Source organism: Chromobacterium sp. W521, from assembly GCF_052805975.1.
The window spans coordinates 1-57,671 of the sequence record NZ_JBRBAF010000009.1 but is presented as its reverse complement, the minus strand read 5'-3'; the positions used below and the strand labels follow the sequence as shown (position 1 = coordinate 57,671).

Genomic DNA, 57,671 nt, shown 5'->3' with positions numbered 1-57,671 from the left:
TGTTTTCCGTGATGTCCGGCGTGATGTCGCGCTGCGACAGCATGGCCGCCGCCGGCGACTACAAAGGCATTGAACGGGTGAATTATCTGGCCTTGCTGGCCTTGGGTTCTTTCTATTTTCTCTGCGCCTTTCTGCCCATCTACTTTGGAGCCGAGCACAGCAAAACGATGATCGACATGCTGCCCAAGCGTCTGATCGACGGCCTTGGCGTCGCTGGCGGCATCATGCCCGCCATCGGCTTTGCCGTCTTGCTCAAAATCATGATGAAAAACGTTTATATCCCCTACTTCATCCTCGGCTTCGTTGCCGCGGCCTGGCTCAAGATGCCGGTATTGGCCATCGCCACCGCCGCGCTGGCCATGGCGATGATAGACATCATGCGCAAAGGAGGCGGTCAAACGCCGCCACGCGCGCCTCAGGAGGCAGCGGAAGATGGCATCTAACACTATGACCCAACCCTTGCCGCAGCAGGCGGAATCCCGTGCCGCGGACATGGATGACGACCGCTACGAAGACCAGAGCCTTGGCGCGGAATTGACGCGGCAGGACATTAATCGCTTCGCCTGGCGCTCCTTGCTGCTGCAGGCGTCCTTCAACTATGAGCGAATGCAGGGCGCTGGATGGCTGTACGGTCTGATTCCGGCGCTTCGCAAAATCCATACCCATCCAAGAGACTTGGCGCGCGCGATGAAGGGGCATATGGGCTTCTTCAATACCCACCCCTTCCTGGTCACCTTCGTGATGGGCATCGTCCTGGCGATGGAACGCTCCAAACAGAACGTCAACAGCATCCAAAGCGCCAAGATCGCGCTGGGCGCCCCGCTGGGAGGCATCGGCGATGCGATGTTCTGGCTGACCTTGTTGCCTATCTGCGGAGGCATCGGCGCCGATCTCGCCTTGCAAGGCTCCGCGCTGGGCGCCGTGCTTTTCTTCGCCTTGTTCAACACCGTGCACTTCGGCCTGCGCTTCTCCCTGGCTCACTACGCGTACCGGATGGGCATCGCGGCGATTCCCTTGATCAAAGCCAACACGCTCAAGGCCGCTCACGCCGCCTCCGTTGTCGGCATAACCGTGATCGGCGCCTTGGTCGCCACTTACGTGCGCCTCTCCACCCCCTTGAAAATTACCGCCGGCGACGCGGTGGTCAAGTTGCAGACCGACGTGATCGACAAGCTGATGCCCGCCTGCCTGCCCCTGGCCTACACCCTGGCGATGTATATGCTGGTGCGCCGCGGCTGGAGTCCTTTGCGGCTCATCGTCATCACCCTGGCCTTGGGCGTGGCCGGCACCTTTGGCGGCTTTCTGTAAGTATGACTTGCCTCGTATCGGCGACCACCACGCCCGTCCTTGTTGCCCCAGCACGGCATAAGCATCAACCACGGGGCCTTGGCCCCAGCAACCGGAGCAAACCGATGTTGAACGTCATTTTCTGTGGTCATGGCCGCTTCGCCAGCGGCCTGCTTAGCGCCGCCGAACAAATACTGGGCGAACAGCACAACTGCATCGCCATAGACTTCCCCTCCACCTCCTCTACCGCGTTGTTGGAGCAGCAATGCCGCGATGCGCTCGCTTTGCTGGATCACGTGCAAGGCGTGGTGTTCTTCACCGACCTTCTCGGAGGCACGCCGTTCCGCATCGCCTCCACGCTGGCGGTGCAAAACCGCCATGTGAAAGTGGAGGTGTTGACGGGAGTCAATTTGCAATTGGCGGTGGAAATGCTGGGAGAACGTAACGGCAAAAACCTGGAAACCTTCCGCCAGCAAGCGCTGGACTGCGGCCGCCGCGGCTTGACCAGCCTTGCCGATGAACTGCAGAAGCCGAGCAAGCCGCGTTGGCTGGATAGCGCGCCCGGCGCCGGCATCTGAGCTTAAAACCTATATGCGATCTGCTGCGCGTTGAGAGGCGTGACACGGTGAGCACCGTTTCGAAATGCTTATGTACCGCTTGTGCATTCCGCTTTCTCAACGGCTTTCGCCTTGTCTCGCCTTAGCTCGCGAGATCGTAAACACGTTCTAGAACCTGTTCAAAGCCTCACAAACGAGGCAGGTTTCAAGGCCCTCGCCTAACGATCTCGCCGACGCGCAGCAGATCGCAAGCAGGTTTTAGCCCGCATCAACCGGAGTTCACCATGAGCAGCATCATCCGCGCACGCCGCTTATTGACCGAGCAGGGCTGGCGGGAGCATCAGCTTCTTGCCCATGAAAACGGCGTCATTACAGCGATAGAGCCCCTTCCGTCCGCTCACGAGCGGTACGACGCCGAGTGGCTGGTTCCCGCCCTGATCGATACTCATGTGCATGGCGGGCGAGGCGTGGACGTGATGGATTGCCGCGTCTCTTCGCTGCGCGCATTGTCGGCGGCCAAGGCCGATGAAGGCGTGGGCGCATTTTTGGCCACCACCGTCACCGCCCCGCTGCCAGCGTTGGAACAAGTGCTGGCCTTGATCGCGGACGTACTCCATGAAACGCCGCCCGGGGCGGAAATCCTGGGCAGCTATCTGGAAGGCCCCTACTTTACCCCCCGCCACAAAGGAGCGCATGAAGAGCGCTGGTTTCGCGAATTGGACATCGCGGAGCTTTCCCGCCTGAACGATTGCGCGGCCGGTTCGCTCAAGGTAGTGGCGCTGGCGCCGGAGAAGCCGCATGCCATCACCGCCATCCATTACCTGAGCGCCTTGAACGTGCGGGTCATGCTGGGACACTCCGGCGCGGACTACGCCACAACCCAAGCCGCGCTGGACGCCGGCGCATCCGGCCTTGTGCACTGTTTCAACGGCATGAGCGGCCTGCACCATCGCGCGCCGGGCATGGCCGGCGCGGGTTTGGCTCACCCCAAGGCCTGGCTGGAGCTGATCGCCGACGGCCACCATGTTCACCCCGCCGTTTTGCGATTATGCCGCTGCTGCGCCGGCGAACGCCTGCTGCTGATCACGGACGCGATGCGCGCAGCCGGCATGCCGGACGGCGCTTATGAACTGGCCGGCAGCATGGTGGAAATGCGGGGAGGCATTGTGCGCACAGCCAGCGGCAGCCTGGCCGGCAGCACTCTGGGGCTGCTGGATGCGGTGCGCAATATGGTGGAGCTGGCCGGCGCGGACTTGGCCTCCGCTATCGAAATGGCTTCCCTGCACCCTGCCCGGCTATTGGGCATGGATCATGAACTGGGATCCCTGACGATAGGCAAACGCGCCAATGTGCTGGCGCTGGACGCCCGGATGCAACTGCAGGCGCTATGGGTTCGGGGCCGCCAAGTGAGAGGCAAGATATCCGCCCCGGTTTCAGCGTGAACTGCGAAATGCGCGGATAGAAAAACAAGAAGGATGCGGGGCCGCATGTTGTCGTTGCTTGACCTTCCGTTTCAACACCCAGGTTCTTGACTATCGCAAGCCAATAAAGGAATCGACATGTCCAGCATACTCTCCCGTTGCAGCCTGCTGCCCATTCTGGCGCTGCCCTGGTGCAGCCTGGCCGCTCCAGCGCAGCTCTTGGCGCCGCTGCCTCCCATGGGCTTCAATAACTGGGCCAGGTTTCAGTGCGTTCCGCAGAAACCGCTAGACGGCTCTAACCCGGCGGCCTACTCCTTCCAGCGCTTCATGGAGGACCAGGGCCGGGCGCTGCACGACTCCGGCTTGAGCGCGGCCGGCTACAAAACCGTTGTGGTCGACGACTGCTGGATGATGCGCAACTCGGCGGGCTACTTGCATGGCGACACCAAGTGGTCCGGCTCTCAACAACCTGGCTTTGATTATGAGCTGACCGGCTATATGAACACCCTGCACAATCTTGGCCTGCTGGGCGGCGTATACAACACCGCCGGCGCAAAAACCTGCCAAGGACAGCCAGCCGGCGCGCAAGGACATCAACAGGCCGACGCCAACTCCTATGCGTTCTGGGGCGTGGATTTTCTCAAGTTGGACAACTGCGGCGCAGAGGGCGGCGTGTCCCTGGAAACATTGGATACGCAGATGCAGGCGGCGCTGAAAAACGTCAGCCGGCCCATTGTGTTCGACCCCTCCTTGCCGGCGGGCCAATACCCTCAATCTCCCGCCAAATACACCGCGCTCGCGCTGGCCAAAAAACTTGGCCAGATGTGGCGGGTGGGACCGGACATCAAGATCACGCATGATACGGCGCCCCCGGTTTCCCCTTGGGATTTCAAGGAGGCAGGCTATGAAATCGGCGTCTATCAAAGCTACGACAGCACCATCGCCTTGTCGCGCTATGTCGGCCCTGGCAGTTGGAACGACGCAGACCAACTCATGCTAGGCGATAACGGCCTGTCCACCAGCGAAGAAAGAAGTCAAATGGGCCTGTGGTCCATCATGGGCGCGCCTCTGTTCATCAGCGCGGACGTCCGCAAAATGGTCAACCCTCAAACCGCGCACCTCAAGGATTCGCTCGCCATCTTGAGCAATAAGCGCGTGATCGCGGTCAACCAGGACCCCCTGGGCGCCGGCGGTTACCGCGTCCTGCGCGACAACCCCGCCACCAACGCCGGCTTCGACGTCGTCGTCAAACCCTTGAAGGACGGCAGCCTGGCCGCCCTGGTCTTGAACAAGAACGCTAGCGAGCAAACCTATACGCTGAAACTCGCGACACTGGGCCTGGCACCCGCGGCCAACGGCGCTTACACCGTGCACCACCTGTGGACCGGGGCAAGCCAGTCCTCGGTGAAGGCCGTGACGATGCGGATCGCTCCCCACGACAATATGATGCTCAGAGTCGTAGGCGGCGGCGCGCTGACCCCCACCGGCCAGATTCAGACGGTTCAGCCCAGCTTTGACGTGGCCGCCAAGTGCTTATCGGTGGAGGGCTCGGCCAAGCCCGGCGCGGGCATCATCATCGACAACTGCTCTAACTCAGCCAAACAACAATGGCAGCGCCAGGCCAATGGCAGGATCAGGCTCTTGGATTCCAATCTTTGTCTGTCCGCCAATAATGGGCCGGTTAACTCAAGCCACTCGCAATGGGCGAAGCTGGACGCCTGCAATCCAAACGACCGGAAGCAAGCCTTCACCTACACCATGACCGGCAATCTGAAAAACAGCCAAGGTTGTTTGGGTGTTTTCCGAGGCACGGTCGCCATAGCCGGCTCCCGCGTCAATATGTATCGCTGCGCGGCGGAGACGGCCCCGCAAGTCAATCAGATCTGGTCCGCGCCTCACGGCGCCAAGCTGTAAGCACTCGCTCAACGTCTCGTAAGCAAGAGCGAAAAAACAAAACCGCTGAAAAGCCTGGCTGGCCTGCCTTGGCAGGCCACGCCCGTTCTATCTCGGCGCCTGCTTGCGCCGCCGGTACACTGTGCTGCGCGCCACCCCCAGCTCCGCCGCCGCGCGGCTGACATTGCCCTGGCAACGCGCCAGCGCCCGCTCGATCAACTCGTCGCGGCCCACCGTCAACGTAGGGCAAGCTCGGGGGGCATCGACCCGGCAGCCGGACGGCAGGTCCTCTTCACCCAGCACCGCCCCATCGTCGGCCAAGGCCAACATGGTGCGCAAGGCACTGTACAACTGGCGCGCGTTACCCGGCCAGCTGTAGGCCCGCAAAGCCGCGCGCAGCGGTCCGCCCAAGCGCACGCCGCGTTGTTCCGCGCCCAGTTCGTCCCACATCTCGTCGATCAGGCGCGGCAGGTCGTCGCGCTCGCGCAAGGGCGGCAGCCGTACCGGGTAGTCCTGCAAGCGGTAGAACAGATCGGCGCGGAACTCGCCGGACGCCGTCATCGCCGCCAGGTCGCGATGGGTGGCGCAAATCAGCGCGAAGTCCACCGCATGCGTTTGACCTCCCCCCAAGGGCGTGACTTCGCGCTGCTGTAAGGCGCGCAGCAAGCGCGCCTGCATCGCCGCCGGCATATCCCCCACCTCGTCCAGGAACAACACGCCGCCGCTGGCTTCGCGCAGCTTGCCCGCCATGCCCTTGCGCCTCGCGCCGGTGAAGGCGCCCTCCTCGTAGCCAAACAGCTCCGATTCGATCAGCGCCTCGGGGATCGCCGCGCAGTTGACGGCGACGAAGGGGCCGCGGCCGCGCCGGCTGGCGGCATGCAAAGCGCGAGCGAACACCTCCTTGCCCACACCGGTTTCGCCCAGCAGCAATACCGGGATGTCGGCGTTCAGCACTTTGACGGCGCGCTGCAACTCGGCAGAGGGCCGCGCCGCCGCCTCGGTCTTGGGCGTTTGCCATTCCGCCAAGGCCTTGTGCGCCGGAGGGGTGATGCGCAGATGAAAATGCTGGCCGCGCCGGCTAAGCCGCGTCCGCAAGCCGTCGGCCGGTTCCAGCTCGCCGTCGAACAGCTGGCCGAAGCGCACCCGGCCCAGGTCCGCCCAAACCAGGCCCAGCCAGGCCAGCGCGCAGCTGTTGGCCTCCACCAGCACCTCATCGGCGAAAACCAGCACGCCTTCGCGCGGCGACCCCAGCAAAGCGTGGTTCAAATGGAAGCGCACCAGCCAATGCTCGGAGGCCGATCGGGCCAGCCAGCGGTGTTCAATCTGGCGCGCGGCCAGCCTCACCAGGCCCAGCGCGTGCGCGTCATGGGCGCGCGCGTCGCTGCTGATGTTCAGCGCGCCGGCCAGGCGGCCGTTGGGCGCGAAAATGGGCGCGGCCGAGCAGGAAATCCCACCGTTGCTGGCCAGATAGTGTTCCCCGCCGTTCACCTGCACCGCCGCGCCCAAGGCCAGAGCGGTGCCGATGGCGTTGGTGCCTCGGTCCCGCTCGCCCCAGGCCATGCCGGGCAGCAAGGCCACCTGTTCCGCCTTGGGCAAAAAGCCGGGGCAGCCGGCGGCGTTGAGAATCACGCCGTCGGCATCGCTGAGCAGCACGATGCCGCGGCGGTCGATGACTTGCTCCCCCAGCCCGTCCAGCTCGGGCTGAGCCAGCCGCAGCAGCAGCCCGTTGGCCTCGCGCAGCGCGTTCAGCGCCGCGCCCTCCAGGCCGTCCTCTTGCCGCGCGGCCTGCGGCGGCAAGGCTTGTTGTCGGCAACGCTGCCAAGACTGGGCGATTTCGCCCCTGAGCCCCGCTGGCGCCAGCCCTTGCTGAAAGAAGCTGCGGCGCGCCCGTTCCACAGGCAAAGCGATGGGATGATCCATGGTGAACTCCCTCCGGTCATGAAAGCCGGCGCAAGGTCTCGCAAGTGCCGCGAGACGGAACGAAGACGGTTGCGACGGCGGATGAACCCACGCGTCACCTTAACATGCGGCACGCCGGCACCCATGTCGCATCAAGCGCGACACTGTAGCGTTTTGCAACAGCTTGCGCCGCGTCCAATGGGACAGGTGGCCCGCCTGGCGCTTGGCGCGCCATGCCGCGCCGCAACGCGTGATGGGCAGAATAGCCGCATACGCTGGGCATACCGTGTTTTGCACTGCAACACGCACGCCAGACCTCCGCCATTGGCACGCTTTCTGCTGAGCCACTGCCGCCGCCGCGCGGCAACCGGCCTATTCATAACAGGAGAAACACCATGCGTTACGCTCACCCCGGCACGCCCGGCGCGCTGATCGCCTTCAAGCCTCGCTACGGCAACTATATCGGCGGCGAGTTCACGCCTCCGGTCAACGGTCAGCATTTCACCACCACCTCGCCGGTCAACGGTCAGCCCATCGCCGAGTTTCCGCGCTCCGACGCCGCCGACATCGACAAGGCGCTGGACGCAGCCCACGCCGCCGCCGATGCCTGGGGCCAGACCTCGGCGCAACAGCGTTCCTATCTATTGCTGCAAATTGCGGACCGCATCGAGGCCAATCTGGAAGTGCTGGCCGTCACAGAGACTTGGGACAACGGCAAACCGGTGCGCGAAACGCTGAACGCGGATATCCCGCTGGCGGCCGACCACTTCCGCTACTTCGCCGGCTGCATCCGCGCCCAGGAAGGCACGGCGGCGGAGATAGATCACAACACCATGGCCTACCACATCCACGAACCCTTGGGCGTGGTGGGCCAGATCATCCCGTGGAACTTTCCCATTTTGATGGCCGCGTGGAAACTGGCACCGGCGCTGGCCGCCGGCAACTGCGTGGTGCTGAAGCCGGCGGAACAAACCCCGTTGGGCATTGCGGTGCTGATGGAGGTGATAGGCGACCTCCTGCCGCCGGGCGTGATCAACGTGGTGCACGGCTTCGGCAAGGAGGCCGGCCAGGCGCTGGCTACCAGCAAGCGCATCGCCAAAATCGCCTTCACCGGTTCCACCCCGGTGGGCCGCCACATTCTGCAATGCGCGGCGGAGAACATTATTCCGTCCACCGTGGAGCTGGGCGGCAAATCACCCAATATCTTCTTCGAAGACATCATGCAGGCGGAGCCGTCCTTCATCGAGAAAGCCGCCGAGGGCCTGGTGCTGGCTTTCTTCAACCAGGGCGAAGTCTGCACCTGCCCGTCGCGCGCGCTGGTGCAGGAATCCATCTACCCGGCCTTCATGGCCGAAGTGATGAAGAAGGTAGCGGCGATCAAGCGCGGGGACCCGCTGGACACCGATACCATGGTGGGCGCCCAGGCTTCGCAACAGCAATTCGATAAAATCCTGTCCTACCTGGACATCGCGCGCCAGGAAGGCGCCGAGGTGCTGAGCGGCGGCAAGTTGGAGCCGCTGGAAGGCGGGCTGGCGCAAGGTTATTACATCCAGCCCACCCTGCTGAAGGGCAATAACAAGATGCGGGTATTCCAGGAAGAGATCTTCGGCCCGGTGGTCAGCATCACGACCTTCAAGGACGAAGCCGAAGCCATCGCCATCGCCAACGACACCGAGTTCGGCCTGGGCGCCGGCGTGTGGACCCATGACATCAACCGCGCCTACCGCGTTGGCCGCGCGATCAAGGCCGGCCGGGTGTGGACCAACTGCTATCACCTCTACCCGGCCCACGCGGCCTTCGGCGGTTACAAGAAGTCCGGCATCGGCCGAGAAACCCACAAACGCGCGCTGGACCATTACCAGCAGACCAAGAACCTGCTGGTGAGCTTCGACCGCAAGCCGCTGGGTTTCTTCTAGTCCTTCCATCAATGAAAAAGGCGGAGCCGATCGGCCCCGCCTTTTTCGTTCGCGCCATCCGTTCAAGCCGGCGGCGTCCACTGATCGCCCACTGCCGCCCCGCCCATCGCCGGGTCGCTGTAGCCGTCGCGCCCGGTTTCCACCCGTCCGGCAAAACGGCGGCTGAAGCCCGGGAAGATCGGCGCGCTGACGCTAACGTCGTACCAGCCGTAGCTATCCTTCAAGGTCCAGTTCAGCACCGCTTCACCTTGCGGCCCCACGACAACGCGCTGCGCGTCGGTCTTGGCATAAGCGTTGGCGCGCACCCGGAACTCGCAGTTCTCGCGGCCGCTATTGTGCAGCTTCAGATAAACATCGCCCGCGGCCGGATCGTAGCAGACCTGGATTTCCGGCTGCGCCTTGCTTACACGGCCCAGTTGGCCGGCGTCGCCGGTGAAATGGCGATGGAAGCCGTTGGGGCCCAGCACCCACAGGTCATAAAGATTAGCGTCGTAATTCACCCTCCATAACCCGGACAGCTGCTTGCCGGCCTCCACCGCGTAGCGGCGCGGCGGCGCGTCCAGATGACGGCGGTCGTAGACATGGAACACCGCCGTTGCCTGGCCGCTATTGGCGAAGATCAATTCCACCGTGCCGGCGTTGCCGTCCACGCGCGCGCTGGCGTGCAATTCGTAGGGCAAGGCGCGCGAGCGGCGCAGGCCGCTGGCCTGGACCGGCAGTTCCGGCAGCGCTGGCGCGCTGGGCTTGGTGCGGCCGGGCAAGGCTCGCGCCCGCGCCGCCAGCGCGGCGGTGGCCGGGAGTTTGGGCAGTTCCGCGTTGGGGTTGACGAAGTCGAAACAGGACAGCAGATCGCCGCATACCGCGCGTCGCCAGGCGCTGATATTGGGTTCCTTGACGCCGAAGCGCTGCTCGATGAAGCGGATCACCGAGGTATGGTCGAACACCTGGGAATTGACCCAGCCGCCGCGGCTCCACGGCGAGATCACATACATCGGCACCCGCGGCCCCGGCCCGTAGGGCACATGGATCAGGTCCGCGCGCTCGTTGCTGGTTTCGCTGCTGCGCAGATGGTGGTATTCGCCGTCGGTGGCCACGGTGGAACCGCCGGCCAGCACCGCCTTGGCCGGATCCGGATCCCAGCTTAGATAGCTGGGCGCGGCAGGCGGCGGCACGTGGTCGAAGAAGCCGTCGTTCTCGTCGAAGTTGACCAGGAACACCGTCTTGCTCCACACCTCCGGATTAGCGGTCAGCGCGTCCAGCACGCGGGCGGTGTAATCGGCGCCCTGCGCGGGGCTGGACGGCCCCGGATGTTCCGAGCCGTCGGCGGTGGCGACGATGTAGCACACTTGCGGCAGGCGGTTGGCCAGCACGTCCTGGCGCAGATCCTCCAGCGTCCAGGTGGACAAGCCCTTGCTCTTGAGCGCGGGCTTGGCGCCGGCCTCGCCGAAGTAAGCGGCGCGGAAGCTGCGGAAGCCGGCCACCGGGTTGTCGGTGAAGTTATCGGCCATGTCCTGATAGATCTTCCAGCTCACCCCGGCCGCTTCCAGCCGCTCGGCGTAGGTGGTGAAGGTATAGCCGCCCTTGGGGTTGTAATCGACAGAGTCGTAGGCGTTCGCGATCGCCGGACCCTTGCCCTGTTGCAGCGGATCGTTGCCGCCGCACCACAGGAACACGCGATTGGGATTGGTACCGCCCTGGAAGGCGCAGTGATAGGCGTCACACAGGGTGAAGGCGTTGGCCAGCGCGTACTGGAACGGCAGGTCCGCCTCCTTGAAATACCCCATGGAGTGGTTCTGCTTATAGGTGGGCCAAGCGTTCATCGCCCCCTTGCCCCAAGCGTATTGCGCGTCCGACCACACATGCGGCGTACCCTCCACCCGCATATAGGCGAAAGTCTGCTCGGTGTTGAGATGGAACGGCGCCACCACGCGCGGCGGGGTGGCGCTGTTTCCCTGGTTGGTCTGATACCAGACGGTCTTGCGCTTGAGCAAGGCGCTGTCGGCCAGCGGCAGCGGGAAGCGGTCGCCGAAGCCCCGCACCCCGGCTAGGCTGCCGAAGTAGTGGTCGAAGGCGCGATTCTCCTGAGTCAGGATCACGATGTGCTCGACATCCTGAAGCGTGCCGGTGCGGTTATTGGCGGGAATGGCCAGCGCGCGCTGAATGGAGGCAGGCAACAAGGACAGCGTCAGGGAGCTGGCGGCCAGCGCGCTGCCGCGCTTGATGAACTGGCGGCGGGAAGAGGAAACGGGGGTATCGGTCATGGCGGGCTCGTACGGGTTCAGGGCGCGCAGCGGAGCTTGGCCGGCGGCTTGGTTTGATCGGAATTGCCGTTGCCCGGTTGGCCGGCGTTGTCCTGATTGTCGCCCAGGCAGCCGGCTAGCGCGGCCGCCAGCAGACAGGCAAGCAGCCGGCGCGCCCAACGGGCGGACCTTGGCGAAAGAGTCGTAAGCGTCATCGGAATGCAGTCGTCGTGTGGCGGCGCGCCGCGCCGCGATGAAAAACCAAGGGCCCGGAAAGCGGAATCCGGGCCCTTGCCCAGCCCGGCTGCGATGCCGGGCGGGAAAACGATAGCGAGAACGCGTTACCTGATGATGGCGGTTTTGTGAAACCGAGAAATCATGATGTCGTCAAGACTGCGGCGGTGCCGGCGGCGCCTCCTCGCTCCGCGCGGAGAAGCGATACCAATCCAGCCGCCGGGTCAACGTCATGATGGCGGTCAGCGCGGCGAAGAGCAGCAGGCTGCCCAGCAGCAAGGCGTTGTCCTCGGACTGTAGCAGGCCGTACAGCACCGCGTACAACAGGCTGAGCAGTCCGGCGAAACCGAGGCCGCGCTTCCAGCCGCCCAGAATGTGGCTGACGTAGAAGCCTATCTGTCCGACGCAGGCCGTCGCCGCCAGCAGATAAGCCGGCCCAAAGCCCAGGTGTTCGGACAGCGCCAACAGAATCAGGAAGAACATGACCAGCGCCATGCCCACCAGCACATACTGGATGGGATGCACGCGCAAGCTGCGCAGCGTTTCCAGCAGGAAGAAGGACAAGAAGGTCAGGCCGATGAACAGCACCGCGTATTTGACCGAGCGCTCGTTCTGCTGATATTGATCCACCGGCTGCACCAAGCCGGTACTGAAGGACGGCAAGGCGCTCAAACCGGATTTCCCGTCGCTGAAGGCGGCCTGCTGGAAACGGTCGTTCAGATTATTGGCGAACCAACTACTCTCCCATTGCGCCTTAAAGCCCTTGGCGTCCACATTGCGCTGCACCGGCAGGAAGTTGCCGATGAAGCTGGGATGCGGCCAGTTGGACGTCAGGCTCAGCGTGCTGCTCTCGCCCACCGGCACATAGCTGATGCTGCGCGTGCCTTGCAGATTGAGTTGAAAGGCGAACGGCAAGGTCTGCGCCTTGGCGAAATCCAGCAACTGCGGCAGCGGCGCGTGTATGCCCTCGCTCATCCGCGGCAGGCCGGCGCCGGCCGCGAACGGATGCGCCTTGCCGCCGGCGCTCAGTTGCGGCACTTTGCCGATGCCGCGCGGATCGCTGATGCCCACCGCCAGATAGGGTGTTTTCAGTTGAATCGACGGCTTGAGCAGCTCGGGCTGCGACGGAATCTCGAAGTGCCCGCTGAAGCCGGCCTCGCTGCCGAAAATCAGCGCCTGATAAATGCCCAGCGAGCGCGGGCTGACCTTCAGCTTGCCGTCTATCGCCAACTGGCGCGGCAGCACGTAACGCTCCAGCTCGCGCTTGACGCTTTGAGTCTTGCCGTTTTGCTTTTCCTCCACGGTTTCCACATAAGGGATCACCAGCACCGGACCGATCACGGTTTGCTCGCCGCTGGTGCTGGCCACCACTTTCTCCACCGCTTCTTCCTGGTAATGCTTGCGCTCGGAGATCAGGTTGCTGATCGCGCTCACCGGCACCAGCAGCGCCAAAGACAGCGCCAGCAGGATCAGGATTTTGGTCAATAAGGGGTTTTTCTTCATCGCTTGCCTCCTGGTTTCATCACGGGAGACAGCGTAAGCCTGGAGAGTGAAGCGGAAATGGGCTGGTGTGAAAAGCGTGTGAAGTCCGCGCGCCTCAGCCTAACGGCAGCCACAGCCGAGCCTCGGCGCCGCCGTCGGCGTGATTAAGCAGTTCGGCGCGGCCGCCATGCAACTGCGCCACCTCCCGCACCAGGCTCAAGCCCAGGCCGGTGCTTTTGCCGCTGTCCGGACGCGGCAAGGAGTAAAAGCGCTCGAACACTCGCTCCAGCGCGTAATCTGGTACGCCTGGCCCGTGATCTCGCACTCGGAGGAGATAACCGCCCTCTTCCAGCGCGCCGTGCAGTTCGATCACGCCGCCCGGCGGGCTGAACTCCAGCGCGTTGTCCAGCAGATTGGACAGCGCCTGAGTCAGCAGCAGGCGGTCTCCGTTCAGGCTGGCCGGGGTCAGCCTACGCTCTATGCGCGCGTCGCGCCGGGCGGCGGCCAGCGCCTTGCCGTCGGCGGTTTCCTCGATCAAGGCCGGCCAATCCAGCGGCTGGGCGTCCGGCCTTAGCCGGGACTCCACCCGCGCCTGCCACAACAGCCTTTCGATCAACTGCTGCATGCGCAGGCTTTGCGCCAGGATGTTGTCGACGAAGCGGCGACGCGTTTCCGGCGGCGGGTCTTCCCGCAACAGCTCGCCGGCGCCGCGTATCGCGGCCAACGGGCTTTTCAACTCGTGGCTCAGTGTGTGCACATAGCCTTCCACATAGGCCTTGCCTTCCAGTTTGCGCCGCATCGCCTCCACTGCCTGGCCCAGGCTGTCCAGCTCCGGGCTGCCCAGCCTCGGCACATTGGCCGGCTGGCCGGCCGCCACCGCTTCGGCATAGCCCACCAGCCGGCGGATGGAACGGTTGATCCACCACACCATCACCGCGCCTATCAGCAAGGCGGCGCCCAACAGCGCGCCGCCGGCCAGCATGATCTTGCGCTCGCTGCGACGGATCACCGGCTCCATCGTCACATTGGGCTTGGACACGGTCAGCGAGCCGACGATGCGCCCGTCCAGCCGCACCGGGGCGGCCACGTGCATCACGCTGCTGTTTTCATCGTCCGGCTTGCTGCGAGTGCTGCGCGCGCCGTATTCGCCGCGCAGCGTGCGGTAAACATCATTCCAGCGCGAGTAGTCGCGCCCCAAATCGCGCCCGCTGGAGTCGAAAATCACCATGCCGCGCGCGTCGGTGACGTAGACACGGAACTCCATGGCGTTTTTGACGATGCCGGAAATATTGGCGGCGATGGGCGGCCGCGCTTTGTCGCGAAAGGCGCGGGCCAGCCGTCCGTTGGCGATGTCGCCGTCCGCCATGTCCGCGGCGGCGATGCCGGCCAGCACATTGGCGCTGTCCACCAGCGTGCCCTCGGTGGCGCGGCGCACGCCCGGCTTCACTTCCTGGGTGAAGATGGCCAGCACGAACCAGCCGGCCACCGCCACGATCAGGAAATAACCGAGGAACAGCCGCAGGCCAAAGCGCATGCTCACTCGCCCAGGCTATATCCCAGGCCGCGGTGGGTCTGGATGGGCTGGGCGTCGGGGTCGATATCGCGCAGCTTGGCGCGCAGCGTTTTGACGTGGGTGTCTACGGTGCGGTCGAAACTGTCCTCGGCGTCGCGCCACACCCGCTCCATCAATTGCTGGCGCGAAAACACCCGGCCCGGCTCCGCCAGCAGGGTTTTCAGCAGCAGATATTCGTAGCGGGTCAGGTTCAGCTTGCGGCCGGCGAAATGGATGCAGGCTCGCGCCTCGTCCAGCTCGAATCCGGCGGGCGCCGGAGCGGTGGCCGGGCCCTGCCCCTTGGCGTAGCGCCGCAAGATGGTGCGCGCGCGGGCGCTGACTTCACGCGGCGAAAACGGCTTGGCCACGTAGTCGTCGGCGCCGATCTCCAGGCCGATGATGCGGTCCATTTCCTCGCTGCGCGCGGTCAGAAACATCAGCGGCAGATCAGCGCGCTCGCGCAGCCGGCGGCACAACTCGAAGCCGTTGATGTCCGGCAGGCCCACGTCCAGGATGCACAAGGCCGGGGCGGCGTGATCCAGCCGCTCCAGCAGGGGCAGGCCGCGCTCGAACCACTCAACCGCGAAGCCGTCGGTTTCCAGCGTGTAGATCAAAGTGTCCGCGATGCCGGCTTCGTCCTCGGCCAGCCAGATCAAGGGCTTCATGGCCGCGCCGCCGCCGGCGCCAGCTTTTGCGGCAGCATCCGCAACGCCTCGGCGTTGGACGGAGAAAACACCTTGTCGGCGGCCTCGTCCCACGGCAGCCATTGCTGGGCCAGATGCTCGCGCGGCGCCAGCGTCACCGCCACCGGCCGCTCCAGGCACAGCCCGAACACATGCTCGTCGTTGTGGGTGACGCCTTCCGGATAACGGTGGCGCCAGTGCGGATAGATTTCGTAGCGGTTGACCAGGCCCCAGTCGCTAAGCCGGGGATCGTCCCGCGTCAGGACCAGGCCGGTTTCCTCCGCCAATTCGCGCAGCGCGGTGTCGCGCAAGGCTTCCTCGCCCTCTCGGCTGCCGGTCACGGATTGCCAGTAGCCGGGCTTGTCGGCGCGCTCGATCAGCAGCGCCTGGCCGTCTACGGTGTGGATCACCACCAGCACCGATACCGGTTGCTTGTCGCCCATCAGCGCTTGCCCCCGTTGGCCGGGCTCTGGCTGGCCAGCAAGCCGGCCAGCTCCACCGCGGATTTGACGCCCATTTTGTCGAACACGCGAGCGCGGTGGACTTCCACCGTTTTCATGCTGATGGTCAACTCTTCCGCAATCTGTTTGTTCAGCTTGCCGGTGAGGATCAGCTGCATCACCTCGCGCTCGCGGTCCGTCAACAAGGACAAGGCCGCGGACACCTTGCTGCGGCGGCCGTGGAGCAGACGGTTCTGCTCGTCGCGCAGCACGGCGGCCTCGGCGCGCTCCAGCAAGCGCTCGTCGTCAAACGGCTTCTCCATGAAATCCAGCGCGCCCAACTTGAGCGCCGCCACCGCGTGCGGCACGTCGCCGTGGGCGGTGAGCATGATCACCGGCGGACAGTAAGGCCAGCCCGCCAGCTTTTCCAGCAACATGATGCCGCTCATGCCGGACAGCCTCAGGTCCAGGATGATGCCGTTGAAGTCGCCGCCGTCCGGGCAAGCCAGGAAGTCCTCCGCGCTGTCGAAGCCGCTGGCCAGATAACCCTGGCCGTCCAGCAGCCATACCAGCGACTCCCGCACCGCGGCGTCGTCGTCTATGATTGCCAAGCGTTTGCCTGCCATGGCGGCGTCTCCCCTGCCTTATTCTTGCGGCTTATCGTTGAGAATGCGGATTTCCCGCTGCGGGAACGGCATTTGAATGCCATGTTGCTGGAACAAGCGCCAAATTGCCATATTCAAATCGGATTTCAAACCCATGAAGCCGTTTTCCGGGTCCGCCACCCAAAAGCCCAGCTCAAGATTGATGCTGCTGTCTGCAAATAAAGTGACGAAGCCTCGCGGCGCCGGGTCCTGCTGTACCCGCGGGTGATTGGCCGCCTGCTTGAGCAGCTCCAGCGCCTTGTCCAGATCGGTGCCGTAAGCCACCGACACCGGCAGGCTGGTCCACATGCTCTTGTCGGAATACGACTGATTCACCACTGTGTTGGACATCAGCGAGTCATTGGGAATCAAAGCCTCCGTGCCGTCCGCCCCCTTGAGCACCACATAGCGCGAGGTCATCTTGGTGACGTAGCCCACGCGGTTTTCCACCATCAAGCGGTCGCCGATGCGGATGGAGTGGTCCAGCAAGATGATGAAGCCGGATACGAAATTACTGGCGATCTTCTGCAAGCCGAAGCCCAAACCAATACCCACCGCGCCGCCGAACACCGACAGCACGGTCAGATCGATGCCCACTACCGGCAGAGCGATCAGCACCGCGGCGATCAGCAGCCCGGTGCGGGTGAGCTTGGCGAACACGATGCGCAGGCTGGGGTCCAGATGCTTCAGGTTCAGCAAGCGCGATTCGATCAAGCGGCTGGCCCACAAAGCCACTACCACGATGATGGACACCCACAGCAAGCCGTTCAGTATGGTCAGCATGTTCAGGCGGCTCTTGCCCACGGAGAACGACATCGACTCCAGCCACTCGATCACCACCATGTCGAAGCCGATGGCCCAGCTGACAAAGCCCAGCCACAGCACCGTGGCGAGGAAATGCTCGGTATGGCGTTCGAAACGGCCCTTGGGCAGCGCCTGGCGCACCACCGCGCAACACAACCGGATCAGGGTCAGCCAGAACAGCATCGCGCTCAGCAGATGCAGCACCATCGCGCGCTCGTGCAGCAAGTGCACCCAAGCGGAGCGAGACAGCATCACCAAGGCCTGCGCCGCCACCGGCAGCACGAGGCGGAAGCCCACATAGGGCAAAAAGCGCTCATAGCGCTCCGGGTTGTGGTCGAAAAACTGCTTGAAGGCGAAACGGGCCAGATGGAAGGCGATGAACACGCACAACACGCCTATCGCCGCCTCCATCATGCCGGACGGGGTTTGCAGGATGTCCAGCAAGGCATCGAAGTCGATTTCTTCACGCTTGAACAGCAAAATAATCTCCCTTTTGGAGTCTAGATTTCGAATGTTAAGCCGGCTCGCCCGCGGCGCGCTCCGTCTCCGCCAGCTTGCCTTCGTTCAACCGCAGCATGCGCTGCGTGCGCGCGGCCAGCCCCAAATCATGGGTCACGATGATCAGGCTGGTGCCCAGTGTGCGATTCAGCTCCAGCATCAGATCGAACACCTGCTTGGCGGTGTGCACGTCCAGGTTGCCGGTGGGTTCGTCCGCCAGCAGGCAGGCCGGCCGGGTCACCAGCGCGCGAGCAATCGCGGCCCGCTGACGCTCGCCGCCGGACAGTTCGCCCGGCTTGTGCTGCAAGCGCTGCCCCAGCCCCACGCGGCCCAGCATCTCGCTCGCCTCCCGCTCCGCCTGCTTGCGCGGCATGCGGCGAATCAGCAACGGCATCATCACGTTTTCCAGCGCGCTGAATTCCGGCAACAAATGGTGGAACTGATAAACGAAGCCCAACGACGCGTTGCGCAGCTGGCCGCGCTCGGATTCCGACAAAGTCGCCAGATCGCGCCCCAAGACCTCCACACGGCCGGAACTGGGCGTATCCAGCCCGCCCAGCAAATGCAGCAGCGTGCTCTTGCCTGAGCCGGACGCGCCGACGATGGCCAGGCTGGCGCCCTTCTCCACCGTCAGGCTGACATCGGACAACACTGTCAGTTGCAACTTGCCTTCGTTATAGGACTTGCCCAAACCCTGGCACGACAATACATTACTCATAGCGCAAAGCCTCCGCCGGTTGGGTACGCGCCGCGCGCCAGCTGGGGTACAGCGTGGCGAACAAGGCCAGCAGCAGGGAAATCAGGGTGATGGTGGACACATCGTTCCACTGCACGTCCGAAGGCAGGTAGTCGATCATATACACCTCGCTAGACAAAATCTTGCTGCCGATAATGCGTTCGATCAGAGGCACGATCACGTCCAGGTTCAAGGCGATCAGCACGCCCGAGGCCACCCCGGACAAGGTGCCCAGCACCCCGGCCACCGAGCCCTGAATCATGAAGATTTTCATGATGCTGGCCGGGGACGCGCCCAGCGTGCGCAAAATGGCGATGTCCGCCTGCTTGTCCGTTACCACCATCACCAGCGTGGACACCAGATTGAACGCCGCCACCGCCACGATCAGCGTCAGGATGATGGTCATCATTCTTTTCTCGATCTGCACCGCGCGGAAATAATTAGAGTTGGTGTCGGTCCAGTCCGTCACCAGGTTTTGCGGCAACTTGGCGCGCAGCGCCTGCTTCACCGTCGGCGCCAGCATGGGATCGTCCAGCTTGAAGCGCACGCCGCTGACGCTGTCCCCCATCCGCGACAATACCTGAGCGTCGCGCAGGTGCACCATCGCCAGCGTAGAGTCGAACTCAAACATGTCCACCTTGAAAATGCCCACCACGGTGAACTGCTTGGAGCGCGGCAGCATGCCCGCCGGGGTGATCATGCCCTGCGGCACGAAGAGCATCACCTTGTCGCCCAGGCCCACATTGAGCTGGCGCGCCAGCTCCGCGCCTAGCGCCATGCCAAACTCGCCGGGACGCAAGTTTTCCAGCTTGCCAGCCACCATGTGGCGGCCCACGTCCACCACCTTGTCTTCCAGCGCCGGTTCGATGCCGCGCACCAGGCCGCCGCGCACATTGCCGTAAGCGGTAAACAGGCCCTGGCCGTTGACGAAGGGCGCGCCGGCCAACACATGCGGCTGCGCGCCGCCCACTTGGGCCACCTGCTGCCAATGATCCAGCCGGCCGTCGTAAGTGCTCACTTCCAGATGCGAGGCCACGCTCAGGATGCGGCCGCGTATTTCCTTCTGGAAGCCGTTCATGACCGACAACACAATGATCAGCGCGGCCACGCCCAGCGCAATGCCAACGATGGAAACCAGGGAAATGAAGGAAATGAAACCGTTGCGGCGTTTGGCCCGCAAGTAACGCAGGCCGATAAAGGCTTCAAAAGGCCAATGCATCAAAAAAGCCCCTTTCCGGAGCGAATCGCGGGCTCGCCGCGCGCGGCGGCCAACCCGAGGGGGTGGATGAAAACGGCGCTCAGCGCCCTTGATAGGGGTTGTGCAGGCTTTGCATCACCTGCACCAGGAAATCCTTGACCTGGCCTTCGTCACAGCCCATCAGCACAGCGTCTTCCAACGCGTCCTGCGCCAGCTGTGCCAGTTCTTCCAGGTTCTCCTGCATCACTTTCAGTTTTTCCACGCAAGCCACCACATTGCCTTGCGGGTCTTTCCACACCGGAATAGTCACGTTCAATGCCATCATCTCGCTCCAAAGCACATTGCCCGCAACGCGGGCAATGTTGTTCCTGCATCTTTATCAGCTTAAGCCGCCAATCAACGCTTGGCTTTTTTCTTGGCGCCGCCGGCGGCCTTGCCGCCCTTCTTCGCCGTCGCCTTGCCGCCGCTCTTGCCCGCCTTCTTGGCTTCCGCCTTGCCGCCTTTTTTGGCGGCCACCGGCTTGCACTTCTTGCCCTTGCGGCACTTGACCGCCGGGGCGCTTTCCGCCGAGGCCTTGCGCGTCGACACCGCCACGTTCAGATCGTCGGACGTGTCCGCCGACTGCGCCGCCGTGCTGCGATTCACCCGACGCGCGCCGTTGAAACGGCCGTTCCAGTAACTCTGGTTGATATTGGCCACTTCGATATTCTTGCCGGTGCGCGGCGCGTGAATGAATTTGCCGTTGCCCATGTACATGCCCACATGGGAATAACTGAAGCCGCGGGTGTTGAAAAAGACCAGATCGCCGGGCACGAGTTCGCTGCGATTGATGGATTTCCCCACGCGGGCCATTTCAGCCGAAGTGCGCGGCAGGTTCACTTTCAGGGATTTTTGAAACACATAACGGATAAAACCGCTGCAATCCAGGCCGTTTTCCGGCGAATTGCCGCCAAAACGATAGGCCACGCCCAAGAGGCTCATGGCTTGCAACAGCAGATCCCCCACCGCGTCTTCCGCGGGGGAGGAGAATTTCGAGATGGGATCGTCCTGGCCGGACTGCGCGCTAGCTTCCGCCGCGGGGCGCCCCTCCGGAGGGGCCTTTTCCGGAGCCGCTTCAGCGAATACCATAAAGCCCGCCAGCACCAGAGTCATTAAGCGGAGTTGCAATTTCATAGGCCGAACTCTATCGGACGGGGGCGGCAGTGTAAAGCCGCAGGCAGGCCGTTTCCAGCGCTTTGGGCCGGCCCGCTTGAACCTTGGACGAGACAGCCCGCACTAATGGCGTACAATCCATCGCATTGGCATGGCCGGCGACCACCCCGCGCGGCGGGACGGTGCCGGCGCGCCCGGACGGCAAGCCTTTGTTTTTGAGCGAAAACCAATGCCCACAAGGCAAAACCGATGCTGAGAGAAACCCTGATCGCCATGCGCGACCTGCCGCGACTGAAGGAAATCAGCGGCATCCTGATCCGTCACGGCCTGGGCGAATTCGCCCAAAGGCTAAAATTACCGCGCGCGGTGGAAAAAGCCGGCCAATGGCTGAACCTCAACCTGCCGGAGCCGGAAAACCGCCCGCCCACCCCGGTGCGGGTGCGTCTCGCCTTTGAAGAACTGGGCCCCACCTTCATCAAACTGGGCCAGATCCTCTCCACCCGCGTGGACGTATTCCCGCCGGACTGGATCGCCGAATTTGAAAAGCTGCAAAACAAGGTGCCGCCGGTGCGTCCGGAAGCGGTACGCCGCCTGGTCAAGACCGCGTTGGGCGACGAGCCTGAAACCGTGTTCGCCCACTTCGATCTCAACCCCATAGGCTCCGCCTCCATCGCCCAAGTGCACCGCGCCACCCTGCACGACGGCACCGACGTGGCGGTCAAGCTGCGCCGCCCCGGCATTGTGGAGAAAGTGGAAGCGGACCTGCGCATCCTCAACCACCTGGCCTGCCTGCTGGAACTGGAGTTCCCCGATGTGCGCCGCTTTCAGCCGGTGGAAATCGTCGGCCAGTTCGCCCGCTCGCTCAAACGGGAGATGGACCTGGCGGTGGAAGCCCGCAACTCGGAGCGCTTCGCCCGCGACTTCGCCGACGATCCGGAAGTGCGGGTACCCAAGGTCTACTGGGACTACACCAACGCCGCCGTCAATGTGCAGGACTACATCGCCGGCGTGCCGGCCGCCCGGCTGGAACAACTGGCCGACAGCGGCCTGGACCCGGTGCTGCTGGCCCAGCGGGGCGCGGACGCGGTATTGAAGATGATCCTGATCCACGGCTTCTTCCACGCGGACCCTCACCCCGGCAACGTTTTCTTCCTGCCCGAGCACCGCATCGCCTTCATCGACTTCGGCATGGTGGGCCGCATCAGCCACGGCCGCCGCGACGAAATCGTCGATCTGCTCGCCGCCGTGGCCAACCGCGACGAAGCCGGCATCATCGACGTGCTGATCGAATGGACCGGCAACACTCCGGTCAACGAGCGCCAATTCGCCCACGATGTGGGCGAATTCCTGTTCCAGTATGAACACGTGCCCCTCAAGGGCATCAACATCAGCCAGCTGATCGCCGACATCATGGCACTGATCCGCGACCACTCCATCCTGCTGCCGCCGGACATGGCCATGCTGTTCAAGGCGCTGATCACCCTGGAAGGCCTGGGCCGCCAACTGGACCCGGATTTCCAGCTCATCGCCCACATCACCCCCTTTGTGCGCGAGCTTTCCATTGCCCGCTACCACCCGGCGGCCCTGCTCAAACGCGGCCGCCACTCGCTGGGCGAAGCGCTGGCCATGCTCTCCAGCCTGCCGCGAGACCTGATGCGCATGGGCAAGGACATGCGCCACGGCAAATTCCGCGTCAACCTGGACCTGCAGCGACTGGACAGCTTCGGCCGTCAGCTGGACCGCAGCGCCAACCGGCTGACCATGGGCATCGTCACCGGCTGCCTGATCATCGGTTCCTCCATCGTAATGACCGTCAACGCCGGACCCAAACTATTCGGACTGCCCTTCTTCGGCTTCGTCGGCTTCATGCTGGCCATGTTCAACAGCGTGTGGCTGGTATGGGCCATCTGGCGCTCCGGCAAGGATTTGTGACATGAAATCAAGCAAGACCACCCTGATCGCGGCCGCGCTGCTTGGCCTCGCCGCCGCCGCCAACGCCGCCGACGTTATCACCCTCAACTGGCGCGACGGCGACGAAGTGGCCGCCGCCCTGCGGCCGCAATTGCGCGAGGGCGAAAAACTGGGCGCGCTGGGCAACCAGCTGATCCTGGACGCCCCGCCCGGCCGCAGCGCGGAACTGCGCAGGCTGATCCGCCAGCTGGACGTTAAATCATCATCCCTGCTGGTGGAAGTGGCCCAGGATGGCGTGAGCCGAGAAAGCAAATCCGCGGTGCAACTGGGCGGCCAGGTGCAGGGCGGCGGCTACAGCATCAGCACCGGCAAGCCCATGACAGTACGCCCCGGCAGCCAGGTAGTGATTGCCGGCGGCGCCAGCCAGTCCAACACCCGGCTACAAGCCAGCCAGGCCTTGCGCATGCTGGACGGCAAAACCGGTTTCATCGAGATAGGCAGCAGCCGGCCGCTGCCCTGGCTGATGTTCGGCGCCGACGGCCGGCCGGTAGTGGGCGTGCGCTACCAGGACGCCGTCACCGGCTTCTACGCCCGCCCTCGGCTGCACGGCCAGCGCGTGACGCTGGAACTGGCCGCCAGCCAGCAAGCCTTCAACGGCCAGAACCTGGACAGCGCCAAATTGGCCACCACGGTGGAAGGCGCCGTGGGAGAATGGCTGACAGTGGGGGGCATCGGCCGCGACCAAAGCGGCCAGGAAACCGTGCTCATCGGCGTCAGCCGCAGCAATGTGCAGCTGGAGCGCAGCATCAAGGTGAGGGTGACGCCGCAGTAAGAACCCGCTTACGATCTCGCGAACAAGGGCGAGACAAGGCGAAAGAGGGTCTCTCTAGCCCAGCTGGCCTAGCCGGCCGGCGGCAACCAACGCGCCCAGTCCGGCATCTCGTCGCGGTCATGCTCGCGGCGCGGGCCACGGCCTGCCCGGTCACCGTCGCGCGTCACCGTGCGCGGAGAATCGTAAGCCGACGCCGGCCGCTCTAGTCTCGCTTCCAGCTGGCCGTCCCGCCAGGTCCACACCATCGCGTTCAAACGGTTGCGCTGCTGGCGCGCGCGCCAAACTCCGTCATCCGAGTTGACCGTCATGACCTCACTCTGATTGCAACTGGCGACTAGGGTCCAACTCTTGACCTGATAATCCCGCACACTCAGCAAACGATAGGCCGGCGCGCACTCCGCGTCGTCCGCGCGCAGCAGCACCAGCAAATCTCCACCCTGCTCGCTGGCGTTCATCACCCGCACCTTGCTCCAGCGCTCATCCAAGGGCACCACCAGCTGCCGGTCGTAGAACTTCAGCTCATAACGCCCGGACAAGGCCGACGAGCGCAGCACCAAGTGATTGCCGGCCAGCGGCACGTCCTGATGCACAAAAGACAAAGCCTCCTGCACATCCAGCCTACGGCTGAGCGCGCCGTCCGCGGAGCGTTGCATGGAGCAAGCGGACAAGGCCAAAGGCAACAAGACCGACCAGATAAAAACGCGACAACCCGTCATGCCGGCCTTTCTCTGAGCATATTTGCTGAGCGATCGATACTATCATCAAATATTGCATTGCAAGAAAACGCAATGCGAAAGAAACCCAAGCCTTGCCTGTGCGATCCGGCCGGCAATAAAGCGGCCGCGCTTGAGATTACAGGCACCGGGATTGCAGAGCCCGTTCTGCACAGATCCCCTGCTCTTCACCGCAACCGGCCCCATTTACAAACTCCCGCTGCAGCAGATCTTGCGTAAAACACTGCCTCAAACTTAATACATGCACAAAGTCGGCCATGGCCGCCTTGCCCATTTCATCCCGCCACCGGCCGGCTGGTTTCAAAACTCGTCACGGCCCAGCTAGTCCGCACGGCAACAGCCTCTCCCTCTGCGAGAGCGATCGCCTCGCGATGGCAATTCCGCAACAAGCCGCGGCTAAAACAAAGCGATCTCAGGCTAAATTTTCGCGGCAAGCGACACATCGGCCAGCCGACGGCTTAACATGGACAAACAATCCATTTTGCATAAATCGACGCCATGCAATGCCGCGTCGGCGAAAACCAAAGTAGCTCTTTTTTATTTGAGGATGATGAATATGCGCACTATATGCGTGGGCTTGTCCGCTTTGCTAGCGGCTCAATTCGCAATGGCGGACCCAATACCGGAAGAAAACGGCTTCTCCGGCAGCATCGGCCTGGGCGTGGGCGGCAACCGCGTCAAATCCAACCTCTTCAAAGGGGACAAAAACCAAAGAACCAACAGCCTGAACAGCGCGCCGGAATCCCACAACGACAGCTTCGCGCTGCCGGTGCTGAGCCTTAGCTACACCCTCGCCGCCAGCCGCACCCAGATCGTGTTCGACAGCCAAATCCACGACCCGCTGGGCATGGACGACACGCTGGAGCTGGGCGTGCGCCAGCAAGTGGGCAACAACGGCATCGTCTCCGCCGGCCTGCTCTACGGCGGCCTCAGCAAGAACACCTGGACCGACCCCTATGCCGTGGGCGTGGACCGCGACGGCACCAAGCGCAAATCCACCGGCGTGTTGCTGGGCTGGGAAAACATCATGGGCACCGGCTTCAAAGCCCAGCTTACCCAACGCAACATCAAGATAGACGACGAGCGCAGCGGCCAGAGCGTGGCCGGCCTCAGCGCGGCGGACCGCGCCACGCTGAACCGCAACGGCGACGCCACCTTGCTGAAAGCGGGCTATGAATGGGCATTCGCCCCCAATCAAACGCTGACCCCGGGTCTAAGCTGGGGCAAGGACAAGCTGGACGGCGGCGCGATGAGCAACAAGAGCTACGGCTTGAGCCTGGACTACGCCTACAGCAGCGACCTCAACACCTTTACCGCCAGCTTGCTCTACCGCCAGCAACGCTTCGACCAGGCCAACCCGCTGTTCAGCAATAAAAAAGCCGACAGCAAGGCCTACGCCATCGATGTCGGCTATCTGCGCCACCAGTTGTTCGACTACAAGGCGCTGTCCGGCTTCGTCAGCGCCGCCTACGGCAAATCCAACGCCGACATCAGCTTCTACGACGCTGAAATCCGCTCGTTTGGCGTGGGGCTGATTTACTCGTTTTAAACAAGCGCGCCAAGCTCAACCGTTTTTGAGCTCAACCGTTTTTGAGCAAGAATGGCTGCGATGTAAAAAACCCGCTTCCGCGGGTTTTTTACATTGTATTTTCCGATAAACCTTACCAGATCATACGATACCGGCACCTACCTTATCGTTTGCTCTTACAGTAGAAAGTAGACTCCCCGCCCACTTTATTAATTTCATACTCCCACTTCACAATATCAGGCGTGGCTCCATATATACCGGCAACGCCCATGCTGCCATCTTTATGAATATTGATATGCGCATTGCTGCCATCAATGCCAAAAATCAAGCTAGCCCCGTCAGAGGCATAAGGTACATTATTTACAATAACCGGATCGATGTCCAATGTAACAATGCAATTAGAGGAGCTGCCAAACTGCCGGCTGGAGATAGCAAGATTGCCTATCCCCGGATTCTGGCTTGGCCCCAGGCCTTCAGGCAAAAAAGTCCACTCTTTTTCAACCGAATACACCAATACGCTATCTAAGTTCAACAATCGCCCATCCGCGCTCACAAATCGAAATGTCGTTCTCAAAAAACTAGAATTTGCTTGGGATTCCATTTATTCATCCTTGTCAATAGAGTATAAGCCGTACCACACTCGCAACGCTGTCAGCTTTGCGCCATGCAGCCAAATCAACCTCTACTCCACTCTAGACAAAAATTTTGTAGAAGTCCCAAATACCTGCAAAAATGTCAGGATTTGTCAATCTTCAAGCATTTTGGCCAAGGCTTTCCGACTCGCTTAAACAGCTAATAACAGCAGCTCATCAAGATCAATAATTCCACCATTTACATGATGCAACACCAGGACGCCCATTGTTTTATTTTTTATTCAAAACGCAAAAAGCATCATTGCATCTCAACAAAATAAAACCCAACCATTCGCCAAATTATTTTGGCATTAATTAAGTTAAAAATAAAACTAGTGAAGCCCAAACCAATCGCCCCATCCTTCAGTGGAAAAATTTAAACCCCAACTCCCTCGCCCTCATATTCATAACAAATCTCTGCCAACTGCCTATCATTCTGAAATATTTCAACAACAACATTGTTTCGATCCGGCAGACTAGCTATTTGCACTGACAAATCATTGCTCATTTTGACGGTGCCAATAAACAACTCAACTTACTACTTGAATCATACCGTCAAACCCAGCCCACTTGGCGGCAAGGCATCCGTTCATCTGGTGAAGTATGAGTCAACAAGGTAGGCCGCATTGGCGCATCGCCTTGGCTATTACCCCGGAGTGGGCAAGTCATAGAGCTTGCCCACTCTACTTGCTACAAACTTGCGTAAAGAATGACTTGGGATTGATTGATATCTTCCGCAAGCTGCACACCTTGTCCGACAGCTTTCAACTTTTCCTGCACCCCTTCAAATTTCTTTTCAATCGTACATACAACATTTCCACTGCCATCATATTTATGCACAAGCACCACGCCTATTTTTTTATCTTTCCATTTAAACAAAGAGCCTACTGTTTTAAACTTTATCTCCACGCGAGAAAAGGGAAGCTCCAACAAAGTCTGCTCTCTCTTTAGATTCATTAGGCCTCCTTGCAAATCAAACATGGCCTTTAGAGGCTTTATGAAACACACTCAACACTCTTTCCAATCTTACGGAGATGCCCTTGTATTTTAGGGGCGCATTACAACACACATCGCTAAAATACGCTTCTTTGCCTGGGCTGAAATTGATACATTTAGTCACTTTCAACAATAATTGATGTAGCACTCCAAACTTGAGTCAGCAGCAACTCAGCTATCGCAAAAGAATCGAATTAGCTATACCCATACAGCCAGCTCAACATGGCTTACGACAAAGTTTTTACCACATACTCCTTTACACTTGCCATCATCGAGACAAGCTCCGCCTTGCCAACAACGGCCTCTGTCATATTCAAGCAATCTACCACCCTCCACTGACCTTTACCTTTTTCATCATTCTTGAGTTCATAACATTTTGCACACATTACTCTGACACTTGATTTGTATTCCACAGCAAAATAAATAAAACCATGTTCCTAAATATTTTCTATTGAAACTTTATATTGAAGATTTTGTTCAAAAAAGCCCAACTCATGGCCACCATTAAAATCGTACGCCAGCAGGCGGCTAATACCGGCCAGCGCGCCAGCACTATTACCGCCCGCAAGGCTACCCGCCATCATGGTCAACACTAAAATAGTCTGCTGAAGCATCAACCAGAACGCTGCACAAGTTCTAAACCCTCCTCTTTCACTGTTAAGACGGCTAGTGATTCGCCTTCGCTGTCAACAAACTCGACTTCATACTGAGGATGTTCTGATGCAAACACCATCAAAATGGCTCCGGTTGTCCCACTCGGCACACCATCCCCGAGAGAGCAAGTTGATCTCACCACGTCATACTCAAAGAATTTTGTATTCATTTCTTGGTCGGAATAGCTGTTGTTAATCTGACGATGCCGTCATTGTTTCGAATCCATCCAAATGTCACGTCAATAACTTTGCCATTTGCTCCAGTGATGGGAATGACTTGATTAAATTTAATGCCGTGTTGTGGAAGCACGCCAAATACCACTGGCGCCGTTTCATCACGTGGACCCGCGAAACGCTGGTGCGGAAATCTCGGCGCTGCTTGGTGGTTATGGCGACAAGTTTCAAATCAATTTTTCGTGATTACTTAACCACATGTTAAATAAAAAACACAATCCTCGTTAGCAATATCAACAGTCAAACACCACTCCCCCAGCAAACCAATAGCAGTCATCTTATCAATAGGATACTCGGCATAAAAGTCAGGATCATTGAGTTGATCACCATACAATGAGACTAGAACAGCCCAAGCCTGCTCAGCAGAGACTAAAAGTTCATCAACAAGCTCATCCGTATTTTTATTATAAATCGACACGTAGCGCTTAATCATTTCTCAACCTTTCGACCGGGCTCCGGTGGCTTTACCTGCTTCCCTGTTTTGTAATCAAACGCACCAAGATGTCTTCCATTTTTATTATACTTTTCCAATTCACCATGGTAAGAGTCCCACTCATATATATTTCCCATTTTATCTTTCCATCGCGGACGAAGACCTCCTCCTCCTCCTTGAACTGGTGTTTTCGGACGCTCTCGTTTAAGATCATCAAATCCAGTAATGTCCGCTGCATCGGGCCGAGGAACATATTTGTGGTCTCCGCTGGAATAGCTATTCGGATCAATCGGCTTCGTGATCCCAAATCCCTCAAGCACCCACTCCCCAAATGCAGCAGGATTCTTGACTGCTTCACCAAAACCAGACATCGAAGCCTGAACTTCTTTAGCAATTTTTTCCGCCCAATTAGGTTTACCATCCAAGCCTACATTAACACTAGGAACCTGCATTCCTGGAAGTGGCGGCGGAGGTGTAGGAATAGCCAAAAAGTTGTTTTCGACTTCATTCTTAGCCGTCTGCGCCCCAGTCAACGCCCCAGCGCTGTCGCCTCCCGCCAGCGACCCCGCCAGGCTGCCCGCCATCGTCGTCAGCGCGGAAATGGTCTGTTTTTGGGACTCGTTGAGATCCTCGACTTTTTTCCCAGGATATAGCTGAGTTAACAGTAAGTCTGCCACGATGGGCGCCGCTGCGCCGCCCGCGGCCCCTGCCGCCGCGCTCTCGCCCTTGAGCTGTGCCAGCGTCGCGCCCAATAAGGCATGCGCCATCACATTGGCTTCTTTGTTGCCGTCGGTCAGGCTTTTAACTACGCCGGCCAGGTAAGGCGCGGCGGCGCCGCTGAGGGCGGCTTGCACATTGCCGCCGGCCAGGCCTTGCAGCGCCGCGGTGGCGGCTTGCGCCGCTCTTTGGAAGTCGCTGCCGGTGCCCCACTTGTCGTTCAGCTCCTTATATTCTTTGCTGTCCGCATATTTGGGATTGCGTCGCAACTCCTCGTTCGCCTTCATCATCATCTCAGTGGCGACGATCTGGGTGGCTTGCGCGCCAATCTGTCCAATCAGCTGCGCTTCCTGCAAACGGTTGAGCTCCTTCTCCTTGTCGAAGATCGGGCTCAGGCCGTTGGCGGCGTGTTCGGCGTCGCGGCTCAGCTCTTTCATATCTTGTTGCTGCTGGTCCTGGTCGCGGACCTTGATCGCGCCTTCGCTGACCGCGGCGTAGGTGGTGGATTCGGCGTGGCCGCTGCTGTTGCCTCCGCCCAGCACGCTGCTGGCGCCCTGGCTCATCAGCGTGCCTTTTAGCGTGCCGGTGAGGCTGCCGCCGCTGCTGAAGCCGAAGCTTTGGCTCTCCACCTTGAAGTCCGCCTGGTTCTGCTGATTGCTGAAGCCCAGCGTGCCGGTATCCAGCGTGTTTTTGTCCGCCTTGGCGGTGCTGGCGATCACCGCGCCGTCCAGTTGGGTGTGGCGGCCCACCTTGACGTCGAAACCGTCCTGGCCTGCGTAGAGGCCGGTTTGCTGCTGCACGCTGACAAAGTGGCTGTCCACCTTCTGGCGACTGCCGCTGATGGAGGCGCTGCCGTTCATGCTGCCGAAGGTGAAGCTGGCGCCGGCGGAGATATTGCTTTGCTGGCTGTGGTAGTAGTCGCGGTCTTGCTGGCTTTGCAGCGTGAGGTTGCGGCCAATGTTCGCCACCACGGTCTTGCCGCTGGCTTGCGCGCCGGTCAGGCTGGTATCGCGGCCGCTTTGCAGGTTCAGGGTGTCGCCGGCGCTGAGTACGGTTTCGTTCCAGCGGCTGCCATTGCCCTCCTCCTTGCCCTTGCCCTTGTTGGCGTTGGCGAACACGGAAATGCCCGCGCCCTGGCCTATGCCTATGCTGGCGCCCACGTTCCAGCCGCTGCTGTTGTTGCCGCCGCTCTGGCTGTCCTGGTGATGACCGGCTTGCAGTTGCAAGTCGCGCGCGGCGTCCAGCGTCAGGTCCTTGCCGGCCTTGAGATGGCCGCCGGTGACGCTGATATCGCCGTCCAGCGCCTTGCCTTGGCCGTCCTTAGTGCCGCTGCCGGTGGCGGTGAGGCTGAGATTGCCGCCGGCGGTGAGCTGGCTGCCCTGGCTCTGGCTTTGCTGGCGCTGGCTGTGGGATTCGCTCTTCTGGCTGCCCACGGACAAGCTGACGCCGACAAAGCTTTGCTCTTCCGCCGGCTTCAGCACTTCCTGCTGATAGGCCTGATAGGCTTGGTAGCCGGACAGGCCGGCCTGTATGCCTTGCAGCGCGGCCAGGCGGCCGCTGGGCGCCTTGCTCAGTTCCTGCGCCTGTTGCACCGCGGTATTGGCTGCGGAGCCCACCGTTCCAGACAAGGCCACGGTCAGGCCGCTCTTGCTGGCTTCGTGCTTCTCGTCGCGCTGATACCGGTTGGCCACGTCTTCCACGCGGATGTTCTGCGCCAGCACGTCGATGTCGCCGCCGGCGATCAGCTCGGAGCCCTTGATCAAGGCATTGCGGCCAGCATCTACATTGACATGGCCCAGCACGCTGCCAACGGTGCTGCTGGTATGGCTTACGCTGGTTTCGCCTACTAGGTCTCGCTGTTTCTGGCTGCCGATGCTGAAGCCGATTCCGCCGCTACTCAGCAAGCCGGACTTTTTGACGCTTTCCTCGTGGTGGTTGTACTGACGATTCTCTGCGGTGGTGATGTTGGCGTCCCGGCCGGCGAGCAGGTCCACATCATGGGTCGCAGCCACGCTGCTGCCGGCCACGGTCAGGTCCTGTCCGGCTTGCATACGAATGCTGTCGCCGGACAGGCTGCTACCTTTGGCTGTCGTTTGCCAATTATCGGTCTTGCCCTGACTTTGCTTGCTGCTGGCCAAGCCCTTGCGGGTGCTGCTGGATTGTTTCTGGAAGCTGTAGCTTTCCTCCACCGCGCCCACTTGGATGTCTCGGGAGGCGCTGAGCTTGAGGTCTCCTTTATCGCTGACGATATCGCTTCCCAGCACTTTGATATCAGTATTGCGCGCCTGGATGGTCACCCCTTGCTGACCGCCAATCTGGCTGCCCTGCGCTTGCGTGTCGCGAATGGCTTGTTGGCGCTGGCTGCGGGTCTGGCCGATGTGGTTGTTTTCGGCATCGTCGATTTCCACATGGCGAGCCGTCGCGCCGATATCCACTTGCGTGCCGGACAGCAGCACCTGGCCTTGATCGCTGGCGACGCGGCTGCCTTGCACGCTCAGCGCCTGGCCGGCCACGGCGACCACGCCGCCCCCGCCGCTGAGCTGGCTGGCCATCAGCGTATCGGCCTGATAGCGCGCCTCCACGCGTGAACTGGCGCTGTCGGCGGTGAGCGTGGTGTTGTTGGTTGTTTTGTCGGCCAACACCGACAGCCGGTTGCCGGCGCTGACATTGAGCTGACCCTTGGCCTGGGCGCTGGAGCCGCTCAGCGTCAGATCCTTGCCCGCGCTCAAATTGAGCTTGCCGCCGGATTGCAGGCTGCTGCCCTGCGCGTTCTCCCACACGCCGCTGACGGTGGCAACGCCGCTGCCGCCTACGTCGGGGCCCAATGTGGCATCGCGGTTGCCCATGCTGCCGGCGATCAGGTCCACGCTGCCTTCCTTGCGGCTGCGCGCGGTGCCCAAGGTCAGATTGTTGCTGGCGCTGAGGCTGAGCAGTTCGGTCGCGTCGATCTTGGCGCCTTTCAAGGCGATATCCGCGCCGCTCAGGCTGATGTCGCGCCCGCTGACAGCGGCCTGACGGCCAGCATTCTGCAGATCCGTGTCCAGCGTTAGGCTGTCCGCCAGCAGCTTGACGGTGTCGGCCTGGAGCAGGCCGCCGGTGTTGCGGATCACATCGGCCTTGGCTATCAGGCTTTGATCGGCCTGCAGCCTGCCGCTGTTGCTCAGGCTGGCGGCGGACAGGCTGAGATCCTTGCCGGCGATCACCGCGCCGTCGCCGGTGAGACCCACGGTGTTGTGCGCCAGATAGACGGTGGGCACCAGCACGGTTTGCGGCCCGTTGGCGGTGTGAACGGTTTCGCGGACCATCCAGACGATATCTTGCTGCAAAGCGGCGATTTGCGCCGGAGTCAGCGCCACGCCTGTGGTGAGCCGGAAGTCCTTGGCCACGCTCACGCCCTGGTTCATCAGCGCCTTGAATTGCTCGGTGGCGTCTTCGCCGCGCAGCGATGGGCGGCCGGTTAGCGCCAGGATCTGATCACGCACCAGCTTTTGCTCGTAATAGCCGTCGCCCAGGCGCTTGTGCACGCCGGCCGGGTCGTAGTTCAACTGCTTCAGCATGTAGTCGCTGCTGACGAAGTTGCTGTACTCGGTAAAGCGGCTGTCGGTCTCTATCAGATAAGGCGCCGTGGGACTGGGGTTTTGCTGGAACAGCTGGTTGTTGGGCAGGCGGTCCAGCAAGCCGGGCTGGGCGGGGCTGCCCTTGAGCGGATGCGTTTGCGCGCGCGGCTGGGCCGTGGCCACTTGCGCGGCGACGGGGGCGCCGCCGGCCTGGGCATGGGCCAGTTTGGCGCCTTCAAGCGCCGGGCCGACGGTGGATGGGTTTTGTTCCATCTTGACTTGCTGAGCCGCCGTGCCGGCTTGCGCCGCGGCCACCGCGTTATTACCGGCACTTGGGGCGATGCGTTCGCCCGCGCCCAAACTTAAGGGCAAGGCTTCTCCGCCGGATTGCACCTGGCCCAGACGGCCGGCTTCCAGACCTTGGCCGCCTCTAGCTTGACCGGCGTTGGCTGCGGTTTGCGAGCCGTCCCAGGCCGCTTGCTCCGCTTGAGCGGCGGCCTTGGCCGCCTCCGCCGCGCTAACCTGGGCCGGGTTGATGGTGATGTTTTCTATGCTGGGCGCGCGCACGCTGACGCCCTGGTGGCCGGCGATGGTGGCGTCTATGGTCTGCAACGCCACCGTTTTGTCCAAGGTGTATGTGGGAAACCAGTGACGCGTGTTCCGGTCGTAGTGGTCGGTACCGGTTTCCTGAATGCGCTCGTTGACGGAATAGGCGCGGTTGATCACGCGCGCGTCTCCGCCTCCATTGTCCGCCCCGTTGATGGTGATGCCGCCATTGGCGGCAATGCGGCTGGCGTCATTCAAGAGCTGGCCGCTGATGTTCACCGTCATATTGCCGCCTGCGCTCAGGCTGGCGACCTCGCCGACGGAGATCAGTTTGTCGCGGGTCTTGCTGCCGCTGGCGGAACGGTTCCGCAAGTTGAACTTGTTATTGGGATCGACAAAGTCCAATTCCAGCGGATTGATGTGGATGGCCGGGTTCCATTGCTCGTTGCGGCCAGACCACACCTCGCGCCACACAGTGTGCTCATAAGGACAGGCCGCCCCCTGGAAGCAGCTGTAGCCTTGGTAGAAGGTCATGTCGTAGCCGCCGCTGTCGTTTTTCTTGATGGCGTTGTAGTTAACCCAACGTTCCTGAGTGCCTTGAAAGCGGACCAGAGCCTGCTTCTTGGCTTCATTCACCTGCAGGATGGTGCCGTAACGCGTCTTGGCCGCTTCAGCGTCGTTGACGGGCAGGGATTTGGTGACGGCTGACCAGTCCCAGCCGCCCACGCGTTCGAACACGTCCCAATAGTAGTTGTACTTGTACCAGCTATAGTTTTCGCTTTCCGCCGCGCGCTTGATGTCGACATGAGTGCGCTGGTTGTTGAGCCGGCCGGCGCGGATGGAAACATCACCTTCGGCCTCTATGGTGGTGGAGATGTTTTCAATCAGGTCGCCGCTGCTCAGGCTCAAGGCGCCGCCGCTGTAGATGTAGCCGCTGTCGCGGTTGCTCAGGCGGCTGCCTGCATTGAGGCTCAGGCTGCGGGTGGCGGCCAGCACCGCCTGGCCGCCGTGGTTGTCGATGACGCCGCCGTTCACCGTGACGTCGCGGCCGCTGATCATGCCGGTGTTGTCCAGCGCGGACGCGGTCAAGCTCAGTTGCTCGGCGTCCAGCCGACCCTGATTGAGCGCCTGGCCGGCGCTATTGATGTCCAACCTGCCGCCCGAGACCAGCTTGGCCCCGCTGGCGTTGCTGATGTTGGCTGCCTGCAAGCTGATGTTGCCGGCACTGGCCCAGCGTCCTTCATTATGCAGGCTACCTTTGGTGCGCAAACTCAGCGCCCCCTGGCTAGCCAGGGTGTCGCCGTCGCGGAAGACGTAGTCCTGTTGCAAGTCCAGGCTGAGGCTGGTCTGCCCCACCATATTGCCGCTCTGATTGTTCAATTGCCCGGCGTGAAGACTCAAGGCCTGACCGCTGCTGACTGCGCCGCCTTGGTTGTGCAGCTGGCTGGCGCGTAGCCGCTGGTCGCGGTCGGCGATTAGCTTGCCCTGGCGGTTGTCGATCAGGCCGCTCAGCTGCGCCTCCAGCGCGCCCGCGGTCTGCACCTGGCCGTATTGATTGTCGAAGCCGCTCAGGCCCAGCTTGATGTCGCCCAGGCTCAGCAGGCTGCCGTAGCGGTTGCCCAGCTCGCCGGCGCTCAGCGATAAAGCGCCGCGGCTGCTCAGCATACCGCTAGCGTTGTTGACCGCTGCGGCCTTCAACTGCAGGCCTTGGTCCGTGATGATCTTGCCCCGGCTATTATCCAGCGCGCCGCTCAGGCTCAGCTGCGCCGCGCCGCCGCTTTGCAGCTCGCCATCTTGATTGAGCAACTGCGTCAGCTGATAGCTCGCATCGCCGCTGCTGATCAGCTTGCCGTGCTGATTGCGCAGCGCGCCGGCGCCCACGCTGATGGCCTGGCCGCTTGAGATCAGACCGCGCTGGTTGTCCAGTTCGCCGGCGCTCAGTTGCAACCCTTGATTCGCCACCAGCTTGCCGTCCTGGTTGTTCAGCAGGCCGACGCTGTTCAGCGTCATTTCGCCCAGGGTCTGCATCTTGCCGTCGCGGTTGTCCAGCGCGTCCAGCGTCAGGCTCAGACCGCGCTGGCTGGCTACCGCGCCATTCTGATTGCTCATCTGGCCTGCGCGCACGGTGATGTCTTCGCCGCCGGCCAGCGTACCTTGCTGATTGCGCAGCGCGCTGCCGTCCAGCCGCATGGCGCGTTGGGCGCTGATGCGGCCCAGTTGGTTATTGATCTCGCCTTGGCTGAGCAAGGTCAGCGCGCCGCCGCTTTGCAGTTTGCCGCCGCGGTTGTCCAGTTGGTCCGATTGGATCACGCCGTCGCCCAGGCTGGTGATCCGCCCGCTCTGGTTGCTGGCGGCGCCGGTTTGCAATTTCAAGGCGGCTCGGCTGACGATATCGCCGCCGTCGTTGTTCAGGCTGCCGGCTTTCAAGCTTTGCTGCTGGTGGCTCAGCAGCAAGCCTTTCTCATTATTCAGCCGGCCGCTGGCGCTCAAGGTCAGCGCGGCCTCGCTTTCCATTGCGCCGCCGGCGTTGTCGATATTCGCCGCTTGCGCCGTCAAACCTGCGCCGGCACTGATATTGCCGCCCCGGTTGTCCAGGCCGTCGTTGGTCGATAGCTTCAGCGCGCCACGCCCGTCGATAACGCCGCCCTGGCTATTGTCCAGTAGCTTCGCGCTGGTGTTCAGCGCGCCGCCGGACAGTAGCTTGCCGCCCTGATTGTCCAGCTTGCCGGCCTGGCTATGCAGCTCCAGTGGTTTTTGCGCGCTGATCTGGCCCTTGCGGTTCAGAATGTCGCCTTGCGCTCGCAGCGCCAGTTCGCCGTTGCTGTGCACCTTACCGCCGGCGTTGTCCAGGCTGGCCAGTTTGAGTTCACCCTCGCCCAGGCTGAGGATTTCGCCGCCGCGGTTGCTGACAGCGCCGCTTGCCAGCGTCAAACCAGCTCGGCTGCCTATGCTGCCCTTGTCGTTATTCAGGCTGGCGACCTGCAAGCTCTGCGCTTGTTCGCTCAACAGTTTGCCGCCGTGGTTGTCCAGCGCGCCCTCTACCTTGACCACAAGCGTGGTCTTGCTTTCCAGCGCGCCGCCGGCATTGCTCAGGCCGCCGGCCTGAAGCTCCACCTCGGCTCCGCCGCGGATGCGTCCGCCGTCGTTGTCCATTTGACCGGCGCTTTTCAGCGTCAGCTTGCCGTCGCCATAGATGACGCCGCCCTGGCCGTTGTCCAACTGCTGCGCGCTAAGCGCCAACGTATCGCCGGCCTGCAGCTTGCCGCCGGCATTGTCTACCTTGCCATTGAGGCTGTTCAGCGTCAGTTGCTGATCGGAGCCAATCAGGCCGCGCGCATTCTGGATGTCGCGCTGCGCCTGCAGCTGCAGTGGGCCGCCGCTAAGGATTTTGCCGCCGTCGTTCCGCAAACTTTCCAGCCGGAACTCGCCCTTGCCCAAGCTGGCGATGACGCCGCCTTGGTTGCTGGCCGCGCCGGTCTGCAAGTCCAAGCCTTGCAGGCTGGTGATCTCACCGCTGTTGTTGTTGACGCTGCCGGCCTTCAGGCTCAGCGCCTGCTTGCTGCGCAGCTTGCCTTGAGCATTGCTCAGCGCTTGGTCGATGACGGCGCTGACGGCGGCCTCTCCCTCCACCACACCGCCGGCGTTCTCCAGTTCTCCCGCTCGCAACGCGATGTCGGCGCCGCTGCCGATCTGGCCGCCTGCATTGCTCAGCCTGCCGGCGCTGCTCATGGTCAGCTTGCCGCCACTATCAATGACGCCGCCCTTGCTATTGTCCAGCAGCTTCGCGCTGGTATTCAGCACACCGCCGGACAGTAGTTTGCCGCCCTGGTTGTCCAGCTTGCCGGCCTGGCTATGCAGCTCCAGTGCTTTCAGCGCGCTGATCTGGCCCTTGCGGTTCAGAATGTCGCCTTGCGCTCGCAGCGCTAGTTCGCCGTTGCTGTGCACTTTGCCGCCGGCGTTGTCCAGGCTGGCCAGCTTGAGTTCGCCATCGCCCAGGCTGAGGATTTCGCCGCCGCGGTTGCTGCTGTCTCCGCTTTCCAGCTTCAAACTGGCGCGGCTGCCAATGCTGCCCTTGTCATTGTTTAGGCTGCCGGCCTGCAAGCTCTGTGCTTGCTCGCTCAACAGCTTGCCGCCTTGGTTATTCAACACGCCGTCTGCCTTGACCACAAGCGTGGTCGTGCTTTCCAGCGCACCCCCGGCATTGCTCAGGCCGCCAGCCGTCACAGCCACCGCCGCGCCGCCGCGGATCCGCCCGCCGCCGTTGCCCATTTGACCGGCGCTGTTCAGCGTCAGCTTGCCGTCGCCGTCGATGACGCCGCCCTGGCCGTTGTCCAGCTGTTGCGCGCTAAGCGCCAGCGTATCGCCGGCTTGTAGCTTGCCGCCTTTATTGTCTATTTTGCCGTCGCCACTATGCAGTTCCAGTTGCTTCAGCGTGCTGAGCAGCCCTTGATGATTCTGAATGTCGCCCTGTGACCGCACGCGTAGCTTGCCGTCGCTAAGGACTTTGCCGCCGGCATTGTCCAGGCTGGCCAGTTGGAGCTCGCCATCGCCCAGGCTGAGGATTTCACCGCCGCGGTTTCTGGCCGCGCCGGTCTGCAAGCTCAAGCTCTGATGGCTGGCAATCTCCCCGCCGTCATTGTTGACGCTGCCGGCCGTCAAGCTCAGCGCCTGCTTGCTGCGCAACTTGCCTTGAGCATTGCTCAGCGCTTGATCTACGCTGACGCTGACGGCGGCCTCCCCTTCCACCACACCGCCGGTATTTTGCAAGTCTCCCGCTTGCAGCGCGATGTCGGCGCTGCTATCGATCCGGCCGCCGGCATTATCCAACTGGCCGATGCTATCCAGCGTCAGTTTGCCTGAGGCGTTGATGATGCCGCCCTGGCGATTGTCCAATTGCCGCGCGCCGGCGTTCAGCACACCGCCGGACAGTAGTTTGCCGCCCTGGTTGTCCAGCTTGCCGGCCTGGCTATGCAGCTCCATTTGCTTCAGCGCGCTAAGCTGACCCTTGCGGTTCAGAATGTCGCCTTGCGCTCGCAGTGCTAGTTCGTCGTTGCTATGCACCTTGCCGCCAGCATTGTCCAGGCTGGCCAGCTTGAGTTCGCCATCGCCCAGGCTGAGGATTTCGCCGCCGCGGTTGCTGACAGCGCCGCTTGCCAGCGTCAAACCAGCTCGGCTGCCTATGCTGCCCTTGTCGTTATTCAGGCTGCCGGCCTGCAAGCTCTGCGCTTGTTCGCTCAGCAGTTTGCCGCCTTGGTTGTCCAGCGCGCCATCTACCTTAACTACAAGCGTGGTCTTGCTTTCCAGCGCGCCGCCGGCATTGCTCAGACCACCAGCCTGCACAGCCACCGCCGCGCTGCCGCGGATGCGCCCGCCATCATTGCCCAGTTGACCGGCGCTGTTCAGCGTCAGCTTGCCGTCGCCGTCGATGACGCCGCCCTGTCCGTTGTTCAGCTGTTGCGCGCTAAGCGCCAGCGTATCGCCGGCTTGCAGCTTGCCGCCCGCATTGTCTATTTTGCCGTCGCCACTATGCAGTTCCAGTTGCTGCAGCGTGCTGACCACCCCTTGCTGGTTCAGGACGTCGCCTTGCGCCCGCACGCGCAGCTTGCCGTCGCTAAGGACTTTGCCGCCGGCATTGTCCAGGCTGGCCAGTTGGAACTCGCCATCACCCAGGCTGAGGATTTCGCCGCCGCGGTTGTTGGCCGCGCCGCTTGCCAGGGTCAAGCCGGCGCGGCTGCCTATGCTGCCGCCGTCGTTGGCAAAGCTGCCTGCCTTCAGTGTTTGCGCGCGGCCGCTCAGCAACTTGCCCTGGCTATTGTCCAGCAAACCTTGGGCGCTAAGCCTCAGTTCCCCCTGGCTTTCTATCGCGCCTTTGGCATTGCTCAGCGCCCCGGCGCTGACGGCGACATTAGCGCTGCCCGCCAGCAGGCCAGCCCGATTGTCCAGTAGACCAGAGGTATTCAAGGCCAGGCTCTCGCCGCCGTCGACGCGCCCGCCATCGCGGTTGTCCAGGCTGCCCGCGTCCAGGCTCAAACCCTCTGCTGCCAGCAGCTTGCCGCCACGGTTGCCTGCCGCGGCATCGATGCGCAATGTAAGGCGACGCGCGCTCTGCACGGCGCCGCCGGCGTTGTCCAAGCTGCCGGCGTTCAAACTCAGGTTTCCGTTGCCGCCGATCAAGCCGCCCCGATTGCTCAAACTTTGCCGCACGCTCCAAGACTGCGCCGCGTCGCTTAAGGCCAGCAACTTGCCGCCGCCGTTGTCCAATTGGCCAAGGCTCAGCGCCAGGCTGTCGGCCTCGATGCGGCCGCCGCGATTGTCCAGCAGTTGGCCGATGCGGAAGTCGCCGCTGCCCTGGCCTATCTGCTCCCAAACGCCGCCCAGGTTGTTGAGCGCGGCGGCGCTGGCCTGCCACTGGCCCGCTTGCAGCGTGGCCGCGTCGCTATCGATGCGGCCGCCGGCCTGGACCACCAAGCGGCCGGTGTTCACGTTGGCGCGGCTGAGACCCAGCCCGTTCTCCGCCGTCAGCGTCACTCTATCGTTGGCGCGCAGTTTGGCGTCGGCGGCGTTCATCGCCGCCGCGTTGAGGTCCAGGCTGGAACCGGCCAGCGCATGGCCGCTCAGTTGCAAGCTGTCGCCGGCTTTCAGGCTCAGGGCGCCTGTCGTGCCCACTTGTCCCTTGTCATCGCTGCCGGCCGCGAAATCGCCATTGGCGACGATGTCGCGCGCGCTGACTTTCACATCGCCGGCCGCCGCCACGGTGCCGCTCTGGCGCAAAGCGGCGTCGCCGCTCACTTCCAGCTTGCCGGGGCTGTAGCTGGCGCCGCTGTGTTCGATATTGCCGGCGGCACGGTATTGGATATCGCCGCCGTTTTGGCGGCCGTTCAGAGTCAGTTGGCCGGCGCTGTCCAGCTTCAGTTGCTCGCCGCCGCTCAGTTGGCCGCTGCTGCGCACGCCGACACCGGCCTCGGTGGCCAGCAGGCGGATCTTGCCAGCGTACATGCCACCCAGTTGCGCCACGTCGATGGCGAAGCCGGGCCGTCCAGCGCGGTCCGCCGCCAGGGCCTGTATGTTTTGGTGATCGGCGCTGATACGGTTGCGGCCGGCGCTGACGCTCAGCTGCGGCGCCCAGAAGCCGGCTTGCACTTCCACCGCCCGCGCCATCAGTTCGGCGTATTCGGTGCTGCCGGCCTGCATGCCGGCTCCCTCAATGCGGATGACTCCGCTTTCCACGCGGTAGCCGGCCAGGCTCCCGTCTGGATTCAGTTCCGGCCGGCCGGTGGTCAGGGTCATGCGCCCGGCGTTGATGGTGCCGCAGCCGTCGCAGAGAATGCCGGAAGGATTGGCCACAATGACTTGGGCGCGGCCGCCTGCCACTTCCAGGAAACCGCGCAGCTGGCTGGGGTTGGCGCTGTTGACCTCGTTGAGAATCACCCGCGCCGGGGCGGCTGGATTGAGGTTGGGGTTACCCTGAACCCACCCGCCCAATTGTGTCTGCACGCTGGTGCCGCTGTTGTTGAGAATGGCTCCGCGCTTGTCGACGTCGAACTGGCTATATTGGTTGCGCGACACCCCGGCGGCGCTGGGCGCCTGAATGTTCACCTGCGACAGACTGTTGGCAGTATTGATCACGTTGGGCCGCTGGGCCGCTGGCGCGTTCGGGTCCGCCACGATGCCGCCGGCCAGCGCGGATGCTCCAGCCAACGCGCACCAGCTGGCCCAAACAATGCCGCGCAAGGTCACACCCAAGCGCCGGCTTGCCGCCACCGACGCGGCGGAGCGGCCGCCGCCCGCTCCCATCGGCTTGACGATCTCGGCGACGGCCATGATCAGGCCCCGCGCTTGATTGAAAACCAGACGATAGCAAAGACGGTTCATGTCCCACTCCCCAAAAAATTAAGATATTCAGAATTGAATATTCAAGCTGAATCCTGACGCGGCGCCGGTTTGGAAGCCGGCGGGTTTCTGAATAGGCCAAGCGGTGAACATGTCGTAGGACAGTCGCTTGAACAAACTGCCGCGCATGCCGACTGCGCCGCCCGCCAGCTGACGGCCTATCAGCAGAGCGCTGGCTGCGCCGCTGACGCGGCCCAGATCCAGCCCCAGATACAATTCCTGGCCGCTGGGGCCCATTGCCCAGGACAACTCGTTGCGCCACAGCCAGCCGCGCTCGCTGGACAGGCTCAGATCGCCGTCGAAGCCGCGCACGGTGTAGCGACCGCCAATGACGAAGCGGTCCTGCGGCACCAGCGCGCCCTTGCTCCACTGGCCGCGCCATTGACTGTTGATCCGCAACTTTTGCGCGCCGATTTGCAGCGGCTGGTTGTAACTCAGGTCCGCAGTCACGACACTGGGACGAGAGCCGCCGCCGCCCGTTTCCTCCTCCGGCGCGGGCAAGGCGCCCAGCATGGCGGTGCCGCGCCGCCAGTTAAGGCCGGCGTCCAGTGTGGCGTCGCCCAGATAAGAACGCTGGTTCAGCCCCAGCTCCCAACCAGCGGTCTGCCGGTGCTGCAGGCGGATTTCCGTGTCTTCGACGAAGTTGCGCGATTTGCGCTGGTAGGCGCGCAGGCTGAGCGTGGTTTTGTGCGCCTGGCTGCGGAACACCACCCGCGACAAGTTCAGTTGGCTGTTCTCGCTATCGCCGCGATACAGATATTTCTCGTTGGCGCCGGCTATGGTCTGGTGGTAGCGGTAATCATTGAGAGTCAGGCCCAGTTGCCAGTAACCCAAGGGCAGCGAGTAATGCAGCGAACGGCTTTTAGAACCCAACGGATCATGCTGGAACAAGTCCTTGCCCTGGCTGTAATAGAACAGGTCATTGACGGTGAGCAGATTGTCCAGCGACAGCGTGGCGCTGCCTTGGTAGCGGCCGGTGGCGTCGCTGCCGCCGTCGTCCAGGCTCAAGGATAGGCGGATGGGCAAGGTCTCTTTCCAGGCAATCACTAGGTCGCTTTTACCATCGGCGCCCGCCGGTTCGATCTGGATATCGGCATCCGCCGTCGGCACCCGCTTGAAGTTTTCCAGCGCTTGTTCGATATCGCGCAGATTGAGCATATCCCCCGGCCGCGCCGGCAGCGCGTTTGACCAGCGCGCGCGCCACGACGCCGGTTCAGCAAAGCGGATGGACTGGATGCGTCCGGGAATCAACGTCAGCGTCAGCACCCCCGGCTTCAAGTCCTGCGGCGTGACCAGTACCCGGGTAGTCACATAACCCTGGGCGATCAAGGCGTTTTGCACCCGCTTCATCGCCAGGTTCACCCCTTGAGCGCCCAGGCAGCGGCCGACGGCGTCGGCGGCGGCCAAGGCCCATCTGAAGCGCTCGGCCAGTTCGCCAACCATACGCAGTTCGTGAATGGCGAAACACGGGGCCTCGCTGGCCGGATAGTCCGCTAAAACGTCGGCCTGCCGCGGCAGACGTACATCAGGCGCCGCCGGCAGTACCTGCTCTTGCAAGGCACGCTCGCGCTCCTGTTGCAGGATCAGCGCCTGATCCGGGGAGGGGTGGGTATTGGACCAAGCCCAAGAGCTATGGACGCCGGCTAAGATACAGACCAGGGCGACAGGCCAGTGTATTGATGACATATCCAGATTTCACTATCTGTCTGCTGGGTTTCAGCGCATTGACATGAAGTCCGGACCGTAGCATGACTACCTGGGTTTGTTGTGTAGGATTTTTCCCAAAAATAACAAGAAAAATCATGAGATTAAAATAAAACCCATCAAAATCAGCAATAGTTAAATAGAGCTTATAGCGAGACAAGCACGCTTTTTTCAATGCGCCCTCAACCCGTCAGAATTCTTGACGCCCCGCCAGTCTGTTTAGGTTGTACAGCGCGCTGTGATCCATCACACGGCGCCCGGCGTAGAAGCCCATAAAACCCTTTTTCAAAATGACAATCATCTGCGTTTCACTCAGAAAATCGCAGTGAAATGGTAAAAACCACTCGTTTGTGTTTGGCTTTTAATACTCCTTCCAAAACAACAAACAAAGATTGCAGCTCTTCCACGCTCAAGCGCAGGCCAGCCGCGTATAATCGCCATGGTATTTTCCGGAGCTTCGCCCATGTCTTTGCCATTCCGCCTTGCCCCCGCTCTTTTGAGTTTCGCCTGCGCCGCCGCTCTTGCCGCCGGCGTCACCACCTTCAGCCCACAGGGCGAAGTCAAAGAAGTGCAGCAGGTGCGCGCCACCTTCAACAGCAGCATGATTCCACTGGGCAATAGCGCCGCGCCGGCGCCGTTCGCCTGGAGCTGCGGCCTGAAAGCCAAGGGGCATTGGGTGGACGACAAGACCTGGGTGCTGGACGTATCCGAAACCCCGGCCGCCAATACCGACTGCCGCTTCACGCCCAAACCCGGCCTCAAGGACTTGCAAGGCAACGCGCTGGGCGCTGGCCTGAGTTTCCGCTTCTACACCGGCGCGCCAGTGGTGGTGGAACGCTGGCCGCACAGTGGCCGCATCGAGGAAGACCAGGCCTTCGTACTGCAATTCAACGGCGCCGGCGTGCCGGCTTCCTCCTTGTATTGCCAATCTTCCAGCCTGCCGGAACGCATCCCGGTCCAGCCCTTGCCGGCCGGGGAGCGCGCGGCGCTGCTCAAGCATCTGAAACTGGAACAACAATCCGCCAAGGTGCTGACGTTGCGCTGCGGCCAGCGGCTGGCGCCGGACAGCAAGCTCACGCTGGTGCACCAGCGCGGCGCGGTCACGCCGGACCGGCTCAATTACCAGGTGCGGCCGCCGTTCACCGCCAGCATGAGCTGCCTGCGCGAGAACGCTAAAGGCGCATGCATTCCGTTCAAGCCCATTACCCTCAACTTCAGCTCGCCGGTGCCGGAAAAACTGGCGATGGCGGTGCGCCTGAGCGGCGCCGGCGCCGAGCGCCCGCCGCAGGCGGAGGCGCGCAGCAAGGGCGAGCCGGTGGACAGCATCAGCTTTGCGCCGCCGTTCCCGCCCTTGGAAACGCTGACCCTGAAGCTGCCCAAGGACTTTAGCGACGAGGTGGGCCGGCCGCTGGTCAACGCGGAGCGCTTCCCGCTGACCATCAAGCTGGCCGACTACCCGCCCTTGGCCAAATTCGCCGCCGCGCCCTTTGGCATCATAGAGTCCGGCGCGGACGCGGCGCTGCCCATCACCCTGCGCGGGGTAGAGGGCGACCTCAACATCAAATCGGTGCAATTAGGCGGCCAGGCGCTGCGGCTGAACAAGGACCAGGACATGATGACCTGGCTGGCCAAGGTATTGCGCTATCACGAAAGCTATCTGCCCGCAGGCAAGGACAAGACCATAGAAAGCCGGCGCCTGTCCCTGCTGGCCAAGGAAAAGGCCGCTCAGCCGCTGAAGCTGCCCAGCCAGCCGGACAAACAGGGGAAATGGCCATTTGAAGTGGTGGGCATCCCCCTGCCCAAGCCCGGCCTCTACGTGGTGGAAGTATCCTCGCGGCTGCTGGGCAAATCGCTGCTGGCCAGCTCCAAGCCCATGTATGTGCGCACCGCCGCGCTGGTCACCAATATGGCGGTGCACTTCAAAAGCTCCAAGGAAAACGCCGCGGTGTGGGTGACCACGTTGGACAAGGGCAAGCCGGTGCCGGCCGCCCGCGTCAACATCTACGATTGCAAGGGCAACGCGCTGTGGTCCGGCAAAACCGACGCCAAGGGCGTGGCCACGGTCAAATCCGTGCTGCCGGCCGGCAGCTGCGACAACGAGGAGCTGTCCGGCTTGTTCATCACCGCCGCCGCCAAGGACGCCAACGGCAACGACGACGTGTCCTTCGTCCGTTCCAGCTGGAACCGCGGCATCGAATCCTGGCGCTTCCCCTTCCCCACCCAGTGGAGCGACAGCCCCAACATCCTGGCCCACACCATCCTGGATCGAGCGCTGTTCCGCGCCGGTGAAACCGTGTCGATGAAGCATCTGCTGCGCACTCAGGTCAGCCGCGGCCTGGCCCAGCTCAAGCCCGGCCAGCTGCCGCAGCAACTGCGCATCGTCCACGACGGCAGCGGCGACGAAATCAGCCTGCCGCTAAGCTGGCGCAACAGCCGCTACGCGGAAAGCAGCTACGCCCTGCCCAAGGAAGCCAAGCTGGGCGAATACACGCTGTATCTGGAACGCAAAGGCGCGCGCGGCCCGGACGACAAGGACAAACCCTCCAGCCCGGAGCTGGACGGCTACTCGCTGCGCAGCGGCAACTTCCGAGTGGAGGAATTCCGCCTGCCCACCATGACTGGCCGCGTGTCCACGGTGAAGAACGCCGGCATCGCGCCCAAGCAGTTGCCGCTCAACGTATCCCTGTCCTGGGGCAACGGCGGCCCGGCCAAGGGCTGGCCGGTGGAAGTCAGCGCCATGCTGGCCGACGCCTACCAGCGCATCAAGGGCTATGAGGATTACAGCTTCTCGCCGCCGCAGCGCCAACGCGACCAAGCCGAATCCTCGCTGGACGGCAAAGTGCTGCTGGACAAGGCCGCGCTGCAACTGGACGCCAACGGCAACGGCAAGACCACGCTGGACAAGCTGCCCAAGCTGGACCGCCGCTATGACCTGGTCACCGAGGCCGCCTACCGCGACCCCAACGGCGAAGTGCAAACCTTGACCCGCCGCATTCCCCTGTGGCCGGCCGGCCTGCAAGTGGGCATCAGCGTGGACAGTTGGATCACCGCCGGCCGCGCCTTGCAGCTCAAGGCCGTGGTGCTGGACACCGCCGGCAAGCCGCTGGCCGGCAAGAATGTCAAAATCAGCCTGCGCGAACACCGCTACCTGTCCAGCCGCAAGCGGCTGGTGGGCGGCTTCTACGCCTGGGATCACAACGAAGAGACCGACGACAAGGGCAAGGTGTGCAGCGGCAGCACGGACGGCCGCGGCCTGATGTTCTGTGAAGTCAATCTCAAGGACGCCGGCGACATGGAGCTGATCGCCGAAGCCGCCGACGACAACGGCAACCTGGCGCAAAGCTCGCAATCCGTCTGGGTCAGCAAGCACGACGAGCTGTGGTTCGACGTGGACAACAACGACCGCATCGACATCCTGCCGGAAAAAATCAGCTACGCCCCCGGCGAAACCGCCCGTTTCCAGGTGCGCATGCCCTTCCGCAAAGCCACCGCCTGGCTGGCGATTGAACGCGAAGGCGTGATCGAAACCCGTGTGGTGGAGTTGGAAGGCAAGAACCCGGTGATCGAACTCAAGATAGAACCGGGCTGGACGCCCAACGTCTACGTTTCGGTGCTGGCGGTACGCGGTCGCGTGCGCGAAGTGCCTTGGTACTCCTTCTTCACCTGGGGCTGGAAAACGCCGGGCGAGTGGTGGGACGCCTATTGGAACGAAGGCGGCGACTACACCCCGCCCACCAGCATGGTGGACCTGTCGCGGCCGGCCTTCAAATACGGCATTGCCGAAATCCAGGTGGGGGACGCCGCCAAACGGCTGGACGTGACCGTGAGCCCGGCGCGCAAGAGCTACGGCATCCGCGAAACGGCCGAAGTGGCCATTCAGGTCAAGCTGCCCGACGGCAAGCCGGCGCCGGCCGGCACCGAAGTGGCCTTCGCCGCGGTGGATGAAGCGCTGCTGGAACTGCAGCCCAACCGCAGCTGGGAACTAATGCAGGCCATGTACCAGCGCCACAGCTACGGCGTGGAAACCGCCACCGCCCAGCTGGAAGTGGTGGGCAAGCGGCATTACGGCCGCAAGTCGCTGCCGCCGGGCGGCGGCGGCGGCAAGGCGCCCACCCGCGAGCTGCTGGACACCCTGCTGCTGTGGCAGCCGCGCGTGGTGCTGGACGCCAATGGCAGCGCCCGCGTCAAAGTGCCGATCAACGACTCGCTGACCCGCTTCCGCCTGATGGCGGTGGCCGATGTGGGCAATGACCTGTTCGGCACCGGCGAAGCCGGTTTCAACGTCACCCAGGACCTGCAACTAAGCTCCGGCATCCCGCCGCTGGCGCGCGAAGGCGACCAGTTCAGCGCCGGCGTCACCGTGCGCAACGGCGGCGACAAGCCGCTCAAGGTCAAGGTTCAGGCCGGCGCGCCCGGCCTGCCGGCGCTGCCGCCGCAGGAAGTCAGCCTGCCGGTGGGCGAGGCGCGGCTATTGAGCTGGCCGGTGACAGTGCCCAACGACGTCAAGGAACTGAAATGGAGCTTCAGCGCTCAGCAAGTGGACGGCAAGGCCGCCGACAAGCTGGCTGTGCGCCAGGAAATCGAACCGGCGGTGCCCATCACCGTGGAGCAAGCCACGCTGCAGCGCGTGGCGCCGGAGCTCGGCATCCCCGTCGCCTTGCCGCCGGGCGCCCTGCCCGGCCGCGGCGGCATCCGCGTCAGCCTGCAGGCCAAGCTGGGCAATGAACTACCCGGCGTGCGCCGCTGGTTCCAGGACTACCCCTATGTCTGCCTGGAACAGCGCAGCTCGGTGGCGCTGGGCCTGGCCGACGCCAAGCGTTGGGATCAATTGATGAGCGAGCTGCCGCTATACCTGGACGGCAGCGGCCTGGCCGCCTACTTCCCGCTGGCCGAAGGCGCGCCGGACCGCGGCAGCGATATCCTCAGCAGCTATCTGCTGGCCGCCGCCCACGAAGCCGGCGTTTCCATCCCCGAAGCCCAGCGCGCGCGGCTGCTGGACGGCCTTTCCGCCTTCGTCGAAGGCCGGCTCAAACGCGATCTGCCGCTGGGCCGCCAGGACGCCGACGTCCGCCGTCTGAACGCGATGGATGCGCTGGCGCGTTACGGCCGCTTCCGTCCGGCCATGCTGGACGTGCTGGACCTCAACCCGCAGAAAATGAGTACCGCCATGTTAGTGGACTGGCTGGCGCTGCTTAACCGCGCCGTCGACATCCCGCAGCGCGCCGCGCGGCTGAGCGAGGCAGAAAACCTGCTGCGCGCAAGGCTCACCTACCAGGGCACCCGCATGGGCTTCAGCACCGAGGCCAGCGACAACGCCTGGTGGCTGATGGGCAACGCCGACGTCAACGCCGCCAAGCTGCTGCTGGCTGTGCGCAAGCTGCCTGGCTGGCAGGCGGACATGCCCCGCCTGCTCACCGGCCTGCTCGGCCGACAGCAAAAAGGCCATTGGGGCACCACCACCTCTAATCTATGGGGCAGCCTGGCTGTCGCGCAATTCTCGCGTCAGTTCGAAACCACGCCGGTCAGCGGCCAGACCAGCGCCGCGCTGGGCAGCGCCAAGCTGAACCTGGCTTGGCCGCAGGACGGCGTCAAGGCGCTGGGCCTGCTGCCCTGGCCTGCTGCCGGCGGCAGCCTGCAGCTCAAACACGCCGGCGGCGGCGCGCCATGGGCCACGGTCCAGGCCGAGGCCGCCATTGCGCTCAAGGCTCCGCGCTACGCCGGCTACAGCATCAAGAAAACGCTAAGCCCGGTCAGCCAGAAAACCAACGGTCAGTACCAACCCGGCGATGTGGTCAAGATCACGCTGGAGATCCAGGCGCAAAGCGATATGACCTGGGTGGTGGTCAACGACCCGATCCCAGCCGGCGCCACCATCCTGGGTTCCGGCCTGGGCCGGGATTCGGCGATCAACGCCAAGGCGGACAAGGACGGCGACCCCGCCGACTATGTGGAGCGCCGCTTCTCCGGCTACCGCGCCTACTACGGCTACGTGCCGCGCGGCAGTCTTAAAACCAGCTACACCATGCGTCTGAACAACCCCGGCGCCTTCAAGCTGCCGCCGACGCGGGTGGAAGCGCTGTACGCGCCAGACGTGTTTGGCATGTTGCCAAATAGCGTATTCCATGTAGGGAAAGGGGAAAATTAAGTCAGCGCCCCCTCTGTGGCCAAAATTAAAGAGGGGGCAGCAAGTGCGCAGTGCGCAATTTCTTAATGCCCGCGCCGACAACAGCCGCTTATGGAATGACGATGGACACGCTGAGCACGCGAGTCCCTAGCCTTTCCTCATGGGAGCCATCAGACTTGGGACGGCCGTAGAGGTGGAGCGTGATGCGGAAATCTTCTCGACCAGAATCCGTCACATCATGACTCCAGTAAAAAGACGGCACTTTGTCAGCATAGAGCCTTGCCATATTGATTTCGGAAGTGGAGGCATCCTGCTCGGGTCGCAACTGCCCTCTTTTGCAGAGGCATGGGGCAGTGATTGAGGTAGCGGCCTGCCCTCCGATATGATCAATGGCATAGGGGATGATGCCCATCCCCTGGCTTGGGGATGCGCTCACGCCATACCAGCGTATCGTATTTCCCACCCTAGCTTCGGGCAGAGACAATAGGAGCAAGCCATCCTGAAAACGCTCTTCAACGAGGGTATGGCTGGAAAAAACCCGTACCATGCCTTCATCGGCTGCCACGGGCGAATGTTCCTGCAGACCCAAGACGTTTAGCGGCACGCCCGGTTGCAACGCCAGGGTCAAGTCGATAACAGGATTCATGATTCATCCTTACAATAGGTAAAAGTGCCGGCAAACTGAACAGCCTGCCGGCACTTCGCGTTAAAGAAATTCTGCTATTTCAAGAAACCTGAATAACAGGATCCCAATAGAAATAACCAAGAGTCTTAACTTGATTGCCACTTACTTGCTCGGTGATATAGAACCAAACCTGATAGTTTTCAGTGCCCGTATCAGTTACGTTGCACCCAAGATAATAGTTTGGAATTTGTTGCGCCGTATAATTAAGCGGGTCCACCACTTTGTCGGCATTCTGATTGGGAATTGGCACCCAAGGTCTGGACTCGGTCGGAACCGGAATACTGGTAACCTGACTGCCAGAGAATTTTTGAATTTTGTAAACGATAACGCTTTGGCTGACGTTTGAAGACAAAGACAATGCACGCCACCTGATCACATCGTCGACTTCAGCCTTCACCGCCAAATCAGCTGAAGCTTGTCCACCTGTGACAAAGCGGCTCTCCGCTACCATGTAAACATCCAGATGGGCGATGCCGGTTGGCTGGCCAGAACTTTGGCTTGGATTAGGGTATTTTTTGAGAATGGTTTGCGTATCGAACACCATTTCAATGTTGATAATATTGCTCATTTCTTCCTCCGCATGTGAACCATCTTAATCAGGCGAAACAGCTTCACCTCAAGGCCATTTATTGATACAACAGGATCAAGAAAATAGAACCTAGTGCAAATACCTATAGCAAATATCCATCAAAATATTTTGTTGTAATTAACAATATTTGACTGAAAAATATCTCAATTAAAATTGCACCATGCAATTCGCATGCGACACATAGCCCACTTTCATGCCATTCACTCAGCAACAAATACGGTTTCGTACATGATGCGCCGCCCCCCTCATGGCCTACTGCTCTCTAAACATCCGCGCTATGCCTACCTTTTTAAGCTCACGGCTTTAAAGAAATGGACTTGGCTGGCGGCTCTGGCTTTCAGCGCCGCCGCCGCGCCGGCGCTGGCTCAGCCCAGTTTTCAGCAGGTTAAAGCGGAGTGGCGTCCGTCGGACGTTGTGGTACTGGACCGCAACGGCCAACCCATGCAGCGGCTGCGAGTGGACAAACAAGGCCGGCGGCTGGACTGGGTGGGTCTGGCGGACACCTCGCCGGCTTTCCGCCACGCGCTGGTGGTGTCGGAAGACCGGCGTTTCTACCAGCACAGCGGCGTAGACTGGTCCGGCGTGGCCGCCGCGGCCTGGGGCAATTTGTGGAACACTCGCACCCGCGGCGCCTCCACGCTGACCATGCAACTGGCCGGTCTACTGGATAGTGATCTCAAGGTGGGCCGCAACGGCCGCAGCCTGTGGCAGAAGATGGGCCAGGGCTGGTCCGCCGCTTGGCTGGAAACCCATTGGAGCAAGGCTCAGATCCTGGAGGCCTACCTCAATCTGGTGGGCTTCCGCGGCGAACTGGTGGGTTTGTCCGCGCTGTCCGCCACCTTGTTCGGCAAGATGCCGGCCGGCCTCAACCTGGAAGAATCCGCCATCGCGGTGGCGCTAATCCGCGCGCCCAACGCCGCGCCGGACAAAGTGGCCACCCGCGCCTGCCGCATCCTGCAAGACATGCGCCGCCAGCCCAACTGCGCGGCGCTGGCGGTGCGTGCGCGCCAAGCGCTGGCGCAAAGCCGCGCCGCCAATCCGCTGGCCGAGCAGGACGCGCCCCACTTCGCCCAAAAACTGCTGCAGCGTCAGCCGCTGGCGGCCGGCAGCCGCATCGGTTCCACACTGGACCTGGGCCTGCAACGCTACGCGGCGTCGGTGCTGCGCCGGCACCTGGCCGCGCTGGCGCAGCGCAATGTGCAGGACGGCGCGCTGGTAGTGCTGGACAACGCCAGCGGCGACATCTTGGCCTGGGTGGGCTCCAGCGGCCGCGGCCTGTCCAGCGCGGCGGAAGTGGATGGCGTCACCTCGCTGCGCCAGGCCGGCTCCACGCTCAAGCCCTTCCTCTATCAACTGGCGCTGGAACGCCATTACCTGAGCGCCGCCTCCTTGCTGGGCGACAGCCCGCTGGACCTGCAAACCGGTTCCGGCCTTTACGCGCCGCAAAACTACGCCAAGGATTTCAAGGGTCTGGTGTCGGCGCGCACCGCGCTGGCCTCCTCCCTCAATGTGCCGGCGGTGCGCGCCATCGAAATGGTGGGCCCCAACGCGCTGCGCGACCGCCTGTACCGGCTGGGCCTGAGCAGCCTGCAACAGGACGGTGATTACTACGGCTACAGCCTGGCGCTGGGCGCCGCCGACATCCGCCTGCTGGAACTGGCCAACGCCTACCGCACCCTGGCCAACCAGGGCCTGGCCAGCCCGACCCGCTGGACGCTGGCGGACCCCAAACCCAAGCCGCAGCGTCTGCTGAACGCCGCCAGCAGCTTCATCATCGCCGACATCCTGTCCGACCGCACCGCCCGCGCGCGCACCTTCGGCCTGGAAAGCGCGCTATCCACCCGCTACTGGAGCGCGGTCAAGACCGGCACCAGCAAGGACATGCGCGACAACTGGGCGGTGGGCTTTTCCCGCCAGCGCACCGTGGCGGTGTGGGTGGGCAACGCCGCCGGCGAGCCGATGTGGGACGTGTCCGGCATGCACGGCGCGGCGCCGGTGTGGCAGGCGGTGCTGGACCGTGCCCAACAGGGCGCGCCGGCCTCCCTGCCGCCGACTCCGCCGCCCGGCGTGGTGAGGCAGAACGTGCGCTACGAGGGCGATGTCGAGGCCAGCCGTCGCGAATGGTTCCTGGCCGGTACCGAGCGCGCGCTGATCGTGCCTGAGCGCGGCGGCGCCGCCAGCCAGACGCCGGGCATCGCCGCGCCAGTGGACGGCAGCGTCTACGCGTTGGACCCGGACATCCCGCCGGCCAACCAGCGCCTGCTGCTGCGCGCGCGCGGCGTGGCCCGCCCGCAATGGTGGCTGAACGGCAAACGCCTGGGTGCCGGCGCCAGCCTGCCCTGGTTCCCCTGGCCCGGCCGCCACGCGCTGGAACTACGTGACGCCAAAGGTCTAGTGGTGGAGAAAATTCGCTTTGAAGTGCGCGGCGCCGTGATTACCCCTGGCCAGAAGGCCGGTAAAATGGGCTCTGCCGCCAAAAAATAGCAGCAAACATTGCTCCATGCCATAAACATAAACGGCAGATCGTTTTTACCTCAACGACAAGGAGCAACACATGAAGTATCCATTCGAAAACCTGGCCCTGTCCGGCGGCGGCGTCTGGGGCATCGCCTATCTGGGCATGTTGGAGGAACTGGAGAAGGCCGGCGCGCTGGGCCAAATCCAGCGCGTGGTCGGCGCCTCCGCCGGCGCCATTTCCTCCATGCTGATCAGCTTTCAGCTCAGCGCGGCCAAAACCAAGGAGCTGGCTGACACCCTGGACTACCGCAAAGTCCCGCAAAAGACCACCGAGCCGCGCTCGGTGCAACTGGACGCCGCCTACCACGCCTTCCAGACCCATGCGCCGGGCATCACACCTGAAGACTTCATCTGCCTGCTTCGGCTGATCAACAAGAAGGGCTGGTACTCCAGCGAATATTTCTACGGCTGGCTGCAAGGCGTCGTCGCCAGCCAGTTCAAGGACGGACGGCCGGGCAAGAAATACACCTTCGCCGACTTCGCCAACCCCGCACTGCACAAGAACGAACAAGCCTTCCGCCAGCTCCATGTGATCGGCTGCGACGCCAACACTCACCAGGCCAAGGTGTTCTCCACCGAACTAACCCCGGAGGTGGAAGTGGCCGAGGCGGTGCGCATTTCCATGTCCATCCCCTTCTTCTTCGAGGCGCAGAACTTCATCTACCCCCCGGAAGAGAAAGCCGACGTGTTCGTGGATGGCGGCACCATCTGGAACTACCCGATCAACTTCTTCGACGACAAACATCCGCCGGAGGCCACCTTCGGCGCCCGTTTCGATTCGCAAGCAAGCAAGCCGCCCCGCAACAAGGACAACAATCTCCTCCAGCACATCAAGGACATCACCCAAAGCGCCTGGCAGGCGCAAAACCTGAATTATCAGCACTCGCCGCTGGATCAGAAGCGCAGCATCAGCATAGACACCGGCTGCATCGACGCCACTGAATTCAACATCAGCCCCAACGACGACAACTATCAGCGGCTCTACCTAGCCGGCAGGGCCGCTACCTGCGCCTTCCTCTCGCGCTGCGAGCGCTAAGAACGAGTCTACGATCTCGCGAGCCTGAGCGAGACAAGGCGAAAACCGCTGAGAAAGTGGAATGTACTCGTGGTACATGAGCATTTCGAAGCGGTACTCACCGTGCCCGCAGCAGAAACAGGCTCTCAGCCGGTCCCCCGCGCCCCTGGCTCTTGAGCGCGGGGGTATTCGCTCACTCCGCAGCCAGCAAGCGCCAGCGCTGATTCGCGCCGCCGTGACAGGCCCATTGAATCAGCTGCTGGCCGGCCTGGACCGAGCTGTTGGCGACATCCACGCATTTGCCGGCCTGCGCGCCCACCAGGCTATAACTTCCCGCGCCGTCCGCCTTCAGGCTAAAACGCTGATTGGCCAGACCGCTGCACGGCCACTGAATCAACTTGCCCCCGTCCTGCTTGGAGCCGCCTTCCACGTCCAGGCATTGCCGGGAATGCGCGGCCGTCAATTGATAGCCGTCCCCGCTGGCAGCCAACTGCCATACCTGGTTCTGCCCAGTCGCCGTTTGCTGGACAACCGCCGCTCCGGAGGCCGCGCTATTGTCCTTGACCGTCAGCCACAAGCCGCTGCTCAAGGACTGCAACCGGTAAGACTTGCCCAGCTGCGGCCCAACGGCGTTGCTGTCTATGACTTTGGCGGCGCGCGCGTCGCTGCGGTCCAACACGTCGGTCAGCGTCAAGCTCACCTGCAGCTTGGCCGGCGTCGTTGCTCCCGCCGGCAGCTTCAAGCTGGCCGTGCGGCGCTCGCCGGAGATTTCGCCGCCTTGGGCCAAGGTCTTGCCGCTGGCCGCGTCTCCGACGCTGAGCTGGTATTTGAACTGCGGCGCCCCATAAGGGCTGGTTTGCCAACTCACCGTCACCACGCGCGCGGCGGCGTCGTATGCGGCGTTCAGTTGATCGATCTTGGCAGGATCCGCTTCCGGCGCGGCAGGGCGCCGGGCAGTGGAAATCAGCGGCGATTGAAACCCTGCTAGCGGCGCGCCCTGCTGCATCACGAAGCGCCCCAGCGCGGACACCGCATGCTGCTTGGCCTGCGCAGGCGTCAATTCTGTGACGGTGGGCGTGGCTCGGTTAATCGCCTGCCAGCCCTGCGTGCCGCGCGCCCATACATCGTAGTACTCGGCGGTGCGGGTCACCTCCTTGGCCTGACCGCTCCAGTTCTCGATGAAGCTGTTGGCGGACTGAGCCGCGAAATCGACATTGGCCACCGGGAAATCAAAAGTGGCGTGGTGGGTCCAAACCCGCGTGGCCGCGTCCCGCGTCCACATGCCAAAGTAAGTGTGGCCGTTTTGCTGCCAGTTGCGCACCAAGGACGTCACCGGCTGGCCAAGCGTCCACTTGGTTTGCAGATCGAAATACTTCAGTCCCTCGCCCTCCCCGCCAAAGCGCTCCACCTTGGCGCCGGGCTTGGCGTACACCGCGCGAATGGGCACGCCATGCACCGACACCGGGTCCCAAATCGAAAAGATATAGGCCGGCGCGCCGTTGTTGTGGCTCTGAATGCCGGTGTAGCCGCCCGCATCGCGGCCGCCGTTCCAGCCCAGTGTTTCGTAATACGTGTGCTGGTGGGTATTCAATACCTTCACCGTCATCATCAGGATGTCGGCGGAAACGTTGGGGTAATTGAGATGGGCGGAACCCGTGCCGGCCAGCGCCGACGCAACGGGAATACAGGACAGGACCAAGCCGGCGACGCCGCGGCTGAATGAGTACATGGCAACACCTCTATTCAATGAAGGGAAACCAAGGCCGGCCGCATACGACAACGGCCTGCCGCCAAAACACTTAATAAGTGAGTGAACGACAGGCCGCCCGGTTCCGCCTCCACGGCGGAATGGCACTATTTACACAAGCTCAACGCTGGATCAGATAGCGTATCGTCGGGCCGTCCTGCTGGATTTCCAGCACGGTGTAGCCATGGTTCTTGGCGTCCAGCGGGATGTTGTTGATGGACTGCGGGCAATCGGTCACCACTTCCAGAATTTCTCCCGGCTGCAGCTGCGGCATCGCCTCCAGCGTGGCCACCGCCGGATAAGGGCAAGGCTCGCCCATCATGTCCAAACGGTAATTCGGGGTATAACTCTGCTTGCTCATTCCGCCTCCTTGCTGAATCTAGCCGCCTGCGCCTTATTGGCGAAGAAGCGCTTTTCCCACCACATCACCGCCAGCATCGCCAGCGCCAACATTCCGTAAGTCAACACCAGGCCGCCTTGCGGGCCAAACACCGCCAGCAGGTTCACCTTGGCGTAATCAGTCGCCACCGCCGGCGCGATATCGTCCCACCACGCCGCCAGCAAGGTGGCGCCGACGATATTGCCCAGCCCCACCCACCAGTAATGCACCTGGCCCTCCACCGCGCGATACATCCAGCCGGTTTCGCAGCCGCCGGCCAGAACGATGCCGAAGCCGAACAACACACCGCCTATCACCGCATTGGGGCCTGCCCACAGGATCTTGGGCGGCACGCCCAACTGCACATAGCTGTACACGCCGATCACGCTCACCGCCATGCCGGCAATGATGGCCTTGGCCATCTGGGTGCGTCCGGTCAGCCACAGGTCGCGGAAGGCCGAGGTAAAGCACACCTGCGCGCGCTCGATGATCAAGCCGAAAGCCAGGCCGAACAAGGCCGCCAGCCCCAGCTTGGGCATGGAGAAGGTGCGGGCCAGCGCCCACAGCGTGAAGGCGACGAAAATCAGCATGCCCAGGCGGAAGCGCCGCCGCGCCTGATCCTCGCGCTGCTGCAAGGGCTGCGGCGCGTTCACCTTCTGCAGCTTCACCGGAATGCGGAACACCGGCAGCATGGTCACGCGCGCGCCAAACCAGGAACCCGCCGCCGTGGCCAGCGCAAACAACCAGGCATGCAGGGAAAACTGCGGAATGCCAGTGAAGAAGGCCGCCAGATTGCAGCCCATGGCCAAGCGCGCGCCAAAACCGGCGATCAGGCCGCCCAACACCGCCTGCGCGATGCGGATACGATGATGCGGCATGCGCAGCTTGACGTTGTTGGCCCACAAGGCAGCGGACAAACAGCCGGCGAACATGCCGATGATCATCATGCCGTCCACACGGTCCAGCGGCGTGCCTTCAAGATGGATCACCTTGAAATAACCCCAGGTTTCCGGATGAAAGCCAAACAACTGCAAGACGTGGCCGCCCCAACGCGTGAACTCCCCGGTCACCGCCCAGAAAGTGCCGGTAATGCCGAAATAATAAGCGGACAATACCCCAGCGGCGATCACCGCCGGGACCGGCGCCCAGAAGCGCACCAAGTATTGCGTCTTGAAATCCTGCCAAGTCATGGCTCAGGCGTCTCCCAATAAAAAAACCTGCTCGCAAGCAGGGTCAAAAGCACAAGGCTGGCATTGTAAAACAACACGCCGGCCTTTTCAGACGTGAATTGTCGCACCCGGCCGCCATCCGCGGCAAACCTTATATAGAACCGACTCATGATTGGATACGCATCGACAACCCGTAAATGATTTCAATTAAAACCAAATTCCTTTGGCATCAAAGCCTTTGTGCCAAGCCGTAAAAACACATAGAATAAGCTCGCTTTTTAATAATAACTATCAACAGCTATCGCGTAAGCCACAATGCCGCCGCTACGGCGCCTGAACACTTACTCGCAAACCTTCGCCAGATAGAGCCCTGAACCCATGGACTTAAGCACCCTGCTCGCCAGCTTCGCCTCCGCCTTCAACCAAGACCAACGCCTGCTCAC

At 62.3% G+C, this 57,671-nt stretch carries 38 protein-coding genes (1 of these 38 running past the window's edge); 12 read left to right on the top strand and 26 right to left on the bottom strand.

Annotated features, from left to right (window positions below):
* The 5 genes from agaW to ACUXV1_RS15175 all read left to right on the top strand — a co-directional run.
* Positions 1–443: the 3' portion of a PTS N-acetylgalactosamine transporter subunit IIC gene (gene agaW / locus ACUXV1_RS15195; protein WP_240314916.1), read on the top strand. It extends 340 nt beyond the left edge of the window; 443 of the gene's 783 nt are visible here — the last part of the coding sequence; its start codon lies beyond the left edge, outside the window; it ends in the stop codon at positions 441–443.
* Positions 433–1,308 (top strand): PTS N-acetylgalactosamine transporter subunit IID, encoded by an 876-nt coding sequence (agaE, locus tag ACUXV1_RS15190; RefSeq protein WP_446015973.1) that lies wholly within the window; start codon positions 433–435, stop codon positions 1,306–1,308. Before agaW ends, agaE begins: the two co-directional genes overlap by 11 nt.
* Positions 1,309–1,412: 104 nt before the next feature.
* Positions 1,413–1,865 (top strand): PTS galactosamine/N-acetylgalactosamine transporter subunit IIA, encoded by a 453-nt coding sequence (gene agaF, locus ACUXV1_RS15185; RefSeq protein ID WP_043634590.1) that lies wholly within the window; start codon positions 1,413–1,415, stop codon positions 1,863–1,865.
* Between the two features lie 263 nt (positions 1,866–2,128).
* Complete coding sequence (gene nagA / locus ACUXV1_RS15180) at positions 2,129–3,286, top strand: N-acetylglucosamine-6-phosphate deacetylase (protein WP_446015974.1); 1,158 nt, start codon at positions 2,129–2,131, stop codon at positions 3,284–3,286.
* A 117-nt stretch (positions 3,287–3,403) separates the two neighbouring features.
* Positions 3,404–5,179 (top strand): ricin-type beta-trefoil lectin domain protein, encoded by a 1,776-nt coding sequence (locus ACUXV1_RS15175; protein ID WP_446015975.1) that lies wholly within the window; start codon positions 3,404–3,406, stop codon positions 5,177–5,179.
* Positions 5,180–5,266: 87 nt separating this feature from the next.
* Here the strand turns inward: ACUXV1_RS15175 and ACUXV1_RS15170 are convergent, their stop codons facing one another.
* A complete protein-coding gene (locus ACUXV1_RS15170; RefSeq protein ID WP_446015976.1) occupies positions 5,267–7,078 on the bottom strand; it encodes a sigma-54-dependent Fis family transcriptional regulator in 1,812 nt (603 codons plus the stop codon).
* Between the two features lie 374 nt (positions 7,079–7,452).
* Here ACUXV1_RS15170 and exaC point away from each other — a divergent pair, with 374 nt between their 5' ends.
* Positions 7,453–8,973, top strand: a complete 1,521-nt coding sequence (gene exaC, locus ACUXV1_RS15165; protein WP_019100764.1) for an acetaldehyde dehydrogenase ExaC — start codon at positions 7,453–7,455, stop codon at positions 8,971–8,973.
* A gap of 62 nt (positions 8,974–9,035) precedes the next feature.
* Here the strand turns inward: exaC and ACUXV1_RS15160 are convergent, their stop codons facing one another.
* The 12 genes from ACUXV1_RS15160 to ACUXV1_RS15105 all read right to left on the bottom strand — a co-directional run bounded on the left by ACUXV1_RS15160 (position 9,036) and on the right by ACUXV1_RS15105 (position 20,657).
* Positions 9,036–11,234, bottom strand: a complete 2,199-nt coding sequence (locus tag ACUXV1_RS15160; protein WP_446015977.1) for a phosphocholine-specific phospholipase C — start codon at positions 11,232–11,234, stop codon at positions 9,036–9,038.
* 17 nt (positions 11,235–11,251) lie between these two features.
* Positions 11,252–11,428, bottom strand: coding sequence for a hypothetical protein (locus ACUXV1_RS15155; RefSeq protein WP_156038862.1), 177 nt, complete (start codon positions 11,426–11,428; stop codon positions 11,252–11,254).
* 172 nt (positions 11,429–11,600) lie between these two features.
* On the bottom strand, positions 11,601–12,950 hold the full coding sequence (creD, locus tag ACUXV1_RS15150) for a cell envelope integrity protein CreD (RefSeq protein ID WP_446015978.1): 1,350 nt from the start codon (positions 12,948–12,950) through the stop codon (positions 11,601–11,603).
* 94 nt (positions 12,951–13,044) lie between these two features.
* Positions 13,045–14,463 carry a two-component system sensor histidine kinase CreC gene (gene creC / locus ACUXV1_RS15145; RefSeq protein ID WP_446015980.1) on the bottom strand — a complete coding sequence of 473 codons (1,419 nt, stop codon included), beginning with the start codon at positions 14,461–14,463 and terminating at the stop codon, positions 13,045–13,047.
* Positions 14,464–14,465: 2 nt separating this feature from the next.
* Positions 14,466–15,146, bottom strand: a complete 681-nt coding sequence (gene creB / locus ACUXV1_RS15140) for a two-component system response regulator CreB (RefSeq protein WP_446015981.1) — start codon at positions 15,144–15,146, stop codon at positions 14,466–14,468.
* Positions 15,143–15,607 carry a dihydroneopterin triphosphate diphosphatase gene (nudB, locus tag ACUXV1_RS15135; RefSeq protein WP_114152497.1) on the bottom strand — a complete coding sequence of 155 codons (465 nt, stop codon included), beginning with the start codon at positions 15,605–15,607 and terminating at the stop codon, positions 15,143–15,145. Before nudB ends, creB begins: the two co-directional genes overlap by 4 nt.
* Positions 15,607–16,230 carry a response regulator transcription factor gene (locus ACUXV1_RS15130; RefSeq protein WP_081555872.1) on the bottom strand — a complete coding sequence of 208 codons (624 nt, stop codon included), beginning with the start codon at positions 16,228–16,230 and terminating at the stop codon, positions 15,607–15,609. Before ACUXV1_RS15130 ends, nudB begins: the two co-directional genes overlap by 1 nt.
* Positions 16,231–16,248: 18 nt before the next feature.
* Positions 16,249–17,532 carry a mechanosensitive ion channel family protein gene (locus tag ACUXV1_RS15125; protein ID WP_081555873.1) on the bottom strand — a complete coding sequence of 428 codons (1,284 nt, stop codon included), beginning with the start codon at positions 17,530–17,532 and terminating at the stop codon, positions 16,249–16,251.
* 34 nt (positions 17,533–17,566) lie between these two features.
* On the bottom strand, positions 17,567–18,268 hold the full coding sequence (lolD, locus tag ACUXV1_RS15120) for a lipoprotein-releasing ABC transporter ATP-binding protein LolD (protein WP_043634555.1): 702 nt from the start codon (positions 18,266–18,268) through the stop codon (positions 17,567–17,569).
* On the bottom strand, positions 18,261–19,505 hold the full coding sequence (locus ACUXV1_RS15115; RefSeq protein WP_446015983.1) for a lipoprotein-releasing ABC transporter permease subunit: 1,245 nt from the start codon (positions 19,503–19,505) through the stop codon (positions 18,261–18,263). The genes lolD and ACUXV1_RS15115 overlap by 8 nt, the downstream gene beginning before the upstream one ends.
* 79 nt (positions 19,506–19,584) lie before the next feature.
* Positions 19,585–19,806, bottom strand: coding sequence for a hypothetical protein (locus ACUXV1_RS15110; RefSeq protein WP_174243663.1), 222 nt, complete (start codon positions 19,804–19,806; stop codon positions 19,585–19,587).
* 74 nt (positions 19,807–19,880) lie between these two features.
* Complete coding sequence (locus ACUXV1_RS15105) at positions 19,881–20,657, bottom strand: C40 family peptidase (protein WP_043634549.1); 777 nt, start codon at positions 20,655–20,657, stop codon at positions 19,881–19,883.
* A gap of 228 nt (positions 20,658–20,885) precedes the next feature.
* Here ACUXV1_RS15105 and ACUXV1_RS15100 point away from each other — a divergent pair, with 228 nt between their 5' ends.
* Both ACUXV1_RS15100 and ACUXV1_RS15095 read left to right on the top strand, forming a co-directional pair.
* The gene (locus tag ACUXV1_RS15100) at positions 20,886–22,568 is read left to right on the top strand and encodes an ABC1 kinase family protein (RefSeq protein WP_446015984.1); all 1,683 of its coding nucleotides are present in this window, start codon (positions 20,886–20,888) and stop codon (positions 22,566–22,568) included.
* A gap of 1 nt (position 22,569) precedes the next feature.
* Positions 22,570–23,379, top strand: a complete 810-nt coding sequence (locus tag ACUXV1_RS15095; protein WP_081555876.1) for a hypothetical protein — start codon at positions 22,570–22,572, stop codon at positions 23,377–23,379.
* A gap of 68 nt (positions 23,380–23,447) precedes the next feature.
* Here the strand turns inward: ACUXV1_RS15095 and ACUXV1_RS15090 are convergent, their stop codons facing one another.
* Positions 23,448–24,095 (bottom strand): hypothetical protein, encoded by a 648-nt coding sequence (locus tag ACUXV1_RS15090; RefSeq protein ID WP_446015985.1) that lies wholly within the window; start codon positions 24,093–24,095, stop codon positions 23,448–23,450.
* Positions 24,096–24,669: 574 nt separating this feature from the next.
* On the opposite strand from ACUXV1_RS15090, the gene ACUXV1_RS15085 reads away from it, so the two are divergent.
* Positions 24,670–25,662 carry a DUF2860 family protein gene (locus tag ACUXV1_RS15085; protein ID WP_446015986.1) on the top strand — a complete coding sequence of 331 codons (993 nt, stop codon included), beginning with the start codon at positions 24,670–24,672 and terminating at the stop codon, positions 25,660–25,662.
* A 142-nt stretch (positions 25,663–25,804) separates the two neighbouring features.
* On the opposite strand, the gene ACUXV1_RS15080 is transcribed toward ACUXV1_RS15085, so the two are convergent.
* The 7 genes from ACUXV1_RS15080 to ACUXV1_RS15050 form a co-directional block, all read right to left on the bottom strand.
* A complete protein-coding gene (locus ACUXV1_RS15080) occupies positions 25,805–26,242 on the bottom strand; it encodes a hypothetical protein (RefSeq protein WP_162787988.1) in 438 nt (145 codons plus the stop codon).
* Between the two features lie 721 nt (positions 26,243–26,963).
* Entirely contained in the window at positions 26,964–27,230 is a 267-nt protein-coding gene (locus ACUXV1_RS15075; protein ID WP_156038855.1) for a hypothetical protein, read from the bottom strand.
* Positions 27,231–27,706: 476 nt separating this feature from the next.
* Positions 27,707–27,883: a hypothetical protein gene (locus ACUXV1_RS15070; protein WP_162787989.1), complete on the bottom strand. Its 177-nt coding sequence runs from the start codon at positions 27,881–27,883 to the stop codon at positions 27,707–27,709.
* A complete protein-coding gene (locus ACUXV1_RS15065; RefSeq protein WP_446015987.1) occupies positions 27,883–28,092 on the bottom strand; it encodes a DUF4926 domain-containing protein in 210 nt (69 codons plus the stop codon). The genes ACUXV1_RS15070 and ACUXV1_RS15065 overlap by 1 nt, the downstream gene beginning before the upstream one ends.
* 254 nt (positions 28,093–28,346) lie before the next feature.
* Entirely contained in the window at positions 28,347–28,589 is a 243-nt protein-coding gene (locus ACUXV1_RS15060) for a DUF7683 domain-containing protein (RefSeq protein ID WP_114153300.1), read from the bottom strand.
* The gene (locus ACUXV1_RS15055; RefSeq protein ID WP_446015988.1) at positions 28,586–41,281 is read right to left on the bottom strand and encodes a hemagglutinin repeat-containing protein; all 12,696 of its coding nucleotides are present in this window, start codon (positions 41,279–41,281) and stop codon (positions 28,586–28,588) included. Before ACUXV1_RS15055 ends, ACUXV1_RS15060 begins: the two co-directional genes overlap by 4 nt.
* A gap of 27 nt (positions 41,282–41,308) precedes the next feature.
* On the bottom strand, positions 41,309–42,985 hold the full coding sequence (locus tag ACUXV1_RS15050; protein ID WP_446015989.1) for a ShlB/FhaC/HecB family hemolysin secretion/activation protein: 1,677 nt from the start codon (positions 42,983–42,985) through the stop codon (positions 41,309–41,311).
* Between the two features lie 481 nt (positions 42,986–43,466).
* Between ACUXV1_RS15050 and ACUXV1_RS15045 the strand changes: the two genes are divergently transcribed.
* Positions 43,467–49,148: an alpha-2-macroglobulin family protein gene (locus ACUXV1_RS15045; protein ID WP_446015990.1), complete on the top strand. Its 5,682-nt coding sequence runs from the start codon at positions 43,467–43,469 to the stop codon at positions 49,146–49,148.
* Positions 49,149–49,236: 88 nt separating this feature from the next.
* On the opposite strand, the gene ACUXV1_RS15040 is transcribed toward ACUXV1_RS15045, so the two are convergent.
* A complete protein-coding gene (locus ACUXV1_RS15040) occupies positions 49,237–49,773 on the bottom strand; it encodes a hypothetical protein (RefSeq protein WP_446015991.1) in 537 nt (178 codons plus the stop codon).
* A gap of 79 nt (positions 49,774–49,852) precedes the next feature.
* Positions 49,853–50,380 carry an inclusion body family protein gene (locus tag ACUXV1_RS15035; RefSeq protein ID WP_043641426.1) on the bottom strand — a complete coding sequence of 176 codons (528 nt, stop codon included), beginning with the start codon at positions 50,378–50,380 and terminating at the stop codon, positions 49,853–49,855.
* Positions 50,381–50,629: 249 nt separating this feature from the next.
* On the opposite strand from ACUXV1_RS15035, the gene pbpC reads away from it, so the two are divergent.
* Positions 50,630–52,885, top strand: a complete 2,256-nt coding sequence (pbpC, locus tag ACUXV1_RS15030) for a penicillin-binding protein 1C (protein WP_446015993.1) — start codon at positions 50,630–50,632, stop codon at positions 52,883–52,885.
* A 70-nt stretch (positions 52,886–52,955) separates the two neighbouring features.
* Positions 52,956–53,954, top strand: a complete 999-nt coding sequence (locus ACUXV1_RS15025) for a patatin-like phospholipase family protein (RefSeq protein WP_446015994.1) — start codon at positions 52,956–52,958, stop codon at positions 53,952–53,954.
* 172 nt (positions 53,955–54,126) lie between these two features.
* Here the strand turns inward: ACUXV1_RS15025 and ACUXV1_RS15020 are convergent, their stop codons facing one another.
* From ACUXV1_RS15020 to yedE, 3 genes are all read right to left on the bottom strand, one after another.
* Positions 54,127–55,662 carry a DUF3472 domain-containing protein gene (locus ACUXV1_RS15020; protein ID WP_446015995.1) on the bottom strand — a complete coding sequence of 512 codons (1,536 nt, stop codon included), beginning with the start codon at positions 55,660–55,662 and terminating at the stop codon, positions 54,127–54,129.
* A 139-nt stretch (positions 55,663–55,801) separates the two neighbouring features.
* Positions 55,802–56,041: a sulfurtransferase-like selenium metabolism protein YedF gene (gene yedF, locus ACUXV1_RS15015; protein ID WP_019100738.1), complete on the bottom strand. Its 240-nt coding sequence runs from the start codon at positions 56,039–56,041 to the stop codon at positions 55,802–55,804.
* Positions 56,038–57,249 carry a selenium metabolism membrane protein YedE/FdhT gene (yedE, locus tag ACUXV1_RS15010; RefSeq protein WP_446015996.1) on the bottom strand — a complete coding sequence of 404 codons (1,212 nt, stop codon included), beginning with the start codon at positions 57,247–57,249 and terminating at the stop codon, positions 56,038–56,040. The genes yedF and yedE overlap by 4 nt, the downstream gene beginning before the upstream one ends.
* Between the last annotated feature and the right edge of the window lie 422 nt (positions 57,250–57,671).

What these genes read in the sequence shown, in the direction of transcription:
- ACUXV1_RS15090 (WP_446015985.1), bottom strand. Translation starts at nt 24,095, where the DNA reads ATGACGGGTTGTCGCGTTTTTATCTGGTCGGTCTTGTTGCCTTTGGCC.
- lolD (WP_043634555.1), bottom strand. Translation starts at nt 18,268, where the DNA reads ATGAGTAATGTATTGTCGTGCCAGGGTTTGGGCAAGTCCTATAACGAA.
- ACUXV1_RS15040 (WP_446015991.1), bottom strand. Translation starts at nt 49,773, where the DNA reads ATGAATCCTGTTATCGACTTGACCCTGGCGTTGCAACCGGGCGTGCCG.
- nudB (WP_114152497.1), bottom strand. Translation starts at nt 15,607, where the DNA reads ATGGGCGACAAGCAACCGGTATCGGTGCTGGTGGTGATCCACACCGTA.
- ACUXV1_RS15055 (WP_446015988.1), bottom strand. Translation starts at nt 41,281, where the DNA reads ATGAACCGTCTTTGCTATCGTCTGGTTTTCAATCAAGCGCGGGGCCTG.
- ACUXV1_RS15155 (WP_156038862.1), bottom strand. Translation starts at nt 11,428, where the DNA reads ATGACGCTTACGACTCTTTCGCCAAGGTCCGCCCGTTGGGCGCGCCGG.
- creB (WP_446015981.1), bottom strand. Translation starts at nt 15,146, where the DNA reads ATGAAGCCCTTGATCTGGCTGGCCGAGGACGAAGCCGGCATCGCGGAC.
- agaF (WP_043634590.1), top strand. Translation starts at nt 1,413, where the DNA reads ATGTTGAACGTCATTTTCTGTGGTCATGGCCGCTTCGCCAGCGGCCTG.
- ACUXV1_RS15045 (WP_446015990.1), top strand. Translation starts at nt 43,467, where the DNA reads ATGTCTTTGCCATTCCGCCTTGCCCCCGCTCTTTTGAGTTTCGCCTGC.
- ACUXV1_RS15060 (WP_114153300.1), bottom strand. Translation starts at nt 28,589, where the DNA reads ATGATTAAGCGCTACGTGTCGATTTATAATAAAAATACGGATGAGCTT.
- ACUXV1_RS15175 (WP_446015975.1), top strand. Translation starts at nt 3,404, where the DNA reads ATGTCCAGCATACTCTCCCGTTGCAGCCTGCTGCCCATTCTGGCGCTG.
- ACUXV1_RS15115 (WP_446015983.1), bottom strand. Translation starts at nt 19,505, where the DNA reads ATGCATTGGCCTTTTGAAGCCTTTATCGGCCTGCGTTACTTGCGGGCC.
- agaE (WP_446015973.1), top strand. Translation starts at nt 433, where the DNA reads ATGGCATCTAACACTATGACCCAACCCTTGCCGCAGCAGGCGGAATCC.
- nagA (WP_446015974.1), top strand. Translation starts at nt 2,129, where the DNA reads ATGAGCAGCATCATCCGCGCACGCCGCTTATTGACCGAGCAGGGCTGG.
- creC (WP_446015980.1), bottom strand. Translation starts at nt 14,463, where the DNA reads ATGCGCTTTGGCCTGCGGCTGTTCCTCGGTTATTTCCTGATCGTGGCG.
- ACUXV1_RS15065 (WP_446015987.1), bottom strand. Translation starts at nt 28,092, where the DNA reads ATGAATACAAAATTCTTTGAGTATGACGTGGTGAGATCAACTTGCTCT.
- ACUXV1_RS15025 (WP_446015994.1), top strand. Translation starts at nt 52,956, where the DNA reads ATGAAGTATCCATTCGAAAACCTGGCCCTGTCCGGCGGCGGCGTCTGG.
- ACUXV1_RS15075 (WP_156038855.1), bottom strand. Translation starts at nt 27,230, where the DNA reads ATGAATCTAAAGAGAGAGCAGACTTTGTTGGAGCTTCCCTTTTCTCGC.
- ACUXV1_RS15050 (WP_446015989.1), bottom strand. Translation starts at nt 42,985, where the DNA reads ATGTCATCAATACACTGGCCTGTCGCCCTGGTCTGTATCTTAGCCGGC.
- pbpC (WP_446015993.1), top strand. Translation starts at nt 50,630, where the DNA reads ATGATGCGCCGCCCCCCTCATGGCCTACTGCTCTCTAAACATCCGCGC.
- exaC (WP_019100764.1), top strand. Translation starts at nt 7,453, where the DNA reads ATGCGTTACGCTCACCCCGGCACGCCCGGCGCGCTGATCGCCTTCAAG.
- yedF (WP_019100738.1), bottom strand. Translation starts at nt 56,041, where the DNA reads ATGAGCAAGCAGAGTTATACCCCGAATTACCGTTTGGACATGATGGGC.
- yedE (WP_446015996.1), bottom strand. Translation starts at nt 57,249, where the DNA reads ATGACTTGGCAGGATTTCAAGACGCAATACTTGGTGCGCTTCTGGGCG.
- ACUXV1_RS15035 (WP_043641426.1), bottom strand. Translation starts at nt 50,380, where the DNA reads ATGAGCAATATTATCAACATTGAAATGGTGTTCGATACGCAAACCATT.
- ACUXV1_RS15070 (WP_162787989.1), bottom strand. Translation starts at nt 27,883, where the DNA reads ATGCTTCAGCAGACTATTTTAGTGTTGACCATGATGGCGGGTAGCCTT.
- ACUXV1_RS15160 (WP_446015977.1), bottom strand. Translation starts at nt 11,234, where the DNA reads ATGACCGATACCCCCGTTTCCTCTTCCCGCCGCCAGTTCATCAAGCGC.
- ACUXV1_RS15130 (WP_081555872.1), bottom strand. Translation starts at nt 16,230, where the DNA reads ATGGCAGGCAAACGCTTGGCAATCATAGACGACGACGCCGCGGTGCGG.
- ACUXV1_RS15105 (WP_043634549.1), bottom strand. Translation starts at nt 20,657, where the DNA reads ATGAAATTGCAACTCCGCTTAATGACTCTGGTGCTGGCGGGCTTTATG.
- ACUXV1_RS15020 (WP_446015995.1), bottom strand. Translation starts at nt 55,662, where the DNA reads ATGTACTCATTCAGCCGCGGCGTCGCCGGCTTGGTCCTGTCCTGTATT.
- ACUXV1_RS15110 (WP_174243663.1), bottom strand. Translation starts at nt 19,806, where the DNA reads ATGGCATTGAACGTGACTATTCCGGTGTGGAAAGACCCGCAAGGCAAT.
- ACUXV1_RS15100 (WP_446015984.1), top strand. Translation starts at nt 20,886, where the DNA reads ATGCTGAGAGAAACCCTGATCGCCATGCGCGACCTGCCGCGACTGAAG.
- ACUXV1_RS15170 (WP_446015976.1), bottom strand. Translation starts at nt 7,078, where the DNA reads ATGGATCATCCCATCGCTTTGCCTGTGGAACGGGCGCGCCGCAGCTTC.
- ACUXV1_RS15080 (WP_162787988.1), bottom strand. Translation starts at nt 26,242, where the DNA reads ATGGAATCCCAAGCAAATTCTAGTTTTTTGAGAACGACATTTCGATTT.
- ACUXV1_RS15095 (WP_081555876.1), top strand. Translation starts at nt 22,570, where the DNA reads ATGAAATCAAGCAAGACCACCCTGATCGCGGCCGCGCTGCTTGGCCTC.
- creD (WP_446015978.1), bottom strand. Translation starts at nt 12,950, where the DNA reads ATGAAGAAAAACCCCTTATTGACCAAAATCCTGATCCTGCTGGCGCTG.
- ACUXV1_RS15085 (WP_446015986.1), top strand. Translation starts at nt 24,670, where the DNA reads ATGCGCACTATATGCGTGGGCTTGTCCGCTTTGCTAGCGGCTCAATTC.